At 70.5% G+C, this 57,671-nt stretch carries 47 protein-coding genes and 2 pseudogenes (1 of these 49 running past the window's edge); 28 read left to right on the top strand and 21 right to left on the bottom strand.

Features of this window, described 5'->3' with window-relative positions:
• Window positions 1-314: the final stretch of a C40 family peptidase gene (locus F3T56_RS34705; protein WP_149829320.1), read on the top strand. The gene continues 784 nt to the left of window position 1, outside the view; 314 of the gene's 1,098 nt are visible here — the last part of the coding sequence; the start codon falls outside the window, past its left edge; the stop codon is at window positions 312-314.
• 169 nt (window positions 315-483) lie between these two features.
• Here F3T56_RS34705 and F3T56_RS34700 read toward each other — a convergent pair whose 3' ends face one another.
• From F3T56_RS34700 to F3T56_RS34670, 7 genes are all read right to left on the bottom strand, one after another.
• Window positions 484-1,029 (bottom strand): flavoprotein, encoded by a 546-nt coding sequence (locus F3T56_RS34700; protein ID WP_149829319.1) that lies wholly within the window; start codon window positions 1,027-1,029, stop codon window positions 484-486.
• Complete coding sequence (locus tag F3T56_RS34695; protein WP_172639279.1) at window positions 1,022-2,116, bottom strand: hypothetical protein; 1,095 nt, start codon at window positions 2,114-2,116, stop codon at window positions 1,022-1,024. Before F3T56_RS34695 ends, F3T56_RS34700 begins: the two co-directional genes overlap by 8 nt.
• An 89-nt stretch (window positions 2,117-2,205) precedes the next feature.
• On the bottom strand, window positions 2,206-4,287 hold the full coding sequence (fxlM, locus tag F3T56_RS34690) for a methyltransferase, FxLD system (protein ID WP_149829318.1): 2,082 nt from the start codon (window positions 4,285-4,287) through the stop codon (window positions 2,206-2,208).
• Window positions 4,288-4,308: 21 nt separating this feature from the next.
• Window positions 4,309-5,577, bottom strand: a complete 1,269-nt coding sequence (locus tag F3T56_RS34685) for a lanthionine synthetase C family protein (RefSeq protein WP_149829317.1) — start codon at window positions 5,575-5,577, stop codon at window positions 4,309-4,311.
• Window positions 5,574-8,528 (bottom strand): lantibiotic dehydratase, encoded by a 2,955-nt coding sequence (locus F3T56_RS34680; RefSeq protein WP_149829316.1) that lies wholly within the window; start codon window positions 8,526-8,528, stop codon window positions 5,574-5,576. The genes F3T56_RS34685 and F3T56_RS34680 overlap by 4 nt, the downstream gene beginning before the upstream one ends.
• 218 nt (window positions 8,529-8,746) lie before the next feature.
• Window positions 8,747-8,926, bottom strand: coding sequence for an FxLD family lanthipeptide (locus F3T56_RS34675; RefSeq protein ID WP_149829315.1), 180 nt, complete (start codon window positions 8,924-8,926; stop codon window positions 8,747-8,749).
• A 563-nt stretch (window positions 8,927-9,489) separates the two neighbouring features.
• Window positions 9,490-9,936, bottom strand: a complete 447-nt coding sequence (locus F3T56_RS34670) for an ATP-binding protein (RefSeq protein ID WP_149829314.1) — start codon at window positions 9,934-9,936, stop codon at window positions 9,490-9,492.
• 240 nt (window positions 9,937-10,176) lie between these two features.
• Between F3T56_RS34670 and F3T56_RS34665 the strand changes: the two genes are divergently transcribed.
• The 6 genes and pseudogenes from F3T56_RS34665 (at window position 10,177) to F3T56_RS34635 (ending at window position 15,875) form a co-directional block, all read left to right on the top strand.
• Window positions 10,177-11,469, top strand: a complete 1,293-nt coding sequence (locus F3T56_RS34665) for an NsdA family TPR-like regulatory protein (RefSeq protein WP_172639278.1) — start codon at window positions 10,177-10,179, stop codon at window positions 11,467-11,469.
• Window positions 11,466-12,005, top strand: a complete 540-nt coding sequence (locus F3T56_RS34660; protein WP_149829312.1) for a GNAT family N-acetyltransferase — start codon at window positions 11,466-11,468, stop codon at window positions 12,003-12,005. Before F3T56_RS34665 ends, F3T56_RS34660 begins: the two co-directional genes overlap by 4 nt.
• 42 nt (window positions 12,006-12,047) lie before the next feature.
• Window positions 12,048-12,780: pseudogene (locus tag F3T56_RS34650) on the top strand (serine hydrolase domain-containing protein); the annotation flags it as partial.
• A 23-nt stretch (window positions 12,781-12,803) separates the two neighbouring features.
• Entirely contained in the window at window positions 12,804-13,385 is a 582-nt protein-coding gene (locus F3T56_RS34645; RefSeq protein ID WP_149829311.1) for an HD domain-containing protein, read from the top strand.
• Between the two features lie 402 nt (window positions 13,386-13,787).
• The gene (locus tag F3T56_RS34640) at window positions 13,788-14,945 is read left to right on the top strand and encodes an acyl-CoA dehydrogenase family protein (protein ID WP_149829326.1); all 1,158 of its coding nucleotides are present in this window, start codon (window positions 13,788-13,790) and stop codon (window positions 14,943-14,945) included.
• Window positions 14,946-14,996: 51 nt separating this feature from the next.
• Window positions 14,997-15,875 (top strand): acyl-CoA thioesterase, encoded by an 879-nt coding sequence (locus F3T56_RS34635; RefSeq protein ID WP_149829310.1) that lies wholly within the window; start codon window positions 14,997-14,999, stop codon window positions 15,873-15,875.
• Window positions 15,876-15,887: 12 nt separating this feature from the next.
• Here F3T56_RS34635 and F3T56_RS34630 read toward each other — a convergent pair whose 3' ends face one another.
• Complete coding sequence (locus tag F3T56_RS34630) at window positions 15,888-16,682, bottom strand: phosphatase (protein WP_149829309.1); 795 nt, start codon at window positions 16,680-16,682, stop codon at window positions 15,888-15,890.
• A 254-nt stretch (window positions 16,683-16,936) separates the two neighbouring features.
• Here F3T56_RS34630 and speB point away from each other — a divergent pair, with 254 nt between their 5' ends.
• Window positions 16,937-17,911 carry an agmatinase gene (gene speB, locus F3T56_RS34625; RefSeq protein WP_149829308.1) on the top strand — a complete coding sequence of 325 codons (975 nt, stop codon included), beginning with the start codon at window positions 16,937-16,939 and terminating at the stop codon, window positions 17,909-17,911.
• Window positions 17,908-19,602, top strand: coding sequence for a thiamine pyrophosphate-binding protein (locus F3T56_RS34620; protein WP_149829307.1), 1,695 nt, complete (start codon window positions 17,908-17,910; stop codon window positions 19,600-19,602). Before speB ends, F3T56_RS34620 begins: the two co-directional genes overlap by 4 nt.
• 21 nt (window positions 19,603-19,623) lie before the next feature.
• Here the strand turns inward: F3T56_RS34620 and F3T56_RS34615 are convergent, their stop codons facing one another.
• Window positions 19,624-20,748, bottom strand: coding sequence for an FAD-dependent oxidoreductase (locus F3T56_RS34615; protein WP_149829306.1), 1,125 nt, complete (start codon window positions 20,746-20,748; stop codon window positions 19,624-19,626).
• 53 nt (window positions 20,749-20,801) lie between these two features.
• Here F3T56_RS34615 and F3T56_RS34610 point away from each other — a divergent pair, with 53 nt between their 5' ends.
• Window positions 20,802-21,494: a TetR/AcrR family transcriptional regulator gene (locus tag F3T56_RS34610; protein WP_149829305.1), complete on the top strand. Its 693-nt coding sequence runs from the start codon at window positions 20,802-20,804 to the stop codon at window positions 21,492-21,494.
• Window positions 21,495-21,496: 2 nt separating this feature from the next.
• Here the strand turns inward: F3T56_RS34610 and rox are convergent, their stop codons facing one another.
• The 4 genes from rox to F3T56_RS34590 form a co-directional block, all read right to left on the bottom strand.
• Entirely contained in the window at window positions 21,497-22,951 is a 1,455-nt protein-coding gene (gene rox / locus F3T56_RS34605) for a rifampin monooxygenase (RefSeq protein ID WP_216373036.1), read from the bottom strand.
• Window positions 22,952-23,153: 202 nt separating this feature from the next.
• The gene (locus F3T56_RS50280; protein WP_425473697.1) at window positions 23,154-23,648 is read right to left on the bottom strand and encodes an integrin alpha; all 495 of its coding nucleotides are present in this window, start codon (window positions 23,646-23,648) and stop codon (window positions 23,154-23,156) included.
• A gap of 255 nt (window positions 23,649-23,903) precedes the next feature.
• Window positions 23,904-26,075, bottom strand: coding sequence for an ArnT family glycosyltransferase (locus tag F3T56_RS34595; RefSeq protein ID WP_246204202.1), 2,172 nt, complete (start codon window positions 26,073-26,075; stop codon window positions 23,904-23,906).
• 179 nt (window positions 26,076-26,254) lie between these two features.
• On the bottom strand, window positions 26,255-27,058 hold the full coding sequence (locus tag F3T56_RS34590; protein WP_149829302.1) for an endonuclease I family protein: 804 nt from the start codon (window positions 27,056-27,058) through the stop codon (window positions 26,255-26,257).
• Window positions 27,059-27,550: 492 nt separating this feature from the next.
• Here F3T56_RS34590 and F3T56_RS34585 point away from each other — a divergent pair, with 492 nt between their 5' ends.
• Window positions 27,551-28,450 carry a calcium-binding protein gene (locus F3T56_RS34585; protein WP_149829301.1) on the top strand — a complete coding sequence of 300 codons (900 nt, stop codon included), beginning with the start codon at window positions 27,551-27,553 and terminating at the stop codon, window positions 28,448-28,450.
• Between the two features lie 139 nt (window positions 28,451-28,589).
• Here the strand turns inward: F3T56_RS34585 and F3T56_RS34580 are convergent, their stop codons facing one another.
• Window positions 28,590-28,913 carry a hypothetical protein gene (locus F3T56_RS34580; protein WP_149829300.1) on the bottom strand — a complete coding sequence of 108 codons (324 nt, stop codon included), beginning with the start codon at window positions 28,911-28,913 and terminating at the stop codon, window positions 28,590-28,592.
• Window positions 28,914-29,149: 236 nt separating this feature from the next.
• Between F3T56_RS34580 and F3T56_RS34575 the strand changes: the two genes are divergently transcribed.
• A complete protein-coding gene (locus F3T56_RS34575; protein WP_342787024.1) occupies window positions 29,150-30,310 on the top strand; it encodes an acyltransferase family protein in 1,161 nt (386 codons plus the stop codon).
• 55 nt (window positions 30,311-30,365) lie between these two features.
• Here F3T56_RS34575 and F3T56_RS48535 read toward each other — a convergent pair.
• Together F3T56_RS48535 and F3T56_RS34565 are read right to left on the bottom strand one after the other, a co-directional pair.
• Window positions 30,366-30,506 (bottom strand): annotated as a pseudogene (locus F3T56_RS48535) (DUF397 domain-containing protein); the annotation flags it as partial.
• Entirely contained in the window at window positions 30,499-31,293 is a 795-nt protein-coding gene (locus F3T56_RS34565) for a helix-turn-helix domain-containing protein (RefSeq protein ID WP_149829298.1), read from the bottom strand. The pseudogene F3T56_RS48535 and the gene F3T56_RS34565, both read right to left, overlap by 8 nt.
• A 178-nt stretch (window positions 31,294-31,471) precedes the next feature.
• On the opposite strand from F3T56_RS34565, the gene F3T56_RS34560 reads away from it, so the two are divergent.
• Both F3T56_RS34560 and F3T56_RS34555 read left to right on the top strand, forming a co-directional pair.
• Complete coding sequence (locus F3T56_RS34560; RefSeq protein ID WP_149829297.1) at window positions 31,472-31,693, top strand: hypothetical protein; 222 nt, start codon at window positions 31,472-31,474, stop codon at window positions 31,691-31,693.
• A complete protein-coding gene (locus tag F3T56_RS34555; protein ID WP_149829296.1) occupies window positions 31,684-31,989 on the top strand; it encodes a hypothetical protein in 306 nt (101 codons plus the stop codon). Before F3T56_RS34560 ends, F3T56_RS34555 begins: the two co-directional genes overlap by 10 nt.
• Here F3T56_RS34555 and F3T56_RS34550 read toward each other — a convergent pair whose 3' ends face one another.
• Together F3T56_RS34550 and F3T56_RS34545 are read right to left on the bottom strand one after the other, a co-directional pair.
• On the bottom strand, window positions 31,990-32,319 hold the full coding sequence (locus F3T56_RS34550) for a hypothetical protein (protein WP_246204201.1): 330 nt from the start codon (window positions 32,317-32,319) through the stop codon (window positions 31,990-31,992).
• A gap of 216 nt (window positions 32,320-32,535) precedes the next feature.
• Window positions 32,536-33,783: an RNA-guided endonuclease InsQ/TnpB family protein gene (locus F3T56_RS34545; protein WP_149829295.1), complete on the bottom strand. Its 1,248-nt coding sequence runs from the start codon at window positions 33,781-33,783 to the stop codon at window positions 32,536-32,538.
• A gap of 400 nt (window positions 33,784-34,183) precedes the next feature.
• On the opposite strand from F3T56_RS34545, the gene F3T56_RS34540 reads away from it, so the two are divergent.
• From F3T56_RS34540 to F3T56_RS34485, 12 genes are all read left to right on the top strand, one after another.
• Window positions 34,184-35,137, top strand: a complete 954-nt coding sequence (locus tag F3T56_RS34540) for a serine hydrolase (RefSeq protein WP_149829294.1) — start codon at window positions 34,184-34,186, stop codon at window positions 35,135-35,137.
• 60 nt (window positions 35,138-35,197) lie between these two features.
• Window positions 35,198-36,247, top strand: a complete 1,050-nt coding sequence (locus F3T56_RS34535; protein WP_149829293.1) for an esterase-like activity of phytase family protein — start codon at window positions 35,198-35,200, stop codon at window positions 36,245-36,247.
• A gap of 63 nt (window positions 36,248-36,310) precedes the next feature.
• On the top strand, window positions 36,311-36,862 hold the full coding sequence (locus F3T56_RS34530) for an RNA polymerase sigma factor (RefSeq protein WP_149829292.1): 552 nt from the start codon (window positions 36,311-36,313) through the stop codon (window positions 36,860-36,862).
• Window positions 36,859-37,689, top strand: a complete 831-nt coding sequence (locus tag F3T56_RS34525) for a cupin domain-containing protein (RefSeq protein ID WP_149829291.1) — start codon at window positions 36,859-36,861, stop codon at window positions 37,687-37,689. Before F3T56_RS34530 ends, F3T56_RS34525 begins: the two co-directional genes overlap by 4 nt.
• 145 nt (window positions 37,690-37,834) lie before the next feature.
• Complete coding sequence (locus F3T56_RS34520) at window positions 37,835-38,716, top strand: ABC transporter ATP-binding protein (RefSeq protein WP_149829290.1); 882 nt, start codon at window positions 37,835-37,837, stop codon at window positions 38,714-38,716.
• A complete protein-coding gene (locus F3T56_RS49475) occupies window positions 38,713-40,239 on the top strand; it encodes an ABC transporter permease (protein ID WP_149829289.1) in 1,527 nt (508 codons plus the stop codon). The genes F3T56_RS34520 and F3T56_RS49475 overlap by 4 nt, the downstream gene beginning before the upstream one ends.
• Window positions 40,236-40,925: an ABC transporter gene (locus F3T56_RS34510; protein WP_149829288.1), complete on the top strand. Its 690-nt coding sequence runs from the start codon at window positions 40,236-40,238 to the stop codon at window positions 40,923-40,925. Before F3T56_RS49475 ends, F3T56_RS34510 begins: the two co-directional genes overlap by 4 nt.
• 608 nt (window positions 40,926-41,533) lie before the next feature.
• Entirely contained in the window at window positions 41,534-43,174 is a 1,641-nt protein-coding gene (gene pgm / locus F3T56_RS34505) for a phosphoglucomutase (alpha-D-glucose-1,6-bisphosphate-dependent) (protein ID WP_149829287.1), read from the top strand.
• 114 nt (window positions 43,175-43,288) lie between these two features.
• Entirely contained in the window at window positions 43,289-43,612 is a 324-nt protein-coding gene (locus F3T56_RS34500; RefSeq protein WP_149829286.1) for a hypothetical protein, read from the top strand.
• Between the two features lie 252 nt (window positions 43,613-43,864).
• The gene (locus tag F3T56_RS34495) at window positions 43,865-47,656 is read left to right on the top strand and encodes an ABC transporter ATP-binding protein (protein WP_149829285.1); all 3,792 of its coding nucleotides are present in this window, start codon (window positions 43,865-43,867) and stop codon (window positions 47,654-47,656) included.
• Between the two features lie 134 nt (window positions 47,657-47,790).
• Window positions 47,791-48,156, top strand: coding sequence for a hypothetical protein (locus F3T56_RS34490; protein WP_149829284.1), 366 nt, complete (start codon window positions 47,791-47,793; stop codon window positions 48,154-48,156).
• A 212-nt stretch (window positions 48,157-48,368) separates the two neighbouring features.
• Window positions 48,369-49,802 (top strand): S28 family serine protease, encoded by a 1,434-nt coding sequence (locus tag F3T56_RS34485; protein WP_149829283.1) that lies wholly within the window; start codon window positions 48,369-48,371, stop codon window positions 49,800-49,802.
• 69 nt (window positions 49,803-49,871) lie between these two features.
• Here the strand turns inward: F3T56_RS34485 and F3T56_RS34480 are convergent, their stop codons facing one another.
• From F3T56_RS34480 to F3T56_RS34470, 3 genes are all read right to left on the bottom strand, one after another.
• The gene (locus tag F3T56_RS34480; RefSeq protein ID WP_149829282.1) at window positions 49,872-52,136 is read right to left on the bottom strand and encodes a protein kinase domain-containing protein; all 2,265 of its coding nucleotides are present in this window, start codon (window positions 52,134-52,136) and stop codon (window positions 49,872-49,874) included.
• Between the two features lie 158 nt (window positions 52,137-52,294).
• Window positions 52,295-52,936, bottom strand: a complete 642-nt coding sequence (locus F3T56_RS34475) for a hypothetical protein (protein WP_149829325.1) — start codon at window positions 52,934-52,936, stop codon at window positions 52,295-52,297.
• Between the two features lie 101 nt (window positions 52,937-53,037).
• Window positions 53,038-54,879 carry a glycoside hydrolase family 3 protein gene (locus F3T56_RS34470; RefSeq protein WP_149829281.1) on the bottom strand — a complete coding sequence of 614 codons (1,842 nt, stop codon included), beginning with the start codon at window positions 54,877-54,879 and terminating at the stop codon, window positions 53,038-53,040.
• Window positions 54,880-55,483: 604 nt separating this feature from the next.
• Between F3T56_RS34470 and aroA the strand changes: the two genes are divergently transcribed.
• Together aroA and F3T56_RS34460 are read left to right on the top strand one after the other, a co-directional pair.
• Window positions 55,484-56,734, top strand: a complete 1,251-nt coding sequence (aroA, locus tag F3T56_RS34465; protein WP_149829280.1) for a 3-phosphoshikimate 1-carboxyvinyltransferase — start codon at window positions 55,484-55,486, stop codon at window positions 56,732-56,734.
• A gap of 22 nt (window positions 56,735-56,756) precedes the next feature.
• Window positions 56,757-57,497 (top strand): Type 1 glutamine amidotransferase-like domain-containing protein, encoded by a 741-nt coding sequence (locus F3T56_RS34460; RefSeq protein WP_149829279.1) that lies wholly within the window; start codon window positions 56,757-56,759, stop codon window positions 57,495-57,497.
• Window positions 57,498-57,671 lie beyond the last annotated feature (174 nt).

Below are 57,671 nucleotides of genomic sequence, written 5' to 3'. Positions count from 1 at the left end.
CCGACGGCGTCTTCGGCCCGAAGACCCGCTCCGCGGTGATCCAGTTCCAGAAGTCCCGGTCCCTGGCCGCTGACGGCGTCATCGGCCCGAACACCTGGTCAAAGCTGATCCAGACGGTGAGGTACGGCTCGTCCGGCCAGGCGGTCAAGGCAGCGCAGACGCAACTGAACGTCTACGGCTACGGCCTCGTGGCCGACGGCGCGTTCGGCGCGAGGACGAAGTCGGCGACGGTCGACTTCCAGAAGAAGCACAACTTGCAGGCCGACGGCATCATCGGCCCGCAGACCTGGCGCGCCCTCCTCGGCACCCGCTGACGCGAACGGCCCCAACGCCCGACTGACGGCTCCTTCCCCCTGCACCCGCAGAGGGAAGGAGCCGTCGCTGTACATGGCCGGCGACAAGCCGACCAAGGCCGCCCCGATGTGGTGGCCCGGGACCACCGCCGTTCCGCCCCCGCAACCGCCGCAAGCCCGGCGGCACTGATCACGACCGAGCGGTCACCCTGGGAGCGAGCAGCTCCAGCACTTCCTCCCAGCGGTAGCGGTCGGCCCCGCCCCCGGCCTTCGGCCGGTGAGGTTCGTACGAGCCGATCAGAACACCCATCTCGCGCAGCGTCTCCAGGCTTCGCCGGTACGCGGGGTGGGCGGCCTGGGCGGAGTTCAGATACGGCAGCACGGCGACCGGGACACCCATGGCGGGCGCCTCGCACAGGATGCCCAGCGCGAGATTGTCGGAGATCCCGGCGGCCCACTTGTTGACGGTGTTGAAGCTGGCCGGGGCGACCGCGATGGCATCCGCGGGCCGAGTCGGGCGCGGTTCTCCCGGTGATCGCCAGGCCGAGCGGATGGGCCGGCCGGTCTGGGCCTCGACCGCCTCCGCGTCGAGGAAGCCGAGCCCTTGAGGCGTGGCGATGACACCGACGTCCCAGTGCCGGTCCTGCGCAGCGGTGATCAGTTTGTCGACGTCGGAGGCGACTCCGGCCGCGCAGACCACGATCTGGAGGAAAGCCCGGTCGGCCTGATCACTCATGACTCTCCCGGATCACACTGTCGCTGGTGCGTAGAGCAGTCGTCAGTTGTCCTTGCATCCCAATGGGGATGGCCCTGGCCCCGAGGGCGCAGGCACGCACCAGTGCGCGGCAGTCCCGTGTTTGCTGGTCCGTGGCGGTCGTGGTGAACAGAGGGTGCGCCAGGTTCTCGCGAGCCGCGTAGCCGTCTTCGGCGTCCGTCGTCCTGCGGTGGAGGTTCTCGACGACGCGGTGCGCTGCGGGCGTCTCGGCGGAACCGATCATGTCGAGGACGGTAAGGCCGAGCCGGATGTCGAAGACGGTCATCCCGGGTTCGGTCTTCCGCTCGGAGTAGGTCGTCACCAGTCCCGCCAGGGGGCCTTCGATCGGTTGCCCGGTGTCGCGGCGGTACAGGACGGTCAGGCATGTCGTGACGGCTTGCTCCCACGGATCGCCGGGCATCGTGTCGGCGAGGAGAACAGCGGCCCCTGCCGTGTCACCTGAGACGAGGGCGGCGAGTACGGCGACTTGGCGTCCGTCGAGCATCCGCTTGCCTACACCTCGGTGAGCTTCGATGTGTGTCAGGGCATCTGCCCAGCGCCCCTCGGTTGTGAGGGTGCGCGTGCCGTCGGCGAGGAGCACGCGCCACAGCCACGTGCGGACCTCATGACGGTCCTCGTCGGTCGTGGTGAGGTCCGCGGGTATGGCGACTCCCTCGAACCGAGCAGGTGCACCTGCCTCGATGGTCTTATACAGGTCGAGTAGTCGCTGACGACCCTCATCAGCGCGGCCGGCGCGGATCTGGAGGCGGGCGAGATTGACGACCGGTTCCAGGCCCCGGATCGCGCTCATGCCGGGCAGGGGGCAGGCGTGGAGGTAGGCGGCGGCGTGCTGATGGCACCACTCGCGAGCGAGGTCGGGAAGGTCGAGATCGGAGGCGACGAGCGAGGCCTGGTTGTAGACGGCCGATGCGAGCCCCTGGTCAGCTTTCTGCACTGCGGTGTCGGCCAAGTCGACGAGCGCGCGCACGCGCTCGGGCAGGGGCAGGCAGGCGGGCCGGAATCGGGCGACGAGCGGGAAGCGCTGGGCCAATGGTCCGTGCGGGTCCATATGTCCCCCAGGGGGTGAGTGAGGGCCGTCGAGGCGACGGTGCCCGCCAGGCCGCGTGCTGGCGGGCACCGTCCGCTAGGCGTGGGGCTTCACTGCCAGTCGACGACGATGCGGTTCAGCGGGGTGTCGAGAGCGAAGAGGCCGGGGCGCTGCTCGATGGCGGGGGCGTCGAGGGGCTGGATCTCGAATGTGGCTTCGCGACCGCGGTAGTCGCGGTTCCAGGTGCGGATGGCGTCGGCGACCTTCGCGGCCAGCTCGTCGCTGCCGGGGCCGTGGCCGATGACGCCGAACTCCCAGAGCTTGCCGCCCTCGGGGGTCTTCTCCTCGGACAGACGCCGCGCGAGGTAGGTGACAGCGCCCTTGTCGACGGCTGCGGTCGACGAGGGGTAGGGGTCCTCGGCGAGCAGGCCGCCCTTGGCGCTCTGGGGGAACAGCATCCGGATCAGGCCGGAAGGGAGGGAGCAGGTGAGAAACAGTTCCATCCACTCCGGGGACTCCATGGCGCGGACCGTCATGCCGGTCCATTCCTCGGTGCGCGGCTGGTCCAGGACACTGGTGAGGGCGTCGGCGTCGATGTTCTGCCCGGTGGGAGCCTGGAGTCGTACGGTGCCGTCGGCGCTGAGTGGGATGGCTCGGCGGTCGTCGTCGGCGATGCCCCGCCGGAGCGGCATGAAGGTGTTCATCTCGCTGCTGAGAGAGATCCATCGACCGTCGTGCTGTTCGTAGGCGATGGAGCGGGACACGGTGCCCTTGAGGCGCTGGGGGACGAGGAGTCGGCCGCCGGGGGCGAGTTGCTGCAACCAGGCGTGCGGCACGCCGTGCGCGCCGACGGTGGCGATGATCCGGCCGTACGGTGCTCCTTCGGCGTAGCCGAGGGCCCCGTCGCGGGTCACAGCCTGGACGTTGGTGATTCCGGCTGCGGTGAGGTGAGCGCGGGCGCCCTCTACGAGGTCGTCATCGACGTCGAGGGTGGTCACCTGTCCGCTCTCGCCGACCAGGTGGGCGAGCAGAGCGGCGTTGTAGCCGGTCCCGGCGCCGAGTTCGAGAATGCGCTCACCGGGCTGGGCGTCGAGCTGGTCCAGCATGAGGGCGACGACGCCCGGCTGGGAGGCGCAGGAGATGGACGTGCCGTCGGTGTCGTACTTGATGTGCACCGGTGCGTTGGCGTAGGCGTCTTCGAGCGATGCATCGGGCACGAACACATGGCGCGGCACGGTCCGCAACGCGGTCTCTACGGCGGTCATGCGGGCGTGTCCGTCCGCGCGGAGCTGGTCGACCAGGGCGTTGCGGAGGCGCTCGGCGTCCGCCGTGGGGGTGGCGATCGTGTCGGTGTTCACCGCGCTGACGCTATCGGCGTCGGCCATTGCCTCGTCGGGCGACGCGGTGTTGTCACTCGTTCCCATGACTACCTCTCGTGCGATGTGGGACAGGGCGCTCTGGTCGTCCCGGAGGAGACCGGCGCGGTTGGCGTGGAAGATCACGTGGTGTGCGATGACGGCTCGCAGGCCACGGCTGAGGGCGCCACGGCATGCGAGGTCGGCGAGCGTGGTTCCGGCCCGTTCGAAGGCGGTGACCCACTCGTCATGCTTGTGAAGTGGGCCGTCCGGGCGGCAGAGATCGTGGCCATCGGTGGCCATCAACTTCCGCATGGCTGGCACCAGTTCGGCGGCTCGTTCGCGCTGTATCTGGCTGGTGGCCGGCCGGAGGGCAGCGACCTTCGCCCATACGTCGCCCTGCTCGAACCAGTCGAGCCCGGCACTGCGCATCATGGCGCTGGCCAGCAGGACGGTGGTCTCCCGGCGTCCCAGGTGCTCCGGGGTCGGCTGGTAGGTGAGCAGGTGGCGGCAGTCGCTGTGGAACAGTTCGTGGGCGGCGCCCATGGCCTCCGGGCCACCGAACGCTTCGACTTCGGGCTCGTAGATGTAAGGCTGACACGACACGGCCACACCGTCACCGAGGAGATCGCTCAGTAGTGACTCGATGACCGGCGAGGGCTCGTCCCCGACATAACGCAGTGGCCAGGGCTGCTTGTTCATGAACCACCAGCCGGTGAGTTGCCCTTCCGCCTCGGCCGTGAGCAGGGCTGGGCCGATGCGTTCGGCGATGGCGCGCCGGGCGCTCTCGCGGTCGATGAAGGTGATGTTGTGCTGCTGCCAGCGGTCGGGGGACATACGGGTCCTTCGGTCAGCGGATCAGGCGATGAGGAAGCAGGCGTCCCAGGCGGACTGCGGCGAGGTGGCGGTGCTGGATGCGAGGAGCGCCAGGGCTATGCCGACGGCACCGTCGAGTAGACCGGGACCCTCGTCCTGCACGAGTGCTGCGGCGGCGTGAGTAGGGTCGGCGCCCGGCGGGTGGACCGCAGCCAGGAGTGGCGGGATCGCGGCGCGGAGTTGTCCTGCGGTCGAAGGGTGAGCGTCCTCCGCCGTACGGGCGGCGACGTGGGCGAGGCCGGCGAAGCCGTGGCACAGGCCGCTGTCCGTCGTGGACTTCAGCTGGTCGGGATCGGTGAGGGCGGCCACGAGCGCGTTCTCGGCGTCGATCTGGCGGACGGTGTCGCCCAGGGCGAGCGCGGCGAGTTGCTGGGCGCGGGCGAGGCCGGCGGTGCCGTAGCACCAGGACGGTCGTCGGGGCGCGGACGGGGCGAGGCAACCGGTACGCAGTTCGCTCCGGGTGACCCAGTACGGCCAGGTCGGTCCGTGGCCGGTTTCCTCCCGCCAGCGGTCCAGCCGGGCCAGGAGGGTGCGCAGCGCTGCGTGGTGCCCCTTGGTGACGGTGCCCTTCCGGGCGGCGAGGGCGAGGAGGGCGAGCACGCCGCCGATGCCGTGTGCCATGCCGGTGTTGGCGTGCCCGCCGGGGAATCGGTCGTCCGGGCTGCCCGAGGGCCCGGTCTCCGTGCACCAGCCCGGCAGGGTCTCTTCGTGGTGGGTGATCGGTTCGGTGAGGCGTACGCAGTAGTCGAGGACGGCGCGCATCGTGGGGCTGCCTGGGTTGCGGCGCAGAAGGTAGGCGCCGTATCCGGTGAGGCCCCGGATGGTGTCGAACTCGGTGAGCTGCGGCAGGCGTCCGGCGTCGATGCGGCGGTGTGCGGTGTCGAGACGGCGTCCGACGTCGGCCGCGATCTGTTGGTCCATCGCGTCCAAGGCGCGCTGGTAGGAGCCGGGAAGGTGATCGGCGGCGCAGGCCAGGGCGTGGGCGAAGGCAGGCGCCCCGTAGAAGGGGTGGCTGCCGGGGCCGCTGGTGAATGGCTGGTGGGAGGCGGCGGCGAGCCAGTCGTGGGCGCGCTGCCACGGTCCGAGGCCGTTCGCGGCCCGTTCGATGTGTAGGAGCGCGATTCCGGGAGGGCCGTAGGCGAGGTGCTGCCGGTCTGAGGATGCTGCCCGGGGCCCGAGAGGCGCCGTGTCGGGGTTGGCGAGCTGGGAGGCGACGGCGTCGACCAAGTCGAGCGCGGGGTGGGCGGTCACGACTGCCTCCTGGCGGTGCGGGCGGTCCAGGCCAGGGCGGCGGCGCGCGCGAGGTAGAGGCACACCTCTTCCTCGGGGAAGTTCACCGCGACGTGCCGGACGAAGTGGACGTGCAGCAGGGAGGTGAGGACGTCGTCGATCGCGATCCCTTGGGTGTCCGGACCTGGCAGGTGCGGCCGATAGGCGGCAAGCGCCGTATCCCGGTCTGCCCATCCCGACACGATGGCCTCTCCGCCCGGGACTTCACGCAGCGCCGCCCAGTCGTTGGACGGGTCGGCGAGCCGTACGGCCTCGGCGAACTGCGGGCGCGGAACGGGCGCGGGAGCTGTCGGCGGGATGCGGTCGACCAGCCACCGCATTGCCACTTCGGTGTTGCCGAGGAATGCGGAGGCGATGGCGACGGTATGGGCCGCCACCAGCGCGCGCTGGTTGGGGCGCTGCGGCTGGGTGAGCTGGGCCAGGACGGCGCGGGAGTCCGCCCGGAACACCTCCTCGGCCGCCTCCCAAGCGGCGTCGGAGCCCCAGCGGCCCATCTCGCGGTAGGAGGTGGGGTACCGCAGATCGGCCAACAGGCCGAGGCCGCGCAGTCCGTCGGCCCACGCGCTCACCGTACGGGCCGTCTGGGCGAAGGCTCCCGGATCGGGGAGGGCAAAGCGTACGCGGAGGTGTTGGTCCGGGTCGCGGAAGCGGATGAACCACCACGGTGGGTTACCGAGCTGTTCGAGGAGGCCGGGCAAGTGCTGGGAGAGCAGGGTGCCTTGGCGGCGGGGGTCTCCGTACAGGGTGGCCAGAAGCACCGAGGCGGCGGCGGGGGTCTGTATCTGGGCTGGAGAGAGGGCACGGGCCGGGGTGGGGGCGGGCAGGGGCGGCCACACCGCCGGCCGGGTCGCCTTGAGGGCCACCACGACCTCATGCGCTCGCCCGTCGCACCAGCCGTACGCCTCCGGTTCCGGGGCCTCGACGAGCACGGCCAGGTACGTACGGTCGAGGTGCCGACGCAGTAGTGCCCGGTGGCCGGCCTCGTCGAGGTCGAGGAAGAGGCGCCGGTCGTCCTCAACGAGGTGGACGCGGCGCGGCAGCCGCCGCCGGACCCGCCAGTCGGTGAGCGCGGCGTCCCACTCGGCCCGAGGGCGGGCGCGGCCCGGCAGTTCGGATACCTCCAGCCGCCAGCGTGCCGCGGCCAGCACCGTGCGCCCGTACCGCAGGCGCGGCAGGAACGGCATCGCCGCTGCGGCGCCCCAGTCGAACACGGTGACCTGCGCGGACTGGGCGCGGGACAGCTCGGTAAGGAACCGCACCAACGGCGGAGTGTGAGTGTGCAGGTTCAGCGCGTGCATCCCGACGGCCTCAACGCGGTGGCCTCGCTCCGGAACGGCCAGGTACATGCGGCGACCGTCGCACCCCACCGCCAAGTCCCCCGGCGTGAGTACGGCATCCTGCGGGGCTCGGTGCTCCTGGAGGCTGATCACGGTGGGCAGGACCTGTGGAGCGCGGGTGACATGGGCGCTCTCGGGGAGCAGCGGCGGGAAGGAGAGCTGCGCGGGCACGGTGCTGGTGTCCGCAGCCGGGAGATCGGCCAGCTCCGCCGTCAGGGCCTCGCGGTCGGCGGGAGCCAGGATGTCGAGGAACCGGCCCATGGAGACGCCTGCACCACGGGACACGCTCACGACCTCCAGCCGGAACCGCCCGCGCTGCAACTCCTCCAGGCTGGCCGCGTGCACCCGCGCCCCAACCTCCAAGTGCGGCGGCACCCGGGGCTCGTCGGGGCCAACGTCCATGGCCCCGATCAGCTCGTCGGTGAGGACCACCTCATCACGGCCGTCGAGCGCGGCGGCCTGCGCCAGCCGTACGAGGGCGTCATCCCGAGCGGAGACGCGAGGCCGACGCGCGCCAGCCGGAGTGCCCGGGTAGCTGTCGGGATAGCCGGTGCCGCTGTCCGCCACGGCCTCCGGGAGCGGCACCATCGTGCCGATGCCGTACCGCTCATAGAACCGCTGGTGGTACTCGCCCCATGCGGCGGTCCCGTACGGGCGGGTACTCACCTGGGTCAGGATGAAGGCGGCGCGTTCGATCTCTCGGGCTACTGCCTCCGGCAGAACGATCTGCGCGTCCAGGCGCAGATCCAGCGCGACGGGGTGGTGGCGCAGGCCGGGCACGAGGGCCCGCATCCGCGCTGCGACGCTGTCCCGGCCATCGCGCGTGGCGCACGCCTCCAGCCCCGCCCGGACCGCGTGCAGCTCGCGCATCGTCTCCACGACCGGAGCGAGGATTCCGGCGTCGATCGCGTCAAGCTGGTCGAGCAGATAGCCGAGGGCGTCGGTCTCGGTGCTCGGTGCGTGCAGACTCGTGATCAGCACGCGCCGCCGGATCAGCTCCCCCAGTAGACGGCTGGCCCTCTCGGGCCCGGCCGCAGGGAACTCTGCCCGGAGCTTGTCTTCGAGCGCGCCGACTCGGATCGGCGCCCGCGTCGCGGCGAGGACCGCGCGCACTGGTTCGGTCAAGGCCAGGGACGCCTCGACCGCGCGGGTCGCATCGTCCTGGACGTCGGGCTGGAACGGCACAATGAGCCGGTCTCCCCGGCTCGTCACGGTGTTGTTGACGACGACGGGCAGCCGTTCGAGTAGGTCCGGGCACGACTCCAACCGCTCGACCACGGCGGCCAGCCACTCCGCCCCCGCGCGTCCGACGGCCACGTGCTCCGTGCCCCAGCCTGCGCGCGCCTGCGGGCCGAACTCCGCGGTGGTCACGCCGGCGAACAAGCCGAAAGGCGTCGCCCGGTGCTCGGACCGCAGCAGATAGCGGGCTACGGAGAGCGCGGCACGCCGCACGTCCCGCGCGGTAGGTTTCTCGGCCGTACACGAGGCCCGTACCTGCGTGGCCAGGACCGAGCTGGAATGTTGCAGTGCCTCGGCGATGTCTGTGTTCGCCCAGACCGCGCGCAGCCACTCCAAAGATGCCGCCGAAACGCTGGGCGAGCGGTCATCGAGGTCGGGGCACGGAGGAAGCGGCAATGGCGGCCGGGCTACCGCGCGCACGAGAGCGGTTGTGCCGGTTCGGAACACTGCGGGCGGAGCAACCACCAACTACCTCCGTAGGGCGAGGGGACGGGCGGTTGGTGCCGCCGCGCTGGAGCGCGACGGCACCAACCCGGAGTGACGTGAGGTTCGGGTCAAGCGACGTTGGTGGTGCAGGCGCCGCAGGTGGTACCGCAGTTGTCGTCGGTCAGGTTGACCAGGCCCGCCGGGTCGGCGATCTCGACGAGGGAGACGTCCAGGTCGAAGCCGTCCAAGGTCCCCGGCGTCTGCGGGCGCGCCTGGGTGCGGCTGGGAACTACGGTGCTGCTTGTCATGCCTACCAACTCCTCGTATTCGTTGAGACGTTGCTGTGCTGTGGTGCTCACCAGGCGCCATCGCGCGGAGCATTGCCAGGCGGCAGTTCCCCGGACGGTTCCTGGCCACTCGGCACGAGGCGATGTGACCCGTGTAGGAAGTCCTCGCGGGCCGCCATCCCTCACGCCGGGAAGTCGTGTGCTGGGAGTCCGATCAGGCGGACGCCGGTCGCCGCTCCATGAAGTAGGCGAGCGCCTGAGCCTTGAGACGGTCGAGGCACGGCTCGCACGCGTAGAACCTGATCCATCGCCACTCCACAGGAACATCTCCTCTTCCTAGGTGGTCGGGATGGCAGATCTGGCCGCCTGGCAGTCCGGTATGCAGACCCATAGCCGGAACGGAAGTCCCAGGTGGCACACCTCACCCAGCACCCGGCCGCTCGCTCCCAGCGGGCGGGAGCAGAGGGCACAGTCCATGGCCATCTGCTGGCGGGGGCGGAGGCGGGCGACGTCAGGGAGGGGTGAGTGCGTCGAGAACGGCGTGGGCGGGTGCGCGGTGCGCTCGTGCGCCGTGACAGGCGTGTTCACTCGTCGCCCCTGATGAGGAGTTCGGCCCAGACTTCCTTTGCTAGTGGACGCATGCCCGAGCCGTGCAGGTCGTAGCCCCAGCGGTCGGCGACCGCATCGATGAGGAGCAGTCCGCGGCCCGACTCGTCATTGTCATCGGCCTGGCTGAGCGTCGGCCGGCGCGACGGTTCCCGGTCCACGACCCCGACACGCACTCGTGTCGCGCTCGGCCGCCCGACGATCAGACGGATCTCACGGCACGGGGTGTGCCTGGTGGCGTTCGCGATCAGTTCTGTGACGATCAGCGCGGCACTGTCGGCGAGGTGGTCGAGGTTCCATATGGCGAGGACGTCACGGACGAGCTTGCGGCCGATCTCGGCCGTGGAAGCTTCGCACGGGAGGTTCTGACTGTAGGCGGGCGGGCCGATGGAGGCGGCCTGAACTGGCGTACTGAGACTCGTCATTGGGTGGAGCCTTCGTGTTGTCTCGGCGCCCGGCCCTCCCCTTCGGGAGACTTCAGGAGCGGACTGGGCCGTCAACAGCCGTCCGCACGACGGGGCGTGACGGGCGACCAGTGACCAGACAACTGCCTTTCACAACAAGATGATTAGGACGATCAGGTATCCATCCGCCGGAGGCGCCTAGGCCGATTTGACCTTCTGTTTACCTGGCGGATGAGGAGGCATGAGAGCTACCGTGCGTAGATGGACACCACGCGCAACACTGTTCTTGAGACGTGGATGGCCGAACACGGCTATAGCTCCAACAGCCTTGCTGACGCTGTGAACAGGGCCTTGGAGCGGCTGACCGGGCGGCTTGGCGGCCTCGACGGTTCATCGGTCCGGGACTGGAAAGCAGGCCGGGTCAGGTGGCCCAAATCGGCTACCCGCAAGGCACTTGAGGACGTCACTGGCCTGTCCGCTACCGCCTTAGGGTTCGTGCCACGGGGCCGGACTCCGTCCACCCCAGCCCCGTCGCAGCAGGAGGACCCCGACATGAAGCGCCGTACCCTCGTCGGCGGCATCGCTGCGGCTGCCGCCGCCGCAGCCGCAGCCGCCGCCCCCGGCGCCGCGTCGCCCCGCCGTATCGGCATGAGCGATGTCAACCGTCTGAACAAGCGCTTCGCCGAGATCATCGCCAGTGACCACCGCCACGGCGGACAACTCGGCATTGAGCAGCAGGCCGTCTCGCTCGCCGACGAAGCGCTGAACCTCCAGAACGCCGGCAGTGCCACCCAGCGCGTACGCAGCAACCTCTATGCCTCCGCAGCGTCGTTCCGATCCTCGGCGATGTGGGCCGCCATCGACGGCCGCCGTTACGACGTCGCCAAGGCGCACATGCGTGAGGCCCAGTCCCTTGCCGAGATGTCCGGTGATCAGGCGATCAAGTTCCGCATCTGGAGTCACGCGGGAACCATGTACCGGCACCTCGGCCGTCCCGCCGACGCGCTCGCCGCCAACGATGTCGCCCGCAACCTGTACCTCACGCGCCGTGACCCCCTGTTCGCGTCCCTCGGCCTGGCCCGCCAGGGGGCGATCCACGGCACGGCGCAGGACCGCGTCGGCACCCGCCGGGCGTTCGAGCAAGCCCAAGACGCCATGCTGCGCGCCGACCCCGCCGACTACCGGCCCGTGTGGATGCTCGCCTTCTACGATCAGGCCGAGCTGGACTCGTTGGCTCTGTCGGCGTACTTGGCGCTCGGCGACTACCCGACCGCCGAGTTCCACGCCCATCACTGTCTGTCCGCCCTGCGGCCCCACATGGTCCGGTCCCGGGCCATCGCCACGACCCGGCTCGCGCACGCCCAACTCGCGCAGGGTGCCGCCGACGCCGCCACGGCCACCGCGATGAAGGTCCCTGCCGAAGCCGCTACCCAACACGCCCGGGTGACGCGCATGCTGCAAGAGTTCGGCGCCGCGCTGCGCGCCACCGCACCGGGCAGTACCACCGTGCAGACCTGGACCGAGCACGCCGCCACCTGGAGGATGGCCGCATGACCACGGCGCCCGCCATCGACCTGCGCACATTCACCACCCTCGACACCATCCGCGGCGATCTCCTCGACGTGTACGCCGACGTACGCGCCCCGCTCCTCCACCTGCCGAACTACGCCATCACCGCGTTCGGCGAGCGCCTGGACCGGCACAGCACCGAGCCCGGGTTCACGGCCGTCCTTGCGTACGCGGAAGGCTGTCCGGTCGGCTACGCCTACGGCAACACCATCGAGCACGGCGACCGCTACTGGCAGCGCACGAGCCCGACGCCGGCGGAGAAGTACACCGAGCGTCCGGCCATGGCCCTGAAGGAGATCGGCGTCCGGGAAAGCTGGCGGAAGACTGGCACTGCCCGCCGTATCCATGACGCCCTCCTCGCCGCACGCGACGAGCCATACGTGACGCTCATGGTCAACCCGGCCGCCGGGGATGGAAAGGTCCGCGCTCTCTACAAGTCATGGGGCTACGAGGACATCGGCCAGAGCCAGCCGTCACCGGCCTCGCCGGTACTCGCCGTGATGATCCGCGCGGGCCGCTGACCGGCCCATACGACGACACCCACTGGGTCGAGCGGAGGCAGCAGTTCCGTCGGAGCCCTGTGGGAGGAGGGCAAACGTGACCTCGACTCCCCATTCGGCGAGTTCTGGCCGGAGGTCGACGGCCACCCGCTCGCGACAGTGACCGCCCGTCAGCTGCTCACGCACACCGCAGGCGTCCCGCTGCGGGCCCAACTGAAGAACCTGCCAGGACATCCGTGACGGCGTGCGCCGCCAAGCCCTGTACCTCTCCGGGTACGACGAGCAGCCCGGCACAGCGGAGTGGCCCGCCCACCAGCAGGCCACCGAACGCCCTGCTGACTGGCTTACCCGGTGGCTCAACTCCCGCTCCGCGGCCGCCGTCTCGGCCCGACAAGGAGACCGGGACCGGCTGAGCCACTTCATTGACACCGCCCTGATCGACGACGACGCCGGCGAAGCCGCGAACCTGAACTACTGGGCGTACTGGATCGGCGAGACCGCCCATCTCGAGTTGAGCGACGACTTCATCGCCGCCCACACCCCCGGACCGTGGCCGGGTGACAAGCTTCTCGTTCACCTCGCTCAGGGGCTCGCTCCACATCACGGCTACGTCGACCTCAACATCCACTCCGTGTGGTCTCTGCTCCAGATCCGGCCCAACCTGCTGCGGTCCGGAACGGCGGGGCGGACCCTGCGCGAGAGGCTGCCGGTGATGTTGGATGGCCGGGTGCTCTCGGCGCGCGGGCGCAGGGAGTTGGAGAGCATCCGGTACGCGATCCGCCTCGCAGAGGCCTGACGAGGCGTGAAGGGAGTCCGACGGTGGCTGAAGACCTGTCCGCGGTAGCGCGTTTCCTGTACGAGGCGGGGACGCTGAAGCAGACCAAGCGCACCGGCTGGTGGATGGCCGGCGTGCGCGACCCCGAGTCGGTGGCGGAGCACTCCTGGCGCACCGCTCTCCTCGCGACGATCATCGCGAAGCTCGAAGGCGCCGATCCCGCGCGGGCCGCGTTCCTCGCGGTGTGGCACGACTCGCAGGAGACCCGTACCGGTGATGTGAACCACCTGGGCAAGAAGTACGCCTCGGAGGCGGACCCGCGCGCGGTCACCGACGACCAGGTGGCGGGCATGCCCGAGATCCTGGCCTCCACAGTGCGTGAACTCGTCGCGGAGTACGAAGCGAAGGAGTCCCAGGAGGCCATCTGCGCCCGGGACGCCGACAAGCTGGAGTGCATGATCCAGGGCATCGAGTACAAGGCCCAGGGCTACGAGAACGCCCAGCGGTGGATCGACAACAGCCGCCGCCGGCTCACCACGAAGTCGGCCGACGAACTCGCCGACGTGGTGCTGGCGACCGGGTCTGTGGACTGGCTGCGTGCAGCCCTCGGCGAGAAACAGAGCTGACCTCGGTCCGCTACCGGCGGGCCCCTGCCCCACGAGTGGCTGCCAGGCCGTACCGGGCCGGCGTCCCCTTCCGGGACGTTTACCGCTTCCACCAGCGGAGGGGCTGCGGACGCCGCCAATGCGCGGTCTGTCCAGCGGTGGGCGCTGCTGCTCACCAACAAGCTGTACTTCACCCGCGACCGCCACCCCCTCACCGACGTCCGCAACGCCTTCCGCGAGCTCGCCTTCGGCTGAACTCGCCCGACTGCCGGAGGCAGGCTGAGGCGGAGTGACGAGCGTTACGTCGGGAGCACTCTGGACGCACTTGATACTCGCCGGTACGGTTTGCCTGAGCAAGCGCTTAGCCATGTCTGCGGTGGGCGCTTGGGTACATCCGAAGGTACTCAGGTGGAGGTGACGGCGGTGCGCCGTACGGTGTTCAACGAGGATCACGAGGCGTTCCGGGAGACCCTGCGTGCCTTCATCGAGGCCGAGGTCGTGCCGGTGTACGACGAGTGGTTCGCCGCCGGCCAGGCGCCGCGGGACTTCTACTACAAGCTGGCCGAGCTGGGCATCTTCGGTATCCGGGTGGACGAGGAGCACGGCGGCGCCGGCATCGACTCGTACAAGTTCGAGGCCGTGCTGTACGAGGAGACCGCCCGTGCGGGCGTGACCTTCGGCGGCTCCGGGGTGCATGTGCTGCTCGGTCTGCCGTACATCAAGATGCTGGCCACGGACGAGCAGAAGAAGCGGTACCTGCCGAAGTTCGTCTCCGGTGAGGAGATGTGGGCCATCGCGATGACCGAGCCGGGCACCGGCTCCGACCTCGCGGGCATGAAGACCACCGCCAAGCTCAGCGAGGACGGGACGCACTACGTCCTCAACGGGGCCAAGACCTTCATCACCGGCGGAGTCCACGCCGACCGCATGATCGTCTGCGCGCGTACTGCCGCCCCGACGAAGGAGGACCGCCGCCACGGCATCTCCCTCTTCGTCGTGGACACCAAGGCCGAGGGGTACTCGGTCGGGCGGAAGCTCGACAAGCTCGGGCTCAAGACCTCCGACACCGCCGAGCTCGCCTTCGTCGACGTCAAGGTGCCCGTCGAGGACCTCCTCGGCGAGGAGAACAAGGGCTTCTCCTACCTCGGCCACAACCTCGCCTCCGAGCGCTGGGGCATCGCCTACGGCGCCTACGCCCAGGCCAAGGCCGCCGTGCGGTTCGCCAAGCAGTACGTCCAGGACCGCGTCGTCTTCGGCCAGCCCGTCGCCGCCTTCCAGAACACCAAGTTCGAACTGGCCGCCTGCCAGGCCGAGGTGGACGCCGCCGAGGCCGTCGCCGACCGCGCCACGGAGGCCCTGGACGCCGGTGAGCTGACCCCGGCCGAGGCCGCCAGCGCCAAGCTCTTCTGCACCGAGGTCGCCCACCGCGTCATCGACCGCTGCCTCCAGCTCCACGGCGGCTACGGCTTCATGAACGAGTACCCGATCGCCCGCCTGTACGCGGACAACCGCGTCAACCGCATCTACGGCGGCACCAGCGAGATCATGAAGTCGATCATCGCGAAGGACATGGGCCTGTAATGACTTGGGTCTGTAAGGTCCCGGAAATTACTGTCCAGTACAACTGACCTCATGAGTCAGGCACCACTTCAGGATCTCCTCGATCTGCTCGACCTCGAGCAGATCGAGGAGAACATCTTCCGCGGCCGGTCCCGGCCCGCCATCGTTCCGCGCGTCTTCGGCGGGCAGGTCGCTGCCCAGGCGCTCGTCGCCGCCGGGCGGACGGTCCCCGAGGACCGACTGCCGCACTCCCTCCACGCGTACTTCCTGCGCATCGGCGACGCGGGCGCGCCCATCGTCTACACCGTCGACCGCATGAACGACGGCCGCTCCTTCACCGCGCGCCGTGTCGTCGCCGTCCAGCACGGGCAGCCGATCTTCGCCCTCTCCGCGTCCTTCCAGCGGTACGAGGAGGGCCTCGAACACCAGGCCCCCATGCCCGCCGCGCCCGCCCCGGAGACCCTCCCCACCGCCGAGGAACGGCTGCCGTCGTACGACCTCGCCCCGGCCGTCGTCGAGAGGATGCTGGAGGCGCGGGCCGCCGTCGACCTGCGGTACGTCGACGATCCGCCCTACGGCCGCTACGGCGAACCCCGCGAACCGCGCTCGCAGGTGTGGTTTCGCGCGGGCGGCAAGCTCGACGACGACCCCCTCCTGCACGTCGTCCTCGCCACGTACGTCTCCGACATGACGCTCCTCGACTCCATCCTGCTCGCGCACGGGCGCGGCGGCTGGGCCGTGGGGGACGTGGTCGGGGCGTCGCTGGACCACGCCATGTGGTTCCACCGGCCGTTCCGCGCCGACGAATGGCTCCTGTACGACCAGGAGTCGCCGTCCGCGTCGGCCGGCCGCGGCCTCGGCCAGGGCCGGATCTACACCCAGGACGGGCGGCTCGCGATCTCGGTCATCCAGGAGGGGGTCGTACGCGTGCCGAGGCCGAAGACGCAGTAGGCCCCCAGTCGGTTACACCTCGTTGAGCCCCGCCTGTTCCAGCAGGTACGCCGTCATCGGGTCGTAGTGGCGCGGGCTGACCACATGGTCGTCGAGCGGGACCGCGACCTGGAGGGTGCCCTCGGACTCGGCGAGGAAGAGGGCCGGGTCGTTGCAGTCGGCGTAACCGACGGAGTCGATGCCGAGCTGGCCCGCGCAGCCCGCCCAGCCGTGGTCGGCGACCACCAGGTCGGGCAGCGGGCGGCCGGCGCCCTCAAGTCCCCGGAGGATGGCCCGCATCGGCTCGGGGGAGTGGGTGTGCCAGAGGGTGGCGCCGTGTTCGAGGACGGCGACGTCCGCGAACTGCATCACGTAACCCTCCTCCGTCTGCAGGCCGTCCGGGATGACGACGATCTCGCAGCCCGCCGCGCGCAACGCCTGCGCCGTGGCCCGGTGCACGTCCAGAAGGCCGCCGGGGTGGCCGGTGGCGAACAGCACCCGCTGCTCGCCGTCGGCCGCCTTGCGCAGCCGCGCCGCCATGCGCTCCAGCGCGTCGACCGTCAGATCCGGGTCGATCGTGTCCTGCCCGTACCGGTACCCGGGGTCGTCGTTCACGCCGACCCGCTCCGCCATCACGGCCAGCACGTCCTGCTCGTCGCTCCAGCGGTCGCCGAGCTCCAGGCCCAGCCAGTAGTGGCGGTTGCCGTTGGCCAGTTCGCGGTAGTGGGAGAGGTTGTTCTCGCGCGGCGTGGCGACGTCGCCCGCGATACGCGTCCGTACGAGGTGCTCGACGAGCTGGGCGCGGCTGGGGATCCCGGATATCGGCATGCCCCCATTGTGAGGCAGACGACTGTGGGAGTCCTCCGCGTGGCCGCCGCTTGGGATCTGCGTCACTCTTCGGTCCGTCTTCAGCAACGCGGCGCAACGGCCGATCCGTTGGGAGCGACCGGCCAGCCGCCCGAACCCGTGTCCGAGCCGGCCCCGGCTCACCAGTAGAGTCGCGTCCAGTAGTACGTATCAGTGCATGTTTGTGCATATCAATGCATACGCGATGAAGCATATGCAGGAAGAAGGCAGTACCCATGAGCAGCATCGAGACGCCCCGCGGCCCCGTCGACTCCTCCCGGCTCCCGAGGTACGCCGGGCCCGCGACCTTCGCCCGGCTGCCGCGCCTCGACGAGGTGGGCGGGCGGGCCGATGTCGCGGTCGTGGGCGTGCCGTTCGACAGCGGTGTCTCGTACCGGCCGGGCGCCCGCTTCGGCGGCAACGCGATCCGTGAGGCGTCCCGGCTGCTGCGGCCCTACAACCCGGCGCAGGACGCCTCCCCGTTCGCGCTCGCCCAGGTCGCGGACGCCGGTGACATCGCCGCCAACCCGTTCAACATCAACGAGGCGGTGGAGACCGTCGAGGCGGCGGCCGACGAACTGCTGGCGACCGGCGCGCGGCTCATGACCCTCGGCGGCGACCACACCATCGCTCTCCCGCTGCTGCGCTCGGTCGCCAAGAGGCACGGCCCGGTGGCGCTGCTGCACTTCGACGCCCACCTCGACACCTGGGACACGTACTTCGGCGCGGAGTACACGCACGGCACCCCCTTCCGGCGGGCGGTGGAGGAGGGCATCCTCGACACGGAGGCGCTCTCGCACGTCGGCATCCGCGGCCCCCTGTACGGCAAGAAGGACCTGGACGACGACGGAAAGCTGGGCTTCGGCATCGTCACGTCGGCGGACGTCATGCGGCGCGGCGTGGACGAGGTCGCCGACCAGCTGCGGCAGCGCATCGGCGACCGTCCGCTGTACATCTCCATCGACATCGACTGCCTGGACCCCGCCCACGCGCCGGGTACGGGGACGCCCGAGGCCGGCGGCATGACGTCGAGGGAGCTGCTGGAGATCCTGCGGGGCCTGGCCTCCTGCAACCTGGTCTCCGCCGATGTCGTCGAGGTGGCGCCCGCGTACGATCACGCCGAGATCACCGCGGTGGCCGCGTCCCACACGGCGTACGAACTCACCACGATCATGACCCGCCGGATTGCGCAGGAGAAGGCAGCGAAGTGACCCACGACCATGACCTGGTGCTCCGCCCTACGGGGGCCCAGATATCGGCTGCCCTGAGCCCTCCCCCCGGGCGCAACGGCGGAGACCTGGTCGTGGAGACGCTGGCCGGGCTCGGCGCGACGACGGTGTTCGGGCTGCCGGGCCAGCACGCGCTGGGCATGTTCGACGCCCTGCGCCGGAGCGATCTGCGCTACATCGGCCTCCGGGTCGAGAACAACGCGGGGTTCGCGGCGGACGCGTACGGCCGGATCACGGGTGAGGCGGCGCCGCTGCTGCTGTCGACGGGGCCGGGCGCGCTGACGTCGCTCGCCGCGCTCCAGGAGGCGGCCTCGGCCTCCGCCCCCGTTCTCGCCATCAGCAGCCAGATCCCGGTGACGGGGCTGGGCGGCGGCCGCCACGGCTATCTGCATGAACTCCCGGACCAGTCGGCCTCGTTCAGGGGCGTCGTCAAGTCCGTGCACACCGTGCGTACGCAGTCCCAGATCCCCTCCGCGATCGCCGCCGCCTGGCAGTCGGCGCTGACCGCCCCGCACGGGCCGGTGTGGGTGGAGATCCCGCAGGATGTGCTGCTGGCCGAGACGCCGATCCCCATGGTGACGGGTGGCGACGCCTTCCCCGAGGAGCTGCCCCCGCGCCCCGAACTGACCGCCGTGGCCGCCGACTCGCTCACGAAGGCCGTTCGTCCCGCGATCATCGCGGGTGGCGGGGTCGTACGGGCGGACGCGTCCGGCAAGCTGCGGCAGCTGGCGGAGCGGCTGTCGGCGCCGGTCGTCACCACGTTCGGCGGCAAGGGCGCGTTCCCGTGGACGCATCCGCTGTCGCTGCGGTCCTGGCTGGAGGACCGGCACACCACGGACTTCCTGGAGGACGCGGACGTACTGCTGGTGGTGGGGTCGGGACTGGGTGAACTGTCCTCCAACTACCACACGTTCAAGCCGCGCGGCCGGGTGATCCAGATCGAGGCGGATCTGGGGAAGCTGGAGTCCAACCATCCGGCCCTCGGCATCCACGCGGACGCGCGGCTTGCGCTGCAGGCGCTGCTGGAGACGATCGAGGAGCCCCGGGAGGACGCGTCGGCGCCCGCCCGCGTCCGCGAGGTGCTCGACCGGGTGCGCGAGCGCATCGACGCCCAGGAACTCACCCTGGAACAGGACCTGTTGGCGTCCATCCGGCGGGCGCTGCCGCCCCGAGCGCCCTCCTTCTGGGACATGACGATCCTGGCGTACTGGGCCTGGTCGGCCTTCGACGCCAAGTACCCCAACACCATGCACTCGGCCCAGGGTTCGGGCGGCCTCGGCTACGCCTTCCCGGCGGCCCTCGGCGCGGCGGCCGCCGACCCGACGCAGCCGGTGCTGGCCGTCTCGGGCGACGGCGGCGCCCTGTACTCGATCGCCGAGCTGGCCACGGCCCGGCAGTACAACTTCGACGTCACCTGGCTGATCGTCGACGACGGCGGCTACGGGATCCTGCGCGAGTACATGACGGACGCGTTCGGGGAGACGACCGGTACGGAGCTGACGCGGCCGGATTTCGTGGCGCTGGCGGAGTCGTTCGGCGTACCGGGGGTACGGACGACCCCCGAGACGCTCGCGGACGACCTGGCGAAGGCCCTGGCCGCGCCGGGACCTTCGGTGGTCGTGCTCCCGGCCGTGTTGCGGATGTTCGCGCCCACGCACCTGGGTGACAACTAGCGCACGTCGGAAACTTGGCAGTCAGGATGGCTGGACTTCGTCGAAGAGGGCGAGGGCTTCGGCGGGGTCCGGGCTCACGAGGCGTTCCAGACCGGCCGTCGTGATTTCCGCCCACCTGCCGGCCCGTGTCCACATCTGTTCCTCGAAGGCGCGGACGGCCTCGTCCAGATCTCCAGGGCCGGGGGCGGCGGCGATGGACTCGGCGAGTTCGGCGCCTTCCAGCATCGCGAGGTTCGCACCCGCCCCCAAGGGGGGCATCAGGTGGGCGGCGTCGCCCAGTAGCGTCACCCCGGGGACGTGGGTCCAGGTGTGGGACACGGGCAGGACGTAGAGGGGGCGGTGGACGAAAGCGGTGCCGTGACGGAGGAGGGCGAGGACGGGAGCGGCCCAGCCGTCGAACAGAGCCAGCAGGCTCGATCGCACGGCCTCGACGTCGGCCAGGTCCAGGTTCGTGTGCCAGTCCAGCGGCGCACGGAATTTGGTGTACACCTTCACGTGGCCGCCGCTGTTGCGCTGGGCGACGAGGCTTCGGTTCATGCCATACACAGCCAGGGAACCGTCGCCGATCAGCCGGGCGAGGTCAGGGTAACGGGTGTCGACGTCGTCGAGGGAGGACTCGATCGAGGTGACGCCGGTGTAGTGCGGCGCCACCGACGAGACTGCCGGGCGGACCCGGGACCAGGCGCCGTCCGCGCCGACCACGAGGTCGAACGTCTCCTGTCGCCCGTCCGCGAAATGGACCAGTACGCCATCCCGGGTCCCCGGCACCACCTGCGTCACGCCCCGGCCCCACCGGACGTCGAGAGGGCCGAGCAGCAGGTCGCGGAGTTGCCCGCGGTCGATCTCGGGATTGGCCCGGTCATCTGGACGGGGTCGCCAGTCGCGCAGGACGGTCCCGTCCGTGTCCAGGATGCGCATGGCCTGCCCCTCGGGACGAGACAGCGTCTGGAACGCCGCCAGCAGCCCCGCCTTGTCCAGCGCGAGCTGGCCCAGCCCTTCGTGCAGGTCCAGCGTGCCGCCCGGGGGGCGGGCGTCGGGGGCGGGATCGCGTTCGAGGACGGTGACGGGGTGGTCATGGCGGTGCAGGACGCGGGCGAAGGTAAGGCCGGCGGGCCCGCTCCCGACCACTGCGATGCGATGTCTCATATCGATACACCGTATTGCTCGTATACGGTGCATGGCAACAGTACGATGTCATCATGACTGTGTGGGACCGGCCGGAGCCGCCGACTCGCCCCGTGCCGCTTGACCGGGAGCGGATCGTCGCCGCCGCCATCGCGCTGGCCGACGAGGGCGGGCTGGAGGCGGTGTCGTTGCGCAAGGTCGCCGCCCGGCTGGACGCCGGCCCGATGCGGCTGTACGGATACATCTCCACCAAGGAGGAGCTGTTCGACCTCATGGTGGACGAGGTCCAGGCCGAGATTCTTCCCGAGGAGCCGTCCGGTGACTGGCGGGAGACGCTGGGCATCCTCGCCCACCGCACGAGGCAGGCCGCTCTCCGTCACGAATGGCTGGCCGACCTTCTCGGCGGCCGCCCGAGCCTGGGCCCGAACGGCCTCGCCGTGACCGAGGCCACGCTGGCCGCCGTCGACGGCCTCGCCGACATCGACACCGTCATGCGCGCGGTGGAGACTGTCAGCGCCTACTTCACCGGCGCGATCAGGCGCGAGATCGCGAACCTGCGGGCCGAGCGCGCCACGGGCCTGTCCAAGCGCGACTGGCAGCGCGCCTCCGGCCCGCATGTGACGAGAATGTTGGCCACGGGCCGCTTCCCGGCGCTGGCCAAGGCGGTGTACGACGGCACGGACGTGGACGCCGAGGCATCCTTCGCGACCGGCCTGGACTGGGTCCTCGACGCCGTGGCCGCCAAACTCACCCGGCCCCCGGTGTGACGTCAGTCGCTACCGGCCCCGGGCTTGCCGAACCAGCGGGAGAGGTGGTCGTCCAGGTCCTGCTGATCGTCGCCGATCCAGGCGACGTGGCCGTCGGGGCGTAGCAGGACGCACGGAACATCCAGTACCGCAGTGGGATCCGCGAGGTGATCGACCCGGTCCGACCAGCCGCCGACGGTCAGGCGTTCGGTGCGGTCCAGCAGCAGGCCGCGGCCGCGATGCAGCAGACCGTAGAGGTGGCCCTGTTTCACGTCGATGTCGCGCAGGCGGCGGCCGAGCAGGTCGGGGCCTTCACCGAAGTCGTAGCGGATACCGATCGCGGTGATCTTCTCGATCAGATGGCGGTTCACCTCGTCGAAGTCCATCAGTTCGGTGAGCAGCCTGCGCACGGCCTGCGGGCCCGGTTCGGTGGACAGCAGTTCCATCTGGGCGCGGGTGTTGTCCAGCACGTCCTCGGCGACCGGATGACGTTCGGCCTGGTAGGTGTCCAGGAGTGTTTCCGGCGCCCAGCCGCGGATCTGTGCGGCCAGTTTCCAGCCGAGGTTGAATGCGTCCTGAACGCCCAGGTTGAGGCCCTGTCCGCCGATGGGTGGATGGATGTGTGCCGCATCGCCGGCCAGCAGCACCCGCCCGACCCGATAACGTTCGGCCAGCCGGGTGGCATCCCCGAAGCGGGACAACCAGCGCGGGGAGTGCACGCCGAAATCGGTTCCGGCGACGGCGCGCAACTGTTGTTTGAAATCCTCGAGGGTGGGCGGTTCCGCGCGATCGCCGACTCCCGCGGCGGGGACTACGACGCTATATGCCCCTTCGCCGAAGGGCCTGAGCCAGAATCGCTTATCGGTCTCGTGGATTTCGGTCACCTTGGCGGCGATCTCCGCCTGCGGCACACCCACTTCCATCTCGCCCATCAGCGTCTCGGTCCGCGACGGCTCGCCGGGGAAGCCGACGCCGAGCAGTTTGCGCACCGTACTGCGCCCGCCGTCACAGCCGACGAGATAGCGCGCACGCAGCTGTTCGCCGTCGGCCAGCTCGACGGTCACACCCTCGTCGTCCTGCTCGAAGCCGGAGACCGCGCAACCGCGCCGGACCTGCGCACCCAGTTGGATCGCATGCTCTTCGAGCAGGCGCTCGATGACCGGCTGCGGGATGCCCAGCAGATAGGCGTACGCGGAATCCAGGCCCCTGGGCGCGGGATTGGGGATGGCGGCGAAGAAACCGCCGGCCGGACGCTGTCTTCCGTGTTCGAGAATGCGGTCCAGCAGTCCGCGCATTGCCATCAGCTCGATGCTGCGAATATGCAGACCGACTATGCGGACGAACGACTTGGGCTCGGTTTCCTTCTCCAGAACGAGTACCCGCACATCGTGCAGCCGCAGTTCGGCGGCCAGCATCGCGCCGGTCGGCCCGCACCCGGCAATGACCACGTCGAACATGAGGGGCGCGCGAGAGTCCATAGGTGTTGCCTTTCGGGAGTGCCTTGTTGGCGAGGCGCTCCCGGCGACACCTACGTCAATCGCCGGCCGTGACGGGAAGGGGGAGCACCCACATCGATACAGCGTTCATGGGTCTCACCTCCTCAGGTGGTGTCACGGTCCACCGCAAGCTACAAGCCGGGGCATCACCCCGTCCAACCCTTTCCCAGCCACGTCCCCGCGTTCAGTCGCCGTCGAAGCCGCCCGAGTCCGCGTCGGCGCTGTCTCTGCCGTCCGCCCAGCCGGACCCGTTCGGTGGACCGGCCGCCTCGCGGAGCTGTGTGCCCACCTTGTCGGAGAGGATCGCCGACGTGATCCCGCCCGCGACGCAGGCCACCATGGATCTGACGCCGGGGCAGTCCCTCATGACCGACGAGGGGAAGCGCTGGTTCGCGGTGGCGGAGCCGGGCACGCCGCTCGTCGAACGGCTGACGAGCTTCCTCTTCGTCGTGGAGAGCCCGCTCTTCGAGCCGTACATGACGGCCACATAGCCCGCCTTGGCCTTCGCGGACACCGTGGCGTCCGGGGCGCCTATGACCAGGTCGGCGTACCCGTCCCCGTTGAAGTCGTCCGCCACGTCCACCGATGCGAACGATCCGGGGGCCGCCGAGGCCGGGCCGAGCGACCAGGCGGTCAGGCCTCCGGCCAGCAGCACCACCGCGGCCAAGGGCGCGCTCACTCGTGCCGCGCGGGTACTGCGTCGTACTCCTGCTCCTGCTCCTGCTTCTGCTTCTGCTTCTGCTTCTGCTCGTGACATGCACGTGCCCTTCGGGTCGGTGGGGTCCGGCGTGGCGGAAGCGCCGCGTCCGTTAGTCCGACAGGAATGAGGGTTCACCGGTTGTACGTGTGGATGTCATGGGTGAGTAACTGACGGAGAGCCCCTGGACGTGAGTTCGTCCAGGGGCTCTCGTGGGTCAGCGGTATGGATCTGTGCCTACTTCACGTCCGACGGGTCCAGGCGGTAGACACTCGCCGACTGGCTGCTGTCACCCGACGTCGAACTTCCGCCGTACTCGCTCGCCTCCACCGCCGTGCCGTTCTCCTGGACCCAGGCGGTCACCGCGGAGCTGAGCGTGGAGTTGCCGCCGGGGCCGCCTCCCATGCCACCGCCGAGTTGGATGTAGTGGAGGTCGCCGGCCTTGGCCAGTTCCTTGAGCTTGGTCAGGGTCATGGCCTGGTCGCTGCCGGACCAGCCCCACATGGAGATGACGGGTTCGCCGCTGCTGAGGATGAGCTGGGCCGCGCTCTGGGAACTGGAGACCGCCAGTAGCCACTTGGCGCCGTCCTGGTTCTTCTTCAGGTAGGAGATCAGTTCGCTGCTGGCGGTGCCGCCCATGCCACCACCACCGCCCATGGCTCCGCCGGGGCCGCCGCTCGTGCCGCCACTCTGCTGGGTGCCGCCCGTGCCACCGGGGGCGCCGCTCGGGGGCGTGCCCGTCTGGCCGTTGCCCTGCTGTTGGCCGTTCGCCTGGCCGTTCGCCTGGCCACCCGTCTGGCCGTCCTGGCCGCCGCCCGGGAAGCCGCCCCCACCGGGACCGCCGCCGCCCGCCCGATTGCCGCCGCCGCCCATGCCGCCGCTGCCCGTCGTAGGACCGGCCGTCGGGTTGGTGCCGCCCATGCCGCCGCCCGTGGCGGAGAGTTCGGTGGCGGCGTACGCGGCCGGGCCCGCGACCGAGGCGACGATCGCGGCGGTGAGGGACGCGGCCAGGAGACGTACGCGGTTGCCGGAGCGGAAGACGATCAGGCCGACCACGGCGAGAGCCATGACGACCGCGATCGTCGGCCACAGCCAGGTGTTCCAGTCGGTGGCCCGGCGCAGGAGAACCACCGCCCAGGCACCCGTGACCGCGAACGCCGCCGGCAGCACCCACAGCCACCGCTTGTCGGCGCGGAAGGCGCGCAGCAGCATCAGGCCGCCGCCCGCGCACAGGGCCGCGATACCGGGGGCGAGCGCGGTCGTGTAGTACGGGTGCATCGTGCCCTCGGCGAGGCTGAAGGTCAGGTAGTGCAGGGCCGTCCAGCCGCCCCACATCACCAGCGCGGCGCGCGTCAGGTCCGTACGCGGGGCGCGGCCGCACAGGACCAGGCCGCCGATGAGCGCGATGGCCGAGAAGGGGAGCAGCCAGGAGATCTGGCCGCCGAGGACGTCGTTGAACATCCGGCCGAGACCGGCCGTGCCGGAGAAACCGCCGCCCCCGCCGCCACCGCCTCCGCCGTTGCCCTCGCCGCCGAGGATCCGGCCGAGGCCGTTGTAGCCCATGATCAGGTCCCAGGCGGTGCCGTCCGTGGAGCCGCCGATGTACGGCCGCTCGTCGGCGGGGACGAGGGACACGGCCGCCGCCCACCAGAAGCTGGCGACGGCGAGCGCCACGCCCGCGAGGGCCAGGTTCACGATCCGCTTCACCAGGCCGGTGTTCGCCGCGTACAGGTAGACGGCGAAGACGGCAGGCAGGGCGATGTAGCCCTGGAGCATCTTCGTGTTGAAGGCGAGACCGAAGCAGGCCGCCGAGCCGAGCAGCGGCAGGAGCTTGCCGTTGTGCACGGCACGCAGGGCGAGGGCCGCGCCCGCCACCATCAGGAAGACGAGGAGGGTGTCGGGGTTGTTGTCGCGGTTGATGGCGACCGTGATGGGCGTGAGGGCGAGGACGAGCGCCGCGATGGCCGCCGCCCCGTGGCCCCACACCCGCTTCACCGACGTGTGCAGGATCCAGATCGTGCCGAGCGCGGAGGCGATCAGCGGCGCCATCATCTGCCAGGTCCCGAAGCCGAGGATCCGGCAGGACAGGCCCATCACCATCAGTACGAAGGGCGGCTTGTCGACGGTCAGGAAGTTCCCCGCGTCCAGCGAGCCGAAGAACCACGCCTTCCAGCTCTGCGTGCCGCTCAGCACGGCGGCGCTGTAGTAGCTGTTCAGGCCGGAGGAGGACAGGTTCCAGGAGTACAGCACCGCCGCCAGGACCATGATCCCGAGGAGGGCGGGGAGCGACCAGCGCGGTGCCTTCTCCGGAGGCCCGGCGGTCGCCGGTGGCTCCGGAGGATCGGGCGTGGTCGCCGGCGTGGTGGTGGTGTCGGTCATGTGGGGGTGTGGATCGGTGGCAGATGTCACCAGTGCACCGTGCGGCGGCGGCATGGGTGAGCACTGTGGCGTACCTGGCAGCCGCCTGTGAAAACGACGAGCTCCCGGTCACCGGACCGGGAGCTCGCCTCATACGTCTCGTACCGTCTCGTATGTCACGTACATCGCGTACATCTCATACGTCTCATACGTCTTCCGTGATCCGGCGTCTACCAGATCGACTCGACCCACTCCGGGTGGTCGATGAACGGGTTCCGGTTGCCCTGGTAGTTGGTGTAGATGAGCTCGTTGCGGCGCTCCTCGAAGGAGTCCGGCGGGTCCTCGTCGTTCCATGCCTTCAGGACGGAGAGGCGGCCGTGGAAGCGGGTGCCGCCGTTGTTGACGGAGTCGTTGGGCTCCAGGTTGGGCCAGCCGTCGTCCCCCTCGTACCGGACGGCCATGTAGAGGATCATGCGGGCCACGTCGCCCTTGACGGCGTCACGGGGCTCGAAGGAGTTCGAGTCGGTGAGGCTGCCACCGGAGTTGGTGAAGCTGCTGCCTCCGTTGTCGAAGTCCTTGTTGCCGCGGATGGAGTTGACCGTCACGTCCTCGGGGCGGATGTGGTGGAGGTCGGTGCCGGGGCCGGCGGAGGTGCCGAAGTCGCCGTGGGACTGGGCCCACACATGCTCACGGTTCCAGTTGCCGGAGTTACCGCCGTTGAGGGTCTTGCTGCGTGAGATGCCGGAGTACAGCAGCTTCACGTTGCTGCTGTTGTTGGGGTCCTGGTCGGTGACCTTCAGCGCGTTCCAGAGTGCCGAGTACGAGAGCGTCGACTGGTCGCTGATGATCGTGTGCAGCGAGGACTTCAGGGCCGTACCGGTCTTGCCGATGGCGTTCGCGTAGTACGTGTCGTCGTACGCGGTCGTCGTCGCCGAGGCGGGGGCGGCGGTGGCCGTCGGCAGGACGAGACCGACGAGCACGGCCGACGTCGCGAGTGCGATCGTCTTCCAACTGCGTATCCGCGCAGCGGGCATGTGGGGTGTCCCTTCCCAGAGGGCCGCGCAGCACGAGGAGTTGGTTCGGGGAGCCTCGGTCTACGCGGGTTGACTGTGTGGGTAACCGAGAGATTGGCATGGACGGGTCAGTGCGTGTGTTACGGGGAGAGGGCGGTTTGGTGACGTTATGGGGAACGGGGCAACTCCCGTGCCCCCACTGCCCTTTCCATGCCCCGACTCAAGGGGGGACCCCAATTGACGTGGGGAATCGGGTGTGTTGCGTACGGCCCGAGGAGGGGGTGGAGTCGCGGTGGGCAGGCGGCGATTGGCAGTTCTGTCTCGGCGGTACGGCTTGTTCGGGGCGTAACGCCGAGACGTAGCTGCCAATTGGTGTGCTCGTGCAGGGATCGCGCCGCCACGGGACCGGGACGGGCCGGTTTTCGGTACAACCTTCGCCCCCGGCCCGTGTCTGAATGGGCGACCGAAGCAACTACCGCCCCTCCCCAATCCGCATTCGCGAAGGGTTTCTGCATGTCCACGTACAGGACCATCGTCGCCACGGCGACCGCCGCCCTCGCCCTGGGCGGCGCACTGCTCGCGGCGCCCACCGCCCAGGCGGCGGCTCCCGGCCCGGCCACCCTCGTCCACGACGGCGGCGAACTCTGGTACAAGGCCGCCCCCGGCCAGACCAACGACCTCACGATCTCGGCGAAGGTCGAGCAGCGGAGCGAATGGGAGTACGTCTACGTCCTCACCTTCGACGACCGCTACGAGATGGCCATCGAGTCGAACGCGGCGGAGTGGGACGAGTGCGTCTTCCCGTCGGCGAGCGACCGTACCGTCGTCCAGTGCGCGGTCGAGATCCCGCAGAACTCCGACGACACCGACATCTACGACGTCACCGTTCGCGACGGCGACGACACGGTGACGATCCCCGCCGGCAACAGCGCCTACGCCACGATCTACGGCGGCCCCGGCAGCGACTTCATCGACTCGGCCTCCGGCGCCCCCGTACTGAAGGGCGAGGACGGCAACGACCGGCTCAACGGCGGCGGTGGTGTCTGGGGGGTCGGCCCCTACGGCGGCAAGGGCCACGACACCATCACCGGCTGCGCGCTGGACTGCTACGGCGGCGCGGGCGACGACACCCTCACCGGGGACGCCGATGGCAACGTCCTGTACGGCGAGTCCGGCAACGACACCGTCTACGGCAAGCAGGGCCGGGATGTCCTCAACGGTGGCACGGGCAACGACAAGCTGCACGGCAATCGGGGCGCCGACCGCCTCTACGGCAACGAGGGCAACGACACCCTCTGGGGCGACCAGGACAACGACGCGCTCTACGGCAACAACGGCAACGACACGCTGTACGGCGGCCAGGGCACCGACACCCTCTCCGGCGGTCCGGGCCGCGACAAGGTCCAGCAGTAGTTCTCGCGCTCGTCCTCGCGTTCGTCCTCGCGTTCGTCCTCGCGGTGGTTCACGCGGTGGTTCACGCAGGGACACCAGGGCCTGTCCGCCGGGTCGTGTGATCCGTGGGACAGGCCCTGGGCATGCTGTGACCCTGGGGTCAGCGGCGCTGGTAGTCGACCAGCGCCACGATGTACCGCTGGGGGGCGCCGCAGGCGACCTGCGACTTCTTGTCGACACCCTTCCACGGGCCGTACGCGAAGTGGCGGTTGCCCGTGATGCCGTCCTCACAGGTGACCTTGACCCGCACCTGGCCGGTGCCGGCGCGGCAGATCGCGAACCCCGTGTTCTCGTTCGGCTTGCCCACCTGACATTGGCTCGGTACGGCACTGGCGGCGGTCGCGCCCGCGATCGGCACGGCGACGGCGATGCCCCCCACTACGAGCGGAGTCATGGCGAGTGAGGCCAACTTCTTCATATTCATGATGTGTTCCCCGATTTTTTTGTGCCTGCCGGGCAGGCGGCGAGAACCCCGGAACGGGGCCCAGGCAATGGTCATCAGCGAGGCTAACCAAGATTCTTTCGGCGTGTCCATGACTTTCCGGTAAGGGAACGCGAGCCCGGCGCCCCCGCCCGCAGGAACGCCCGCAGGAACGCTGTCGTCCAGGCGGGCCCTTGCCCACACTGGGGAGATGACTGCGGAGGCCGAGACGTCGGCGGTTGTTCCCCGGCGTCGCGAACTGGACATACTGCGCGTGGTGGTCGTGCTCGGCCTGGTCTTCTTCCACGCCCGCGCTCGTCTTCTCCCCGGACGACGACTTCTACGTCAAGAACGCGGAGACGACGGACGCCGTCACCGTACTGGCCGGGCTCGCCGTGGTGTGGGCGATGCCGATGCTGTTCCTGGTCGCGGGCCTCGGCGCACGGCACTCGATACGCCGACGGGGGCCGGCCGGCTTCGCCCGTGAGCGGCTGTTGCGCCTGGGCGTGCCGCTGCTCTTCGCGTCGCTCGCCCTCAATCCCCTGCCGCAGTGGTTGCGGGAGCGGGCCGCCGACCCCGGCTACGACGAGTCGTACTGGCGTTTCTGGCCCCGTTTCCTCACCGTCCACGTGGACCTGAGCGACTTCCCCTTCCTCCTCGACGGCCGTTACTTCGAGACCGGCCACCTCTGGTTCGTCGTCCTCCTCCTCACCTTCTGCCTCGTCCTCGTACCGTTCGCGACCGCGCTCGCGGCCGGCGGCGAGCACGTGGCAGCGGCGGTGACACGCCGCCCCGCTCTGCTTCTGCAGCCCGCGCTGCCCCTGGCCGCGATCAACGCGCTGCTGGGCATGGAGGAGAGCTTCGCGGGCTGGAACCGTTGGGCGTACCTGCTGTTCTTCCTCAGCGGTTACGCCCTGGCCGACGACGCCCGCATCCGAGCCGCCCTGCGCCGACTCGCCGTACCGGTCGGGGCACTGGGACTCGTCCTGTTCGCCGCCACCGCGCCCGGGTTCATGGCGGGGGACGGCGACCCGTTCACCGACTGGACCCCGTCGGCGCTCGCCACCCGCGCGCTGTTCGGGGCGGCGGGCTGGTGCTGGGTGGTGGCGATCCTGGGGCTGCTGGACCGCCCCCGTGAACCCCGTGCCGGTGGCCGGTCCAAGCGGCTGTGGGCCTACCTCGCCCTCGCCGCGATGCCGCTGTACGTCCTCCACCAGCCGGTCGTCGTCGCCTTCGCCTACGGGGTGGTGGGCTGGTCCGCGCCGATCGTGGTCAAGTACGTGGCGATCGTGACCGGTTCGCTGATCGTGATCCTCGCGCTGTACGAGTACGCGGTCCGCCGGACCCGCCCGACCCGCTTCCTGCTCGGCATGCGTCCTGGCCGAGCAGCCCGTGTTTGACGGACGCGATGAACGAGGACCAGCTGGGGGGTGAGAGGAGGAGGGCTGGGGCGTGGGGGGTTTTGGAGTCGCGGACGGGGATGCCGGAAGGGTAGTTGTCGAGGATTTCGAGGCAGCTGCCGGCGTCGGGCGCACTGTAGGAGGACTTGCGCCAGCCCTCCAGAGCGGTGGCGTCGGGTATCGAGTGTTCAGCCATCGTGTCCGTAGTCCTTTGCTGTCGCTCGCATCAGGGCGAGTGACTCCTTCAGCGGCATCGCGTCGCTCAGTGCGAGAGCGTAGATGCCTTCGAGCCGCCTTACAGCAGTGGGCGAGTCGTGGATTTTGCCCATGTGTAGGCCTTCGCCGTAGCCCATCGGAGGCTGGTCCTCGAACGTCATGAGCGTCAACATGCCCTGCATGATGGGGTGAGAGCCGACTGCGAACGGCAGTACGTGGATGCGTACCCTGCCCTTCTCCGCCAGGCGGACGATGTGCATGATCTGCTCCGCCATGATGTCCGGGCTGCCGACAACACGTCGCAGCACGGCTTCGTCCAGCAGTGCCCAGACCGCAGGTGTCACGGGATCATCGAGGAGCTTTGCGCGTTCAAGGCGTGTGACAAGGCGCTTGTCACATTCCTCTTCACTCACAGGAGGGAAGGCCGTCCCCAGAACCGCTCTTGCGTACCTCTTGGTCTGAAGGATGCCCGGTACGAACGAGACGGCGAACTCTCTGATCATCACCGCTTGTTGTTCGAGTGCGCGTACGGCCTCGAAGTAGTCGGGGAGTGCCACGTCGTCCTGCGGAAGGAAGCTACTCAGCACGTTTCCCGTGTTCAGCGCCTTGTCCAGGCGTCGCGCGTCCTCCTTGGACGGCACCCGACGTCCCGCCTCGATATGCGAGATGTGCGAACGCGTCATGACGGCCATGTCGGCGAGCTGCTGTTGCGTCAGCCCGGCCTCTTCGCGCTTTTGTTTGAGCCAGTCGCCGTAGATCGTGCCCATCGTTCAACTCCCCATGTGACAAATGCGCTGTCACCTTCTGACCCCTGGCGAGACTAGCCGGGCATGTCCCAGTCTGTGAGCGGTTCGCTACACAAAGCGAACCCCCGCGACCGTTGCAGCGGTCCGGGGGCGTGGCCATCAACCGCGCAATCCCTTGAACCAGAACGGAGCTGACGACGTGCGCAACCGTATCGCCCGCGTGGTCAAGTCGCTGCGGAAACGCCTGACTTGCACCCCCACCGGCCCGACCGTCCACCACCTCGGCCCGCTCCCTCCGGCCCTGCGCGGCGGCGGGCGCGTACCCCCTTGGCTCGCCGCCGACCATGAACCGATGTGGTGCCGGCTTGAGGAGGCCAGGCGGCGGGCGCTGTATCTGAGGGAGACGGGGGCGTGGACGTGAGCGGTGCGGGTGGGGCGCGGCTGTTGCCCTGGACGGGGGCCGGGGGCAAGCGGTGTTACGTGGTCGGGGAGGGGACGGGGTATGTCTCGCGTCTGGCCGACGACATCGAGGCCGTCCAGCTCGGTATGGCCGGTGAACTCCTCGGCCACGCGGCCGACATGCTCGCCGACAGACGCGCGACCGTCCCCCAACTCCGTTTCCTGCTGGCACGGATGAGCGAGTCCCTGACCGACGTCCACCGGATCGCGGAGAGCCGGGGTGCGCGCCTTTCCGCGTCGGATGACGACAAGGACTAGCTAGGAGTAGTCCTCCACGGACATCGCCATGTCCACGGCGTACGCGGCGCGGGCCTGACGGTCCTCCTCGGTGATCTCGGGGTGGATCGGAGGGGCGGCCTCGGGTACGGGCCAGAACTGGATCAGGTGGCGTTCGCCGTGGTCGCCGATGCCGGGGTCGGGGTCGTCGGCGGGGCAGTACAGGCGCATGCGCGCCCAGCCGACGGAGGTGTAGGGGGAGAGCGGGGGTTCGTCGTCCGGCCAGGCGTCCATGATGTCGCCCTGTTCGAGGGTCGCGAGGCAGACGTGGGGGAGGTCGGGGCGAGGCTGAGTTCCTCCGCGGGCTCCCACTCGCCGTCGGTCTCCGGGGTCGGCGGGGCGTCGTGGACCTGGACGGTGATGCGGAGGGGGCCGGTGTCGGTGGTGGTGAGGACGACGGCGTTGGCTTCGGTGGCCGGACCGCAGCGCCAGCCGAAGGGCACCTCGCGGGGGTACTCGTAGTCGTCGTCGGTGAAGCCGATGAGTTGACATGCTCCTCGGGCTGAAGCGCGAGGATTCTGGCCGTTCCTACGGGGTGCTGTGCTGCTGCGCGGCGCAGGTTCCTGTAGGGATTCCGTGGCTTCCTGTTTCTTCGCGCTGTGCCGGGACGAGTCCTGGTCTTACCCGCGCTCCGCAGGCTGTCACCGCCAGTCCGGCGGCCTGTTTCACGTTCTGTGCGGCGTTCACGTCGCGGTCGTGGAAGGTCCCGCAGGCACTGCAGGTCCACTCGCGCACGTCGAGGGGTTTGGGGCCGTCGCGGTGGCCGCAGGCGGAGCAGACCTGGCTGGTCGGCTCGAACCGATCGATCTTGACGAACATGCGGCCGTACCGTTCGGCCTTGTACGCGAGCATGGTCACGAACTGTGACCAGCCCGCGTCGTGCACGCTCTTGGCCATCTTCGTGCGCGCCAGTCCTTTGACCGCCAGGTCCTCCACCGCGACCGCTTGGTTCTCGCGGATCAGCTTCGTGGAGAGCTGGTGGTGGAACTCGCGGCGCGCGTCGGCGACCTTCGCGTGCGCCTGGGCGACCTTCACTCTCGCCTTCTCGCGGTTCTTCGATCCCTTCCGCTTGCGGGCAAGGTCTTTCTGGGCCTTCTTCAGCTTCTTCTCCGCCCGGCGCAGAAACCGCGGGGAGTCGATCTTTGTGCCGTCCGAGAGGGCGGCGAAGTGGGTCAGGCCCAGGTCGATGCCGATCACGGCGTCCGGCTCCGGCTCGTCCCAGCGCTCCCGGTCCGTTTCGGGGTCGGTGTCGATGACGAAGCTGGCGAAGTACCTTCCGGCCGCATCTTTGATCACCGTCACGCTCGACGGCCTCACGGGCAACTCCCGCGACCACTTGACCTTGATTGCTCCGATCTTCGGCAGCAGCAGCCTCCCGCCCTCGGTGATCTTCCAGCGGGCGTTCGCGGTGAACCGCACCGCCTGACGGGCGTCCCGGCGGGAGCGGAAGCGCGGCTCACCCACCCGCGCCCCGGCCCGCTCCCCCTTCAACGAGGCGAAGAAGTTCGCGTATGCCGCATCCGCCTCCCGCAGCGCCTGCTGGAGCACGACCTGGGAGACCTCCGCGAGCCAGGCCCGCTCCGGGCGGGCCTTGGCCTGGGTGATCAGTGTCTTGGACAGCACGGCGGACGTCGGGTACCGCTCGCCGGCCGCGTGGGCGTCGCGGCGGGCGCGCACGGCGTCGTTGAACACGACGCGGGCGCACCCGAACGCCCTCGCCAACGCGCCCTGCTGGCCGGGCTCCGGGTACATCCTGAAGACGTATCGAAGCTGCATGCGAGCATCGTAGAAACGGCCGACCCGCCAGCACCAGGCAGAACATTCGTTCAACCTGTCGCCGGCTACTGGCCAATGCTCTCTGCCCGGCTGCGCCGGAAGGCCACCGCGACGCTTCGCGTCGCGACCACCGGATCCGCTTCACCGCCGGTCTGAAGCCCGACGCACTACGAATGAATCCCGGTAGCCGTTCTCGCCGAGCTCGACGGTGAACGAGGATTCACGGACCAGCAAAGGAAGCCTCCTTGAGTGGCGTGGGTGCCCCCTCCCCACCGGGTCACCGGAGTTCGTGCGAACTCGTGTACAACTTTCGGTCATCTCCGCGAGTCGAGTGAGGTGAATGCGCGAGTGGCGCGTTCTTCACCACTCAAGGGGATGGGAAAGCCTCATGACTTACCGGATGTCCCGGACTCACCGGATATCCCGGACGTCCAGACGGGCCCGTGTGCTCGCCGCGGGGATCGGGGCCGGGTTGCTCGTACCGTTGGCCGTGGGCGCGGCGCCGGCCTCCGCCACGACACCGCAGGTCAGCTGCACGTCGAACCAGGCCGGGCTGGCCGCGAAGCTGAAGAAGGACATCACGGCAGCCCTCGCCAAGCGGAAGGGCACCGTGGCGGTCGGGCTGTTCGAGCGGGCCACCAACACCACCTGCACCCTGCGGAGCGGCACCGCGTTCGACTCGGCCAGTGTCGTGAAGGTGACCGTGCTCGCGGCGCTGCTCCACGACGCCAAGAAGACCAACCGGTACCTCACCGACCGCGAGGCCAAGCTCGCCACCGCGATGATCACCAAGTCCGACAACGCCTCCACCAGCACCCTGTGGAAGCAGCTCGGGGTCAAGAAGATCCAGGCCTTCCTGACCGCGGCCAAGATGACCCAGACCAAGCCGGGCGCCAACAACTACTGGGGGCTCACCCAGATCACCGTCCGGGACGAGCAGCGGCTGCTGGCGCTCCTCACCGCGAAGAACTCCGTCCTCAGCGACAGCGCCCGCGCCTACATCCTCAAGCTCATGAACAAGGTCGTCTCCTCGCAGCGCTGGGGGACCCCGGCCGGGGCGCCGTCGACCGTGAAGGTGCACGTCAAGAACGGGTGGCTGTCCCGCGCCACGCACGGCTGGCGGGTGCACAGCGTCGGTACGTTCAAGGGCGGCGGACGGGATTACACGATCACCGTCCTCACCCACGGCAACCCCGACATGAAGTACGGCGTCAACACCATCCAGAACGTCGCCAAGGTCATCCACAAGGACCTCGTACCCGTCACGACGTCCGCGAGCACGCAGCGGTACGTGCCCACCAACCAGCCTCAGGAAGCGACCGTGCCCGTGCCGGGCGTACCGACCGGCGGCTGATATCCGGACGTTCACGGAGAGGCCATCTCCGTATCACCGGCGTCGCCCTACCGTGACGCCATGCCTCTCAGAACCCTCCTCGCGACCCTGACCGCCGGCCTGGCCGCGGCCACCACCACCTTCGCCGCCGCCGGGCCGGTGCACGCCGACTCGCCGCAGAGTCACGCCTGTTCGTCGTCCGTCTCCATCGACGCGTACTCCGACGCCCTCGACAAGACGACGTACGAGGGCACCTTCGTCGGTAACTTCTCCGCCCTCGCCGTCGACCGGGACGGGTCCCTGCTCGCCGTCTCCGACCGGTCCTCCCTCTTCGCCCTCGACGCCAGGAGCTTCCAGCCGAAGGGTGTCGTCCCCCTCGCCACCGAGACCGGCACGGCGCTCGACTCCGAGGGCCTGGTCGTCGACCGGGACGGCACCCGCCTCGTCACCTCCGAGACCGAGCCGTCCATACGCCGCTACGACCGCGAAGGCCGACCCCTCGGCAGCCTTCCCGTGCCCGACGAGCTGAAGGTCGCCCCCGCCGGGCGCGCCGCCACCAACCAGACCTTCGAGGGGCTCACCCTCCTCCCCGGCGGCCGTACGCTGCTCGCCACGATGGAGGGCGCGCTCACCGGGGACACGACCGGGGTCGTCCGCTTCCAGACCTGGCAACGGCACGGCAGCGGCGAGGACTTCCGGCTCGCGGCCCAGTACGGTTACCGCGCCGACAGCGGGCTCGGAGTCGTCGAGGTCGCGGGCCTCCCGGGCGGGCGGCTGCTCGTGCTGGAGCGCGGCTTCACGGCCGGCGTCGGCAACACGGTCCGCCTCTACGTCGCCGAGACGCGCCACGCCACGGACACCAGCGACGTCGACGTACTCACCGGGCAGGACGGCGACGGCGTACGACTCGTCCGCAAGACCCTCCTCGCCGACCTCGTGAACTGCCCGACCCTCGGCGCCACCGCCAAGCAGCCGCAGCCGAACCCGCTGCTCGACAACATCGAGGGCATGACGATCACCGGCGGTACGGGGGCACGGCACGGCCGGCTGCGCGTCCTGCTGGTGAGTGACGACAACCAGAACGCCGCCCAGACGACTCGCTTCTACTCCCTTCGGGTCCGGGTGGCCTGACACGTCGGCCGATCAGAACGCCGTCGCGTGAACCGCTCGGGGCCCCTCGTCCGATGAAGGTGTGTGAGCGAAACGAACAGGGGGAGTCCGGGCGACGCCGAGCTGTTGCGGGCCGTCGCGGACGGGGACCGTCGCGCCTTCGAGGAGCTGTACCGCCAGTACGCTCCGTGGCTCGTGCTGCGGCTGCGCGGGCGGTGCGCCGATCCGGTGCTCGTCGACGACGTCGTACAGGAGACGTTCCTCGACGTGTGGCGGGGAGCCGCCCGCTATCGCCGCGAAGGTGATGTGGCGGGCTGGTTGTGGCGGATCGGATCGCGTCGGCTGGTGGACGCGCTGCGTGGCGACGGGGCCCGTGGCCGGTTGCGCCAGGCGCTGGCCCGGCTGCGCCATCGTGATGAGGAGTCCGCCGAGGAACAGGTGCTGGCCCGGGTGCGGCACGGCGACCTGGCGGGCTCGCTGGCCGGGCTCTCGCCGGAGTTGCGGGCGGTGTTGCAGGCCACGGTGATCGACGGCCTGACGACGCGTGAGGCGGCCGTTCTGCTGGGCATTCCGCCGGGCACGGTCAAGACGCGGGCCATGCGCGCCCGGAAGCAGTTGCGGGAGGGCCTGACATGAGCTGGCACGCCGATGACGGGGACCTGCGGGAGTACGCGCACGGGGTGCTGGCGGCGCCGCGGCTGTGGTCCGTCGAGACCCACCTCGCCGCCTGCGCGGACTGCCGGGCGGCGCTCACGGCCCATGTCCCGGCCGCCGAGACCGACGCGGGCTGGGCCCGGCTGGACGCCGAACTGGACGCCCCGAGGCCCGGCCCGGTCGAGTCGCTGCTGATCCGGGTTGGGGTCGCCGACCACACCGCGCGGCTGCTCGCGGCGACTCCGGTGCTGCGCCGCTCCTGGCTCGGCGCCGTCGTGCTCACCCTGCTGCTCGCGGTCGGCGTGGGACTGGCCGCCTCGCCGCTGATGCTGCTGGCCACGGCGCCGCTGCTGCCGCTGGTGGGGGTGGCGGTGTCGTTCGGCCCCGGGCTGGACCCGACGTACGAGATGGCCGTGGTCGCGCCGACGCACACCTTCAGGCTGCTGATGATCCGGACCGTCGCCGTGCTGTCGACGACGACGGTACTGAGCGGGCTGGCGAGCCTGACGCTGCCGTCGTACGGGCTGGCGGCGCTCGGCTGGCTGCTGCCGGCGCTCGCGCTGACCTCGACCGGGGTCGCCTTGACGGCCCGGCTGGGGCCCGTGCTCGCGCCGGCGCTGGTAGGTGCCGGCTGGACCGCCCTGGTGGCGCTGAGCGGCCTGCTGGCCTCCGGTACGCCGCTGCCCTTCACCGCCGAAGGTCAGGGCGCGGCGGCGGCGGTCGCGGTGGTGGCGACGGCGCTGCTGGTGACTGCGCGGGACCGTTTCGACAGCGGCCGTCGGCTCGGCCCTTCGTTCCGATCCCTGTGATCCCTGTGATCCCTGTGACCCCTCGGATCCCTCCGATCCCTCTGATCCCTCAGACCTCTGTGATCCCTCGAATCCCTCCGATTCCCGTGATCTCTCCGATTCCTCCGGTTCCTCGGACCCTTCGATTCGCAGCCAGGAGGCTGTCATGACACGACCCCCGGGCAGTCGGCCCACGGTCTCGGCCGCCGGGCTGGCCCTGAGGTATCGCGGTACGAGGGCGGTCGACGATGTCACGCTGCGGCTGACCGAAGGCGTCACCGGGCTGCTCGGCCCGAACGGCGCGGGCAAGACGACGCTGTTGCGGATCCTGGCGACGGCGACCCCGCCGGACAACGGGGCGTTCACCGTCCTCGGGCACGATCCGAGCACCGTGCGCGGTCGGCAGGACGCACGCGGAGCACTGGGCTATCTGCCGCAGAACCCCGGATTCCATCCGGACTTCACCGCCTTCGAGTTCATCGACTACGTGGCGATCCTCAAGGAGCTGACGGACCGGCGCACCCGGCACGCCGAGGCCCGTCGGGTGCTCGACGCGGTCGGTCTCGCGGACGTGCGCGGCAAGCGGATCCGCAAACTCTCCGGAGGCATGCGGCAGCGGGTGGCGCTGGCGGCGGCCCTGGTCGGCGATCCGAAGTTCCTCGTCCTGGACGAGCCCACGGTCGGGCTGGACCCGGAGCAGCGGATGAGGTTCCGGGAGCTGATCGCGGAGGCCGGCGAGGGCCGGACGGTGCTGCTGTCCACCCACCAGACGGAGGACGTGGCGATGTTGTGCCACCGAGTGGTGGTGATGGACAAGGGCCGGGTGCGGTTCGACGGTACGGCCGCCGAGCTGACGGCGGTGGCCGACGGCCGGGTGTGGAGCAGCGCGGAGCGTCAGCCCGGTGCCCGAGCCGGATGGCGCACCGGGACGGGCGAGTTCCGCAACGTCGGGGATCCGCCGGCGGGCGCCCGGCTGGTCGACCCGACGCTGGAGGACGGCTATCTGCTCGCACTCGGCGGCGACACGCCGGCGGAGGTGGCGGCATGACGGCCGTGACCGAGGCCCCGGCCGTGGCACCGTTCCCGGCGCCGACCGGGGACGCGCGGCGGGCGGTGCTCGCGCTGGCCCGGGTGGAGGCACGGCGTCTGCTGCTGCACCCCCTGGTGCTGGCCGCCCTGGCGGCGTACCTGACAGTGTTGCTGTGGCCGGGCGGTGAGCCGGAGGACGCCTATCCGGTTCTGCAGGACATCGACCGCGAGACACAGCTGGGACACGTGCTGCTGGGCCCGGTGGTGATGATCGCCGCCAACCTGGCAGTGCTGCGCTCACACCGGCGTGGCACCGACGGGCACTTCGCCGTGCTGGTACTGCCGCCGTGGCAGCGCACCTGTGCGCATCTGCTGTCCGTGCTGCCGACGGTGCTGGTGACGGCATTGATCGTGACCGGGCAGTTCACGGCCGGGGCGTTGAAGCCCGGGGCGGTGGGGCGCGGGTCGGTGTTCGAGCTGCTGACCGGGCCGCTGCTGATACTGGTCTGCGCGGTCCTCGGGGTGCTGCTCGGCCGGGTGGCCGGGTCGGCGCTCGTGGCTCCCCTGGCCGCGGTCGCCCTACTGGCGGGCACCTTCATCTTCGCGGCCTCCCCGGAGCCTGGCTCCTGGCTGCGCAGCGTGTCCCCGGTGGTGGTCGACGACGGCGGGCAGCCATTGCCGTCGGACCTGTTGGGGCGGCCCGCCGGATGGCACGCGCTGTACCTGCTGGCGCTCTCGGTACTGGCGGCGGCGGGGGCGGTCCTGGTGAGCGGTGGCCGGACGCGGGCCGTGCGGGTCACTGCCGTGGCGTCGCTCGGCGCGGTCGTGGCCACCGTCGTCCTCCAGGGCATGGCGCCGTCGGACGCGGTGCGCGAGGCGCGGGAGGTGGCGACCCGTGACCCGGCGGCGGTGCAGGACTGCGAGCGGCGCGGGGCGACGACGTACTGCGCCTTCCCCGAGTTCACCCCCTGGATCGACGAATGGGCCCTGGTGACGGACAAGGCCCGGTCACTGGCCAGCGGACCGGAGGCGACGCGGGCGCTGACCGTACGGCAGAAGGTCGCCGCGCTCGACGGACCGTCGGGCATGTGGGAGCTCTCGCCCGCCGCGCCCGGTGAGCTGACGGTGAGTACGGCGTGGGGCGGCGAGCGGGAGCTGGAGTTCGCCGCGAGCGTCGCCCGGGGACTGGTGGTGGGGCACGAACGGTATGGGGGAGCGCACTGCGACGCGCGGGGCGTCCTGATGGTCTGGCTGGCGATCAGGGCGACCCGTGACGGCGCGACCATGTTCGAGAGGACCGGGGACAACTACAACAGCCCCGGTGTGATCCAGGCTCCGGTCTCCGCGATCTCCCTGCGAGGCCGCGAGTACGCCGTCGTGGAGCGGCTGCTCGCCGAGCCCCGGGCGGAGGTGGACCGCAAGGTGAAGGCGTCCTGGGCGGAGCTCTCCGCGCCCGGCACGACCACCGACCGCGCGGCCGCCCTGCTCGGTGTCACCGCCCCGGCGGAGTCGGCCGACGACCGCGAGCGGATGTGCGCGTGAGGCGGCGGGCGTCGGTGGCGGCGGCTCTGGTGCGGCCCACGCTACGGTCCCTGCCGTGGCGCCTGTTCGCGTCCGGCTGGGGAGTGGGGCTCGTCATGGCCGCCGTACCGGTGCTGTTCTCGATGGAGCTCTCGGCGCCGGTGCTGGTCAACGTGGTGCGGGCGGTCGCGCTGTGCGGGGCGGTGGGGATGGCGTTCGTCCTGGACGATCCCGCCCGGCACACCACCGGCGTCTCTCCTGTGCCGCGTCCACTGCGGCAGGCGTTGCGTGTGGCCGTGGTGTGGGCGGTGGGCGCGGCGTGGTGGGCAGCCGTGCTGGCCGTCATCCGGGTGGGCGTCGAACCCGCGCGCTGGTCCGCACTGCCGTCGGGGGCGGTGACGGTCGAGGCGGGCGCGCTGTTCGGGCTGGCGCTCGCGCTGGCCGGGGCGGTGGTGCGGTTCAGCGAGACGCGACTGCCGGGGCCGGCCGTGGCGGGCGCCGTGCTCGCGTTGCCGATCGCGGCCGGTGCGCTCCTCCCGCCCCGCTTCGCCCTGTTCGTACCACCGGGCGACCCACGCTGGGCGAACTCCCATCTGCTGTGGGCCGGCGTCCTGATCACCATGTTCGCCACCTGGATGGCATGCGGACCGGAGCCGCGCCGCCGCTTCGGCGGCGGTCTTGGCTTCCGGCGCGGTGCGGTTGGGTGATGTGGCTCCATGGGTCCGCGCTGTGGGGCGCGGCGGGACTCCCGCAGGAGAGCTTCGGGGGCGCGGAACGTTCGGCGGCGCGGGTTGTGCGCGGCTGATCGCGCAGTCCCCCGCGCCCCTGAAACCCGTCGGCTACGCCGGTCCGCCTCCGGCTGCGGTGTCACTACCGCGCCCCGCGCTCTGCCCGCGTCCCGCACCCTGCCCGCGTCCCGCGTCCCGCGTCCCGCACCCTGCCCGCGTCCCGCGTCCCGCGTCCCGCGTCCCGCGTCCCGCGTCCCGCGTCCCGCGTCCCGCGTCCCGCACCCTGCCCGCGTCCCGCGTCCCGCACCCTGCCCGCGTCCCGCGCCCCGCCGTCCCGCGTCCACTCCCCAGGCCGCGCAGCCCACGCAGGTGTGCCCCCGCAGGCCGCCCCCGGGACCTCGGCCCCGCCTCCCGCCGTCCCGCGCCCTGCCCCGCGTCCCGCCCCGGCACCTCGGTCCCGCGCCCCGCCGCCCCGTGTCCCAGCCTGCCTCCGCCCCACGGCTCCGCCCCGCCGTGCGTCCCCGTGTGATGTGGAGGGGAGAATGAACGCCGTACCCATACGGTCGACCCTTGCGGAGGAGCGGGAAATGCAGAACGCGCGAGCGGGGCAGGTGGCCGGGCCCGAGGACCTCATCGATGTGGCCCGCCTGGTCACGGCGTACTACGCGCTGCACCCCGACCCGGCCGAACCGGGGCAGCGGGTGGCGTTCGGCACCTCGGGACACCGCGGCTCGTCGCTCGCGGCGGCGTTCAACGAGGACCACATCGCGGCCACCAGCCAGGCCATCTGCGAGTATCGCGCCGCCCAGGGCACCGACGGCCCGCTCTTCCTCGGCGCCGACACCCACGCCCTGTCGGAGCCCGCGCGGATCACGGCACTGGAGGTGTTCGCCGCCAACGACGTGACCGTCCTCATCGACCAGGCCGACGGCTACACGCCCACCCCGGCCGTCTCGCACGCCATCCTCACCCACAACCGGTCGCGCACCTCCGGTCTCGCCGACGGCGTGGTGGTCACCCCCTCGCACAACCCGCCCGGCGACGGCGGCTTCAAGTACAACCCGCCGAGCGGCGGCCCCGCCGGATCCGAGGCGACCTCCTGGATCCAGGACCGCGCCAACGAGATCATCATCGGCGGCCTGAAGGACCTACGGCGCATCCCCTGCAGCCGCGCCCTGACCGCGCCCGGCACCGGCCGCCACGACTTCCTCGGCGGCTACGTGGCCGACCTGCGATACGTGCTGGACCTGGCGGCGATCCGGTCCGCCGGAGTGCGCATCGGCGCCGATCCGCTGGGCGGCGCCTCGGTCGCCTACTGGGGCCGTATCGCCGAAGAGCACGGGCTCGACCTCACAGTGGTCAACCCGCTCACCGACCCCACCTGGCGCTTCATGACGCTGGACTGGGACGGCAAGATCCGCATGGACTGCTCCTCGCCGTACGCCATGGCCTCACTCATCGAGCAGCGCGACCGGTTCGACATCGCCACCGGCAACGACGCCGACGCCGACCGGCACGGCATCGTCACGCCGGACGCGGGCCTGATGAACCCCAACCACTATCTGGCCGTGGCGATCTCGTACCTGTTCTCGCACCGGGAGCAGTGGCCGGCCGGGGCCGGCATCGGCAAGACCCTGGTGTCGTCCAGCATGATCGACCGGGTCGCGGCGGACGTCGGCCGCCCGCTGGTCGAGGTCCCCGTCGGCTTCAAGTGGTTCGTGGACGGCCTGTCCGACGGCACGCTCGGCTTCGGCGGCGAGGAGTCGGCGGGCGCGTCCTTCCTGCGCCGGGACGGCTCGGTGTGGACCACCGACAAGGACGGCATCCTCCTGGCCCTGCTCGCCTCCGAGATCACGGCGGTGACGGGCAGGACCCCGTCGCAGCACTACGCCCGGCTCACCGACCGCTTCGGCTCCCCCGCCTACGCCCGCGTCGACGCCCCGGCCTCCCGTGAGGAGAAGGCGCTGCTCGCCAAGTTGTCCCCGCGCCAGGTCACCGCCGACACCCTCGCCGGAGAGCCGGTCACCACGGTCCTCACCGAGGCCCCCGGCAACGGCGCCGCCCTCGGCGGCATCAAGGTGGCCACCGCCAACGCCTGGTTCGCGGCCCGCCCCTCGGGCACCGAGGACGTCTACAAGATCTACGGGGAGTCCTTCCTCGGCCCGGCCCATCTGAGCCAGGTCCAGGAGGAGGCCAGGTCCGTGGTACTCACGGCGCTCGGCGCCTGACGCGACAGAAGGGGGGGCGATGGCCTTGTCAAGGCCGACAGGGGAAAACCACTCGATCGCCTCGATCGCCGTCAACCCCGCGAAACCCCACGGCGCCTTTGCCAGCATGCCCCCATGAACAAAGACCCCTACCTGGCGAGCGCCGAACAGTTCGTGCTCTACCTGGCCGAACTCCAGAGCACCCTCGACCCCGAGTCGTACGAACTTCTGCTGCGCATCCTCAAGGGCACGAACGAGGCGCTGGTCCACCGCGGCGTGGAGCTGGACATCCCGCTCTCCCCCCGAGAGCGGGAACTCTTCACCCCCGAGTTCGGCGACCGCCTGCGCAAACTCCTCGACCACCTGAATCCGAACTGCGACTGCCCGGACGCGGAGAGCGAGTACCTACGCCAAGAGGTGGAGGCCATCGCCAGGGCCAGCGGAATGACCGCCCAGTAAGAGGGCGGGGCTGCGCGTTGCCGTCTGCGGGTGATCAGTGGTTGCTCGCGCAGTTCCCACCCACCCGCACCCGCCAACCCACCGACCGGACCGAGCTCTTCCGCGGGGGTCGAAGGGGCGCAGCCCCTGGGGACGGGACGGGTAGGGGCGGCGGGGGCGAGGAAAACGGCGAGGAAACCCGGCCGGGATGAAATCCGCCCCCCACGATGTTGCCGCCTTGCGGAAGCGCCGTACGACGAGAAGAGGACACGCGTGGCCACGCAACGGGGGGAGCAATCCAAGGGGACCGAGCCCGCCGGCTGGGCACACCGCCTCGCCGCCTACGCCTGGCGCTACCCCAAGGACGTGATCCTCGCCCTCGGCTCCTCCCTGGCCGGCATGGCGCTGATGGCCCTCGTCCCCCTGATCACCAAGGTGATCATCGACGACGTCATCGGCGACAAGACCCGCGACATGGCCCCCTGGGCCGGCGCCCTCATCGGCTCCGCCGCCCTCGTCTACGTCTTCACCTACATCCGCCGCTACTACGGCGGCCGCCTCGCCCTCGACGTCCAGCACGACCTCCGCACGGAGATGTACGGCACGATCACCCGCCTCGACGGCCGCCGCCAGGACGACCTGTCCACGGGCCAGGTCGTCGGCCGCGCGACCAGCGACCTGCAGCTGATCCAGGGCCTGCTCTTCATGTTGCCGATGACCATCGGCAACTTCCTCCTCTTCCTGATCTCCCTCGTCGTCATGGCGTGGCTGTCGCTGCCCCTCACCCTCGTCGCCCTCGCCGTGGCCCCCGCCCTGTGGTGGATCGCCGAGCGCAGCCGCGTCAAGCTCCACCCGGCCACCTGGTACGCCCAGGCCCAGGCCGCCGCCGTGGCGGGAGTGGTCGACGGCGCGGTCAGCGGTGTACGCGTCGTCAAGGGCTTCGGACAGGAGGAGCAGGAAACCGGCAAACTGCGCGAAGTCGGCCGCCGCCTCTTCGCGGGACGTCTGCGCACCATCCGCTTCAACTCCAAGTACACCCCCGCGCTCCAGGCCGTCCCCGCCCTCGGCCAGGTCGCGATGCTGGCGCTCGGCGGCTGGCTGGCGGTGCGCGGCAACATCACGCTGGGCACGTTCGTCGCGTTCTCCGCGTACCTCGCCCAGCTGGTCGGCCCGGTCCGCATGCTCGCCCTGGTCCTCACCGTCGGGCAGCAGGCGCGGGCCGGCACCGAGCGCGTCCTGGAGCTGATCGACACCGAGCCGACGCTCACCGACGGCACCAAGACCCTCCCCGCCGACGCGCCCGCGACGGTCGAGTTCGACGACGTGTCGTTCGGGTACGACGACGGGCGCCCCGTCCTCCAAGGTCTCTCCTTCGAGATCCGCCCCGGCGAGACCCTCGCCGTGGTCGGCGCGTCCGGCTCCGGCAAGTCGACCGTCTCCCTCCTCCTCCCGCGCTTCTACGACGTGACCCGGGGCGCCGTCCTCATCGGCGGCCAGGACGTCCGCGAACTGACCTTCGACTCCCTCCGCGCCGCGATCGGGCTCGTCCCCGAGGACTCGTTCCTCTTCTCCGACACCGTCCGCAACAACATCGCGTACGGCCGCCCCGACGCCACCGACGAGCAGATCGAGACGGCCGCCCGCACCGCCCAGGCGGACCGTTTCATCGCCGAGCTCCCCGACGGCTACGACACCAAGGTCGGCGAACACGGCCTGACCCTCTCCGGCGGTCAGCGCCAGCGCATCGCCCTCGCCCGCGCCATCCTCACCGACCCCCGCCTTCTCGTCCTCGACGACGCGACCTCGGCGGTGGACGCCCGCGTGGAGCACGAGATCCACGAGGCGCTCACGCACGTCATGGCGGGCCGCACGACCCTCCTCATCGCCCACCGCCGCTCCACCCTCGGCCTCGCCGACCGCATCGCCGTCCTCGACGAGGGCCGCCTCGCCGACCTCGGCACCCACGAGGAGCTGGAACACCGCTCCGCCCTCTACCGCCGCCTGCTCACCGACCCCGACGAGCTGGGCGGTGTCTCGCCCGGCCACGTCCAGCCGTCGCAGCCCGTCGAGGAGATGTCGATACGGGACGAACTGGACGCCGAGTTCGACGTCGAGCGCGGCATCACCCCCCGGCTGTGGACCGGCGACCGGGAGCCCAGGGACACCGCCTTCGACGGCACCCCCGCCACCCCCGAACTCCTCGCCCAGGTCGAGGCGCTGCCCCCGGCGACCGACATCCCCGCCATCGACGAGGCCCGCGCGGTCGCCCCCGAGGACTCCTACGGCCTGAAACGCCTCCTGCGCGGCTTCGGCCTGCCCCTCCTGATCAGCCTGGCCCTGGTCGCGACCGACGCCGGCATGGGCCTGCTGCTGCCCGTCCTGATCCGCAACGGCATCGACGACGGCGTCTCCCAGGCGGCCCTCGGCGGAGTCTGGGCCGCCTCCGTCCTCGCCCTGCTCTCGGTGCTCGCCCAGTGGGCGGCCCAGGTCGGCGAGATGCGCATGACCGGCCGTACCGGCGAACGCGTCCTCTACGCGCTCCGCCTGAAGATCTTCGCCCAGCTCCAGCGCCTCGGACTCGACTACTACGAGCGGGAGTTGACGGGCCGGATCATGACCCGGATGACGACCGACGTCGACGCGCTGTCGACGTTCCTCCAGACCGGCCTGGTCACGGCCTTCGTCTCCGTCGTCACCTTCTTCGGCATCATGGCCGCCCTCGTCGTGATCGACGTACAGCTCGCGCTCGTCGTCTTCGCGACGCTCCCGCCGCTGATCGTCTGCACGGTCTTCTTCCGCCGGGCGAGTGTGAAGGCGTACGAACTCGCCCGTGAGCGGGTGGCCGTGGTCAACGCGGACCTCCAGGAGTCGGTGGCCGGGCTGCGGATCGTGCAGGCGTTCCGCCGCGAGCGCGACGGCGGCGAGCGGTTCGCGGCCGGCAGCGACAGCTATCGCAAGGCGCGCGTCCACGGCCAGTGGCTGATCTCGATCTACTTCCCGTTCGTGCAGTTCCTGTCGATGGTGGCCGCCGCGGCCGTCCTGATCGCAGGCGCGCGCCGGGTCGACGCGGGCACCCTCACCACCGGCGCCCTGGTCGCGTACCTCCTCTACATCGACCTGTTCTTCGCCCCCGTTCAGCAGCTCTCCCAGGTGTTCGACGGCTACCAGCAGGCCACCGTCTCCCTCGGCCGCATCCAGGAACTCCTCCAGGAGCCCACGTCGACGAAGGCCGCCGCCGAGCCCCAGAAGGTCCGCTCCCTGCGCGGCGACATCACCTTCGAGGGCGTCGACTTCGCGTACGGGGCCGCCCTCGACGGAGAAGCGGCCCTGAGCGGGGTCTCGTTGACCATTCCTTCAGGCCAGACGGTCGCCTTCGTGGGTGAGACGGGCGCGGGCAAATCGACCCTCGTCAAACTCGTCGCCCGCTTCTACGACCCCACCGCCGGCCGCGTCACGGTCGACGGCACGGACCTGCGCGACCTCGACATCACGTCGTACCGCCACCGCCTGGGCGTCGTCCCGCAGGAGGCGTACCTCTTCCAGGGCACGATCAGGGACGCCATCGCGTACGGCCGCCCCGACGCCACCGACGCCGAGGTGGAGGCCGCCGCCCGTGCCGTCGGCGCCCACGACATGATCGCCACCCTCGACGGCGGCTACCTCCACGAGGTCGCCGAACGCGGCCGCAACCTCTCGGCCGGCCAGCGCCAGCTGATCGCCCTGGCCCGCGCCGAACTGGTCGACCCCGACATCCTGCTCCTCGACGAGGCGACCGCGGCCCTGGACCTGGCCACGGAAGCCCAGGTCAACCAGGCGACGGACCGCGTGGCCGGCCGCCGCACGGCCCTCCCGTCGCCCGACCACCACCCCTCATCGAGCGCTTACGCGCGCACCACCTTGATTGTCGCCCACCGCCTCACCACCGCCGCCCGCGCCGACCGCGTCGTCGTCATGGCCGACGGCCGGGTGGCGGAGGACGGCACCCACGACGAACTCCTGGCCCGGGACGGCCGGTACGCGGAACTGTGGCGGACGTTCGTGGGGGAGCCGGTGCTGAAGCCGTAGCGACCGTCCTCGGCGGGCCCCGACACCCGGCACGCAACCTTCGGCGCACCTCCCGCGTCCGTACATCAGTACGGGGCCGTGTGGTGGGAGGGGCAGCAGTGGGCAGGGGAGCGAGGGGAGCGATACGCCGGCCGATGGCGCTCGCGCTGGCCGTACTGACGGCGGCGGGGCTGCTGACGCTGGCCGGACCGACGGGCAGCGCCGAGGCCGTCACCCCGTCCTGCACCGGCCGCAAGGTACGGACCCTGACCTTCGACGCCGGAACCGTGCGGGTCTACCGCAAGGGCACCCGGTACGTCTGCGCCGTGCTCGTGCCCAAGAAGCGGGCCGGGAAGAAGCCTTCCAAGGCGGTCCTCCGTATACGGCCGTGGCGCGGCGAGTGGGTGCGCAACGCCAAGCACCTAGCCGGCCCCGTGACCGTCCATGCGGGCCGCCGCTGCGTATGGATCCACGCACGGGTCGGCACGAAGAACTACGACTCGGGCTGGATCCTCCGCTGAGCGTGAGCGTGAGCGTGAGCGTGAGCGTGAGCGTGAGCGTGAGCGTGAGTCTGAGCGTTGGCGTGGGCCTGAGCCCTCACCGAACCGTCGCCCCACACAGGGTTTTCCCTATCTCCGGCCGCTACAAGGCCAGTTGACCCGTCCTCCCCTGGTGCCCCAGCAACCCGCTCGGATAGCTTCCGGCGCATAGCTGCCGCACAGGGGAGAGACGTATGCGCAAAGCACTCACATGGGTGCTGTCGCTCGTGGTGCTCATAGGCACGTTGAGCACGGCGGGGGCGGCCACCGCCGCTGAGCCGGACACCGCTGACATCAAGGACCGACTGCTCGCGATACCAGGCGTGAGCCTGATAGAGGAGAAGCCGTACCCCGGCTACCGTTTCTTCGTCCTGAACTTCACCCAGCCGGTCGACCACCGGCGCCCGTCCAAGGGCACCTTCCAGCAGCGGATCACCGTGCTGCACAAGGACACCAGCCGCCCCACGGTCTTCTACACCGGCGGCTACAACGTCTCCACGACCCCCAGCCGCCGTGAGCCCACGCAGATCGTGGACGGCAACCAGGTGTCGATGGAGTACCGCTTCTTCACCCCGTCCCGCCCCGACCCGGCCGACTGGACCAAGCTGGACATCTGGCAGGCGGCGAGCGACCAGCACCGTATCTTCAAGGCGTTCAAGAAGATCTACGACAAGAAGTGGGTCTCCACGGGCGGTTCGAAGGGCGGCATGACCGCCACGTACTACGAGCGCTTCTACCCCAAGGACATGGACGGCGTCGTCGCCTACGTCGCCCCCAACGACGTGGTGAACAAGGAGGACTCGGCGTACGACGAGTTCTTCGGACACGTCGGCACGAAGGAGTGCCGCGACCGGCTGAACGCGGTGCAGCGCGAGGCGTTGGTGCGCCGGGAGCCGCTGGAGAAGAAGTACGCGGAGTACGCCGCCGCCGAGGGCCTCACCTTCAACACCGTCGGCAACCTGGACAAGGCGTACGAGGCGGTCGTCCTCGACTACGTGTGGGGCTTCTGGCAGTACAACCAGCTGGCCAACTGCGACGACGACACCCTGATCCCGAAGGACGCCAAGACCGCCACGGACGACGAGATCTGGACGTCCGTCGACACGATCGGCGGCTTCGCCTCGTACAGCGACCAGGGCCTGGCGCCGTACGTCCCGTACTACTACCAGGCGGGCACCCAGCTGGGCGCGCCGACGATCGTCTTCCCGCACATCGAGAAGAAGTACATCCGCTACGGCTACCAGCCGCCGCGGAACTTCGTGCCGCGGGACATCAAGATGAAGTTCCAGCCGTACGCCATGCGCGACGTCGACACCTGGGTCCGCAACAACGCCCAGCGCATGCTCTTCGTGTACGGCGAGAACGACCCGTGGGGCGCCGAGCCGTTCCACCTGGGCAAGAAGGCCCGTGACTCGTACATCCTCACGGCCCCCGGCGCCAACCACGGCGCCAACGTCTCCCGTCTCGTCGACTCCGACAAGGCGCTGGCCACCGCCCGCATCCTGGAGTGGGCGGGCGTCGCCCCTGCCACGGTCCAGGACGACCCGAGCAAGGCGAAGCCGCTCGCGAAGTTCGACTCCAAGCTTGACAAGCGGGACATCGAGAAGGAGATGACGCTGAGGCCGTAACGCCGTTGAGGTGAGGGTGAATTGAGCCCCCGGTGCCGCTGTGAAGCGGCACCGGGGGCTCACTGCCTCTCACCGCTCCCCGGTGTCCTCGGTGTCCAGACTCACCCAGCCCGCCTTCGACGACGGGACGTAGACGATGCCGCCCGCCACCATCGGCTCGGTGTCCAGGCCCGTGTCGAAGCCGCTGTCGTCCTCGACGGTCGGCACGCTGTGCCGGTAGAGCAGCTTGCCGGTGCGGGAGTCGAAGACGGCGACGCCGCGAGTGTTGGCGACGTAGACGCGGTCGCCGGCCTGGACGGGGGGTGCGTCGGCCGGGCCCCGGCCGGGCATGGGGCGGCGCCACAGCTCGGTCCGCTCGACCGTGTCGACGGCGACCAGTTCGCCGCCCGTCTGGTTGGGGGCCACGAACAGCACCCGGCCGGGCGTCACCGACAGCTCGGGTGCCCCGATCTGACCGCCGCCCAGGGTCGCGTCGACCTCGGTGCGCACGCCCTTGGCGTCGGCGGCGAGTTTCTGGCTCAACAGGGCGCTCTCCGCGTCCTCGTCGTTCACCGCGATGCAGTACAGCCGGGTCGCGCCGTCCTCCTCCAGCAGCGCCTGGCTGCCGGGTTCGCAGGGCGCGGCCAGCTTGAACGCGGCGACCTCCTCGCCGCTGCCGGTGTCCACGACCGTGTCGAAGTCCTCGCCGAGCCCGTCGCTGCCGACGCCGGTGAACACATGGAGCCGGTCGCCGACGATCCGCAGCGCGGGCGGATGCCCGGTGCCGGTCTCGGGGTTGGTGCGCGCCTGCGCCGACCAGGCCTCCCGGCCCGTGCGCGCGTCGACGGCGACGACCAGGCCGCTGTGGTCGACCACGTAGACGCGTTCGCCGTCGCCGATGAGCCGCTGGGTGAGCAACGCCACCGCGTAGCGCCACTTCACCTTGCCGTCGGCGAGCGAGAGACCGATGAGACGGTCGCCGATGTTGACGATCGCGGTGTCGCCGACGACGACCGGGGTGTTCTGGCCGTACGACGACGCCTCGTCGGTCCGCCACAGCTCCTTGCCGGTCGCGGCGTCGATCCGGACCGTGCGGTCGCCGACGCACACCAGGGACGACTCGGCGTACACGCAGTCGCTGTTCTGGAGGTTGTACTGCCACTGCCGCCAGCCGTCCGGGCGCCGTTCGGGGCTGTCGTGGTACGTGAACGTGAAGCCGCCGGAGCCGGACTGTGTGCTCGCGTACGGGGCTGAGCCCTCCGGCTGGGTGACGGCGCGCGCGGTCCGGCCGGGCGTGGCGCTCGGGCTGTTGGCGGAACCCGAGCCGCCGCCGTCCCCGTCGCCGCGCAGCCCGTACAGCAGTCCGCCCGACAGCGTGGCGACCACCACCACCGCGGCGGCCACGGCGAGGACGAGCCGCCGGCGCCGCCGGGGTGGGGGAGTGGGGGCGGAGCCGACGTCCGCCGTCACGGGGGTGATGGGCGGCGGCGAAGCGCGCAGCACCACGGTGTCCGGGGAGTCGGGGCCGGCCGGGTAGGACGTGTTCTGCAACAGGACGAGCAGCTCGTCCGCGTCCGGGCGCTCGTCCGGCTCCTTGGCCAGACAGCGCTCGACCACCGGCAGCAGCCAGTCGGGCACCCCCTCCAGGTCCGGGGGCTCATGGACCAGCTGGTAGGCCACCGCGTACACGTCCGTGGCGTCGAACGGCACATGCCCGCTCGCCGCGTACGTCAGCACCGAGCCCAGCGAGAAGATGTCGCTGCGCGGCCCGACGTCCTTCTGGGCGCGGATCTGCTCCGGCGACATGAACGGCGGGGTGCCCACCGTGACCCCCGTGCCCGTGGGCATGTCGGCGTCGGCGGCGCGCACGATGCCGAAGTCGATGACCCGGGGGCCGTCGGAGGCGAGCAGGACGTTGGCCGGCTTGAGGTCGCGGTGCACTATGCCGGCGCGGTGGATGTCGCGCAGCGCCTCGGCGAGACCGGTGCCGAGCCGGTACAGCTCCTCGCCCGCCAGTTCGGGCCCCAGCTTGATGCGCTGGTCCAGCGGCTGCCCCGGTACGTAGAGGGTGGCCATCCAGGGCGGGTCGGCATCCGGGTCGGCGTCCACGACCGGCGCGGTGAACGCCCCGCTGACCTGCCGCGCTGCCGTGACCTCGCGCCGGAAACGGCGCCGGAAGTCGGGCTGGTGGGCGAGATTGCCCCGGATCACCTTGATGGCGACCTGGCGGCCGGAGGGGGACGTACCGAGAAAGACGTGGCCCATTCCGCCGGAGCCGAGAACGGAGTCGATGCGGTAACCGGGAATCTCCGGCAACTCCTCCTTGTCCGGAGCGCCTTGAGGATCCTGGGCCATCGTCCCCCCACCGTCGTCACCGTCGTCACGGCCGTCGTCGTACGGACCGTGAGCGGATGATATCGATCCGGTACGGCGAGCACGGAGGGATGTTCGGCCAGAATGGCGCTTGACTCAGAACTCGGCAGCGGCCGAACTCGGCGGCGGCCGTTCGGCATTCAGACGGGCGCGGCGCATCCCACCGGTTTGCCGCCGCCCAACTGCACATACAGATCGGTCGAGTCGGGGCACTGCGGCTTCGTCTCGACCGCCGCCGTGACCTGGTACTCCGGGGCGCGCTCGCCCTTGCCGTCGCAGGCGGTCTCGCGGACCTCACCGCGTCCGGCGCTGTAGACGCAGTCGCCGACGATGGTGCGGGGGCCGCCCCCGCCGCCGGGATCACCCGGGTGCGGCGGCTCCAGGTTGCGCATACAGGCGTAGCCCTGGGGCACGGAACCGTCGCCGTCCTCGTCCCCGCCGCCGGAGGGCCTGGACTCGCTGATGTGGAGGACGAAGTCGGTGGTCGCCGGACAGGGCGGCCCCTGCGCGACCCGGCCGTCGTGCCGGGCCACGACCCGGGCGGCGGCGCGCTCGCCGGCGCAGGGCACCTCCGTGAAGCTGCTCGTCCCGAACGAACTGCACTCGTCGATCCCGAGGAACACCGTCCCGTAACCGGCCGTCCGGGTGGGCGCGGTGGTGGTCGTTCGCTCCGTGGGCTCCTCGCCCGCACCGCCGTTCAGCGCCTGGCAGCCGGAGAGCAGCGCGATGGCCAGGGCGACGCTCCCCGAGATCCCCGACAGCCTCGTACGCACCCCTCGCATGGCCACCCCCCGACCAGCGTGACCCGCCCCGGGGGGCCACGCCAGACGTATCGTGCGCTTTGCGAATGTTGGTGGGGTTGTGCCTGGTCTGTGACGTAGGTCTAGTACGTCAGTCCGTGCCCGATCGGATACAGCACCTGCGTGGGATCGTCGGCCCGCTGCACCGGCACCGGCAGCTTCCCACGCGGTGTCACCCGCCCGGCCAACACCCTTGCCGCCGCCCGCACTTCGACATCCGTCCAGGAGTAGGACGCCAAGTACCCCTTCACATCAGGTAGTTGGGCAACGTCGTACGGATTGCGGACGGCGACGGCGGCGACGGGCACCCCGGTGGCGAGGAGCCGGTTCACGAGAGTCTTCTGTGCGGCGTTGACGTTGTAGGTGGCGACTACGACTGCGTTCATGTTCTCTGTTGCGGCGACCGCCTGGTCGATGACGGTCTGCGCGGGTGTCGTACCGGTGGACAGCCGGGTGGTGGTGAAGCCGAGGGAGGCGAGCTCGGCGGCGAGGACGGCCGTCGGCGGTCCGGTGGTGCCCGACGGGGAGGCCGGATCGGCGCCGACCACGAGCACGTTCACGTGTGTACGACGGGACAAAGGCAGCAGCGCCCCCTCGTTGACCAGGAGTGTCGTGGTCCGCTCGGCGATCCGGTCGGCGGCGTCGAGATGCCGCGCGATCCCCACCACCCGGTCGACGCCCGCGTCACTGACGTACGGCTGCCGGAACAGCCCCAGCCTCGCCTTGAGCCGCAGGATCCGGAGGATCGACTCGTCGAGGCGGGCCTCGGTCAACTCACCGCCGCGTACGGCGTTGAACACCGCGTTCCACGCCAGGTCCAGGGAGGGCGGGTTGAGGAGTTGATCGACACCGGCCTTGAGTGCCAGCACGGGAACCCGGTCGTCGCCGTACTTCTCGCGTACGCCCTGCATGGCGAGCGAGTCGGTGACGACGACGCCGTCGTAGCCGAGTTCCTCGCGCAGTATGCCGGTGAGGATGGGGCGGGAGAGGGTGGCCGGGTCGCCGGAGGGGTCCAGGGCGGGGACCATGATGTGCGCGGTCATGATCGAGTCGATCCCGGCGCGGATCGCGGCCCGGAACGGCGGCGCGTCGAGGGCCGTCCACTGTTTCCTCGTGTGCTCGATGACGGGGAAACCGTAGTGACTGTCGACGGCGGTATCCCCGTGCCCCGGGAAGTGCTTGGCGGTCGCCGCGACCCCGGCCCCCTGATACCCCTTCACCTGCGCGGCGACGAGCCCTGAGACCGCCTGCGGATCGGCCCCGAACGACCGTACGCCGATGACCGGGTTGGCCGGATTGACGTTCACGTCGGCGACCGGCGCGTAGTCCTGCCGGACCCCGAGCGCCCGCAACTCGGCCCCACCGATCCGCCCGGCCTCACGGGCGTCTTCGTGCGAACCGCCCGCCCGTCTCCCACCACCACCCTTCTGACGAAGCGCTTCGCGCCCTTTTTCTCCTGCGCCGAGGGCCATCGCCCCCGGCAGCAGCGTGGCGGGCTTGCCGATCCTGGCCACGATCCCGTGCTCCTGGTCGGTGGAGATCAGGACGGGCAGACCACGGGGAAGGCCGAGTGAGGCGCGCTGGATCCCGTTCGACAGCCCGGCGATCTGGTGCGGGTCACGGGTGTTGTGCGCCCAGGAGAAGTAAATGATCCCGCCGACCCGGTACTTCGCGAGCAACTCGGCGGCCGTACGGACACCGATCTCCTTGAGGTTGGCATCGATGTCGGCCTGGTCCGGCGCGGTAGCCGAGTGCCCGTAGACCCGCATCACGAAGAGCTGCCCGACCTTCTCTTCGAGGGTCATACGGGAGACGAGGGAGCGGAGCGCCTTGTCGTCGACTCTGTCGGCATGTGCGTTGGTGCTGATGCCCAGGGCGGCGGTGACGCCTGCCGTGGCGGCGAGAACGGTACGTCTGGAGGGCACGTCGCTCCTTCCGGAAATGAACCGGAGATGAACCGCTGAGGAGACGCACACTAGCCCAGCCAAAGCCGACGACAAGGGGCCGCCACCGGCGCTGTCGGAGGGGGGCGCGCCGGTGACGGCGTGCTGCCGGCCGCAGGCGGCGGAGAGGGTTGGTCAGCGATCGCAGCCAGCAGCGAAGCCGACGGTCCGCTCTGCGGAGACTCACCCGACAGCATGGCGTTTGGACGGGGCGGGCCGGGGCTGGGTTCCCGGGAATCGGCGGAATCCCGGAAGTCGGTACGGGTGAGAGTGACGGTGCGCGGGAGAGCTCGGGGGGCAGGGGTGCGTTGGCGGGTGCGGATTGTGGTGGGCTTGTCGCGCAGTTCCCCGCGCCCCTGAAAAGGCAGGGGCTGCGCCCCGTGCTTTTCGGCCCGCAGGGCCGTGTCTTTCAGGGGCGCGGGGCTGTGTCGATGTGCGGCTCCGCCGCGTGGGCGCGACAAGCCCCCACCCACCCGCACCCGCGAAACAACCGAACCCCCCGAACTGGAAGGCGGGCTTCACCCGGACGGGGGTCCACTTGCCGGACGTTCCAGCAAAAGACCGGCCCCCGCGTCAGCATGACCGCATGCCCCTCGTCAACATCCCCGGTTCCAAATCCATCACCGCCCGCGCCCTCTTCCTCGCGGCGGCCGCCGACGGTGTCACCACCCTCGTACGCCCCCTGAGGTCCGACGACACCGAGGGCTTCGCCGAGGGTCTGGTGCGGCTCGGGTACCGGGTGGGCCGTACCCCGGACGCGTGGCAGGTCGACGGCCGCCCGCAGGGCCCGGCGGTCACCGAGGCGGACGTCTACTGCCGGGACGGTGCCACCACCGCCCGCTTCCTGCCGACCCTGGCCGCCGCCGGCCACGGCACCTACCGCTTCGACGCCTCCCCCCAGATGCGCCGCCGCCCCCTCGCCCCGCTGACCCGGGCCCTGCGCGACCTCGGCGTCGACCTCACCCACGAGGAGGCCGAGGGCCACCACCCCCTGCGGATCGCGGCGAACGGCGTCACCGGCGGCGACGTCACCCTCGACGCCGGCCAGTCCTCCCAGTACCTCACCGCCCTGCTCCTCCTCGGCCCGCTCACCCGTGAGGGCCTGCGCATCACGGTGACCGACCTGGTCTCGGAGCCGTACGTCGAGATCACCACGGCGATGATGCGGGCGTTCGGCGCGGATGTACGACGGGAGGGCCGCACCTACGTCGTAGCCCCCGGCGGCTACCGCGCGACGACGTACGCCATCGAGCCGGACGCCTCCACGTCGAGCTACTTCTTCGCCGCGGCCGCGCTGACCGGCGGCGAGGTCACCGTCCCCGGCCTCGGCACCGGCGCGCTCCAGGGCGACCTGCGTTTCGTGGACGTCCTGCGGCGGATGGGCGCGAGGGTCGAGGTGGGGGAGGACCGCACGACCCTCACCGGTACCGGCGAACTGCGCGGCCTCACCGTCAACATGCGCGACATCTCCGACACCATGCCGACCCTCGCCGCGATCGCCCCCTTCGCCTCCGGCCCGGTCCGCATCGAGGACGTCGCCAACACCCGGGTCAAGGAGTGCGACCGCCTGGAGGCCTGTGCGGAGAACCTCCGACGGCTGGGCGTGGAGGTCGCCACGGGCCCCGACTGGATCGAGATCAGGCCCGGTGCGCCGCTGACCCCCGGCACGGACATCAAGACATACGGCGACCACCGCATCGTGATGTCCTTCGCCGTGACGGGGCTTCGGGTGCCGGGCATCACGTTCGACGACCCCGGATGCGTACGGAAGACGTTCCCGGACTTCCACGAGGCGTTCGCGGAGCTGAGGCGAGAACTGCCGGGTGGGCGGGGCTGAGTCCCTTGCTAACCTCCCGGCCATGACTGCCTCCGAGCCCACCATCGTCGCCACCTCGGGCGGCCACCGCCTGGGGGACCGCACCCGGGTGACCTTTCACTCGCTGGTGCATCACGCGGTGGAACTGTCGGGGGTCGACGGGCGCCGCCCGAAGGTCATGTACGTCGGTACGGCCGTCGGCGACTCCGAGCACATGACAGCCCGCATGAGCGAGGCCGCGCGGGTGGCGGGATTCGACCTGACCCCGCTCGCGTTCTTCCCGATGCCCAACATCGAGGACATCGAGGCGGCCGTCCTCGAACAGGACGTCGTCTGGGTCATGGGCGGCTCGGTGGCCAACCTGCTCGCCGTCTGGCGCGTCCATGGCCTAGACGCGATATTCCGGCGCGCCTGGCAGTCCGGGGTCGTACTCAGCGGCGTCAGCGCGGGCTCCATCTGCTGGTTCCAGGGCGGCACGACGGACTCCTTCGGCCCCCAACTCCGCCCGGTGACCGACTCATTGGGCTACCTCCCCTACGGCAACGGCGTCCACTACGACTCCGACGCGGGCCGCCGTCCCCTGGTCCACGACCTCGTTGCCACCGGCACACTCCCCGAAACCCACTGCACCGACGACGGCGTCGGCCTCGTCTACCGAGGCACCCACCTGGCCGAGGCCGTCACGGAACTCCCGGGCAAGGCCGCGTACATAGTCCGCCGGACGCCTGCCGGCGCGACCGAGGAGAGAGTTGAGCCCCGCCTCCTCCCGGAACCCCGGCGTTAGCGGTCGGCCGGGTTTCGCGGGAGAGCTCGGGGGGCGGGGGTGCGTTGGCGGGTGCGGGTGGTTCGTGGTTGCTCGCGCCCACGCGGCGGAGCCGCATATGTCACAGCCCCGCGCCCCTGAAAAGCAGGGGCTGCGCCCCATGCTTTTCGGCCCGCAGGGCCGTGTCTTTCAGGG

Source organism: Streptomyces tailanensis (genome assembly GCF_008386495.1).
GTDB lineage: Bacteria > Actinomycetota > Actinomycetes > Streptomycetales > Streptomycetaceae > Streptomyces > Streptomyces tailanensis.
This window is presented reverse-complemented; position numbering and strand designations above follow the sequence as displayed.

Coding starts and splice junctions, on each gene's coding strand:
- speB (WP_149829308.1), top strand. CDS start 16,937: ATGAGCAGCATCGAGACGCCCCGCGGCCCCGTCGACTCCTCCCGGCTC.
- F3T56_RS34490 (WP_149829284.1), top strand. CDS start 47,791: ATGGCGCTCGCGCTGGCCGTACTGACGGCGGCGGGGCTGCTGACGCTG.
- F3T56_RS34615 (WP_149829306.1), bottom strand. CDS start 20,748: ATGAGACATCGCATCGCAGTGGTCGGGAGCGGGCCCGCCGGCCTTACC.
- F3T56_RS34630 (WP_149829309.1), bottom strand. CDS start 16,682: ATGCCGATATCCGGGATCCCCAGCCGCGCCCAGCTCGTCGAGCACCTC.
- F3T56_RS34585 (WP_149829301.1), top strand. CDS start 27,551: ATGTCCACGTACAGGACCATCGTCGCCACGGCGACCGCCGCCCTCGCC.
- F3T56_RS34590 (WP_149829302.1), bottom strand. CDS start 27,058: ATGCCCGCTGCGCGGATACGCAGTTGGAAGACGATCGCACTCGCGACG.
- F3T56_RS34635 (WP_149829310.1), top strand. CDS start 14,997: ATGAGTCAGGCACCACTTCAGGATCTCCTCGATCTGCTCGACCTCGAG.
- F3T56_RS49475 (WP_149829289.1), top strand. CDS start 38,713: ATGACGGCCGTGACCGAGGCCCCGGCCGTGGCACCGTTCCCGGCGCCG.
- F3T56_RS34460 (WP_149829279.1), top strand. CDS start 56,757: ATGACTGCCTCCGAGCCCACCATCGTCGCCACCTCGGGCGGCCACCGC.
- F3T56_RS34500 (WP_149829286.1), top strand. CDS start 43,289: ATGAACAAAGACCCCTACCTGGCGAGCGCCGAACAGTTCGTGCTCTAC.
- F3T56_RS34535 (WP_149829293.1), top strand. CDS start 35,198: ATGCCTCTCAGAACCCTCCTCGCGACCCTGACCGCCGGCCTGGCCGCG.
- F3T56_RS34480 (WP_149829282.1), bottom strand. CDS start 52,136: ATGGCCCAGGATCCTCAAGGCGCTCCGGACAAGGAGGAGTTGCCGGAG.
- F3T56_RS34545 (WP_149829295.1), bottom strand. CDS start 33,783: ATGCAGCTTCGATACGTCTTCAGGATGTACCCGGAGCCCGGCCAGCAG.
- F3T56_RS34565 (WP_149829298.1), bottom strand. CDS start 31,293: ATGGGCACGATCTACGGCGACTGGCTCAAACAAAAGCGCGAAGAGGCC.
- F3T56_RS34485 (WP_149829283.1), top strand. CDS start 48,369: ATGCGCAAAGCACTCACATGGGTGCTGTCGCTCGTGGTGCTCATAGGC.
- F3T56_RS34610 (WP_149829305.1), top strand. CDS start 20,802: ATGACTGTGTGGGACCGGCCGGAGCCGCCGACTCGCCCCGTGCCGCTT.
- F3T56_RS34520 (WP_149829290.1), top strand. CDS start 37,835: ATGACACGACCCCCGGGCAGTCGGCCCACGGTCTCGGCCGCCGGGCTG.
- F3T56_RS34675 (WP_149829315.1), bottom strand. CDS start 8,926: ATGACAAGCAGCACCGTAGTTCCCAGCCGCACCCAGGCGCGCCCGCAG.
- F3T56_RS34665 (WP_172639278.1), top strand. CDS start 10,177: ATGGACACCACGCGCAACACTGTTCTTGAGACGTGGATGGCCGAACAC.
- F3T56_RS34580 (WP_149829300.1), bottom strand. CDS start 28,913: ATGAATATGAAGAAGTTGGCCTCACTCGCCATGACTCCGCTCGTAGTG.
- pgm (WP_149829287.1), top strand. CDS start 41,534: ATGCAGAACGCGCGAGCGGGGCAGGTGGCCGGGCCCGAGGACCTCATC.
- F3T56_RS34475 (WP_149829325.1), bottom strand. CDS start 52,936: ATGCGAGGGGTGCGTACGAGGCTGTCGGGGATCTCGGGGAGCGTCGCC.
- F3T56_RS34700 (WP_149829319.1), bottom strand. CDS start 1,029: ATGAGTGATCAGGCCGACCGGGCTTTCCTCCAGATCGTGGTCTGCGCG.
- fxlM (WP_149829318.1), bottom strand. CDS start 4,287: ATGTCCCCCGACCGCTGGCAGCAGCACAACATCACCTTCATCGACCGC.
- F3T56_RS34695 (WP_172639279.1), bottom strand. CDS start 2,116: ATGGACCCGCACGGACCATTGGCCCAGCGCTTCCCGCTCGTCGCCCGA.
- F3T56_RS34670 (WP_149829314.1), bottom strand. CDS start 9,936: ATGACGAGTCTCAGTACGCCAGTTCAGGCCGCCTCCATCGGCCCGCCC.
- aroA (WP_149829280.1), top strand. CDS start 55,484: ATGCCCCTCGTCAACATCCCCGGTTCCAAATCCATCACCGCCCGCGCC.
- F3T56_RS34540 (WP_149829294.1), top strand. CDS start 34,184: ATGTCCCGGACTCACCGGATATCCCGGACGTCCAGACGGGCCCGTGTG.
- F3T56_RS34525 (WP_149829291.1), top strand. CDS start 36,859: ATGAGCTGGCACGCCGATGACGGGGACCTGCGGGAGTACGCGCACGGG.
- rox (WP_216373036.1), bottom strand. CDS start 22,951: ATGGACTCTCGCGCGCCCCTCATGTTCGACGTGGTCATTGCCGGGTGC.
- F3T56_RS34660 (WP_149829312.1), top strand. CDS start 11,466: ATGACCACGGCGCCCGCCATCGACCTGCGCACATTCACCACCCTCGAC.